At 73.2% G+C, this 40,788-nt stretch carries 40 protein-coding genes; 31 read left to right on the top strand and 9 right to left on the bottom strand.

The features are described 5' to 3' along the window. Positions 1–26: 26 nt before the first annotated feature. The 3 genes from ASG70_RS07480 to ASG70_RS07490 all read left to right on the top strand — a co-directional run bounded on the left by ASG70_RS07480 (position 27) and on the right by ASG70_RS07490 (position 4,119). Positions 27–443, top strand: a complete 417-nt coding sequence (locus ASG70_RS07480; RefSeq protein WP_255353837.1) for an ATP/GTP-binding protein — start codon at positions 27–29, stop codon at positions 441–443. A gap of 131 nt (positions 444–574) precedes the next feature. Next, positions 575–2,515: a prolyl oligopeptidase family serine peptidase gene (locus ASG70_RS07485; protein ID WP_056883176.1), complete on the top strand. Its 1,941-nt coding sequence runs from the start codon at positions 575–577 to the stop codon at positions 2,513–2,515. Further along, positions 2,512–4,119, top strand: a complete 1,608-nt coding sequence (locus ASG70_RS07490) for a glycoside hydrolase family 32 protein (protein ID WP_056883177.1) — start codon at positions 2,512–2,514, stop codon at positions 4,117–4,119. The genes ASG70_RS07485 and ASG70_RS07490 overlap by 4 nt, the downstream gene beginning before the upstream one ends. Here the strand turns inward: ASG70_RS07490 and ASG70_RS07495 are convergent. Beyond that, complete coding sequence (locus ASG70_RS07495; RefSeq protein WP_056883178.1) at positions 4,110–5,027, bottom strand: alpha/beta fold hydrolase; 918 nt, start codon at positions 5,025–5,027, stop codon at positions 4,110–4,112. The genes ASG70_RS07490 and ASG70_RS07495 overlap by 10 nt on opposite strands. Before the next feature lie 66 nt (positions 5,028–5,093). Here ASG70_RS07495 and ASG70_RS07500 point away from each other — a divergent pair, with 66 nt between their 5' ends. Next, positions 5,094–6,413: a nitrate/nitrite transporter gene (locus ASG70_RS07500; protein WP_082590274.1), complete on the top strand. Its 1,320-nt coding sequence runs from the start codon at positions 5,094–5,096 to the stop codon at positions 6,411–6,413. Between the two features lie 290 nt (positions 6,414–6,703). Next, the gene (locus ASG70_RS07505; RefSeq protein ID WP_056883180.1) at positions 6,704–8,083 is read left to right on the top strand and encodes a C40 family peptidase; all 1,380 of its coding nucleotides are present in this window, start codon (positions 6,704–6,706) and stop codon (positions 8,081–8,083) included. Between the two features lie 95 nt (positions 8,084–8,178). Here ASG70_RS07505 and ASG70_RS07510 read toward each other — a convergent pair whose 3' ends face one another. Beyond that, positions 8,179–8,736: an inorganic diphosphatase gene (locus ASG70_RS07510; RefSeq protein WP_056883181.1), complete on the bottom strand. Its 558-nt coding sequence runs from the start codon at positions 8,734–8,736 to the stop codon at positions 8,179–8,181. A gap of 92 nt (positions 8,737–8,828) precedes the next feature. On the opposite strand from ASG70_RS07510, the gene ASG70_RS07515 reads away from it, so the two are divergent. The 10 genes from ASG70_RS07515 (at position 8,829) to ASG70_RS07560 (ending at position 19,925) form a co-directional block, all read left to right on the top strand. Further along, positions 8,829–10,277, top strand: a complete 1,449-nt coding sequence (locus tag ASG70_RS07515) for a D-alanyl-D-alanine carboxypeptidase/D-alanyl-D-alanine-endopeptidase (protein ID WP_056883182.1) — start codon at positions 8,829–8,831, stop codon at positions 10,275–10,277. A 14-nt stretch (positions 10,278–10,291) separates the two neighbouring features. After that, positions 10,292–11,356: a zinc-dependent metalloprotease gene (locus ASG70_RS07520; protein ID WP_056883183.1), complete on the top strand. Its 1,065-nt coding sequence runs from the start codon at positions 10,292–10,294 to the stop codon at positions 11,354–11,356. Between the two features lies 1 nt (position 11,357). Further along, on the top strand, positions 11,358–12,350 hold the full coding sequence (tilS, locus tag ASG70_RS07525) for a tRNA lysidine(34) synthetase TilS (protein WP_056883184.1): 993 nt from the start codon (positions 11,358–11,360) through the stop codon (positions 12,348–12,350). A gap of 61 nt (positions 12,351–12,411) precedes the next feature. Further along, positions 12,412–12,963, top strand: coding sequence for a hypoxanthine phosphoribosyltransferase (gene hpt, locus ASG70_RS07530; RefSeq protein ID WP_056883185.1), 552 nt, complete (start codon positions 12,412–12,414; stop codon positions 12,961–12,963). Positions 12,964–13,175: 212 nt separating this feature from the next. Beyond that, positions 13,176–15,269, top strand: coding sequence for an ATP-dependent zinc metalloprotease FtsH (ftsH, locus tag ASG70_RS07535; RefSeq protein ID WP_056883186.1), 2,094 nt, complete (start codon positions 13,176–13,178; stop codon positions 15,267–15,269). Further along, on the top strand, positions 15,259–15,852 hold the full coding sequence (gene folE, locus ASG70_RS07540) for a GTP cyclohydrolase I FolE (protein WP_056883187.1): 594 nt from the start codon (positions 15,259–15,261) through the stop codon (positions 15,850–15,852). Before ftsH ends, folE begins: the two co-directional genes overlap by 11 nt. Then, on the top strand, positions 15,849–17,666 hold the full coding sequence (locus ASG70_RS07545) for a phosphatidylglycerol lysyltransferase domain-containing protein (protein ID WP_056883188.1): 1,818 nt from the start codon (positions 15,849–15,851) through the stop codon (positions 17,664–17,666). The genes folE and ASG70_RS07545 overlap by 4 nt, the downstream gene beginning before the upstream one ends. A gap of 47 nt (positions 17,667–17,713) precedes the next feature. After that, entirely contained in the window at positions 17,714–18,568 is an 855-nt protein-coding gene (gene folP / locus ASG70_RS07550; protein ID WP_056883280.1) for a dihydropteroate synthase, read from the top strand. Beyond that, the gene (gene folK, locus ASG70_RS07555) at positions 18,565–19,458 is read left to right on the top strand and encodes a 2-amino-4-hydroxy-6-hydroxymethyldihydropteridine diphosphokinase (RefSeq protein ID WP_369818883.1); all 894 of its coding nucleotides are present in this window, start codon (positions 18,565–18,567) and stop codon (positions 19,456–19,458) included. Before folP ends, folK begins: the two co-directional genes overlap by 4 nt. Further along, positions 19,455–19,925 carry a DUF3180 domain-containing protein gene (locus ASG70_RS07560; RefSeq protein WP_162253896.1) on the top strand — a complete coding sequence of 157 codons (471 nt, stop codon included), beginning with the start codon at positions 19,455–19,457 and terminating at the stop codon, positions 19,923–19,925. Before folK ends, ASG70_RS07560 begins: the two co-directional genes overlap by 4 nt. Positions 19,926–19,948: 23 nt before the next feature. Here the strand turns inward: ASG70_RS07560 and ASG70_RS07565 are convergent, their stop codons facing one another. Both ASG70_RS07565 and ASG70_RS20190 read right to left on the bottom strand, forming a co-directional pair. Further along, entirely contained in the window at positions 19,949–21,121 is a 1,173-nt protein-coding gene (locus ASG70_RS07565) for an NADH-quinone oxidoreductase subunit D (RefSeq protein WP_056883191.1), read from the bottom strand. A gap of 9 nt (positions 21,122–21,130) precedes the next feature. Beyond that, the gene (locus ASG70_RS20190; protein WP_056883192.1) at positions 21,131–21,733 is read right to left on the bottom strand and encodes a hypothetical protein; all 603 of its coding nucleotides are present in this window, start codon (positions 21,731–21,733) and stop codon (positions 21,131–21,133) included. Between the two features lie 96 nt (positions 21,734–21,829). Here ASG70_RS20190 and ASG70_RS07575 point away from each other — a divergent pair, with 96 nt between their 5' ends. Continuing rightward, a complete protein-coding gene (locus ASG70_RS07575; RefSeq protein ID WP_235531385.1) occupies positions 21,830–23,053 on the top strand; it encodes a cytochrome P450 in 1,224 nt (407 codons plus the stop codon). Here the strand turns inward: ASG70_RS07575 and ASG70_RS07580 are convergent. Further along, the gene (locus ASG70_RS07580) at positions 23,037–23,981 is read right to left on the bottom strand and encodes an SAM-dependent methyltransferase (protein WP_056883282.1); all 945 of its coding nucleotides are present in this window, start codon (positions 23,979–23,981) and stop codon (positions 23,037–23,039) included. The genes ASG70_RS07575 and ASG70_RS07580 overlap by 17 nt on opposite strands. A 42-nt stretch (positions 23,982–24,023) precedes the next feature. Between ASG70_RS07580 and ASG70_RS07585 the strand changes: the two genes are divergently transcribed. The 10 genes from ASG70_RS07585 (at position 24,024) to ASG70_RS07630 (ending at position 32,448) form a co-directional block, all read left to right on the top strand. Further along, positions 24,024–24,920 (top strand): Rossmann-like and DUF2520 domain-containing protein, encoded by an 897-nt coding sequence (locus tag ASG70_RS07585; RefSeq protein WP_056883193.1) that lies wholly within the window; start codon positions 24,024–24,026, stop codon positions 24,918–24,920. Beyond that, complete coding sequence (gene panC, locus ASG70_RS07590; RefSeq protein WP_056883194.1) at positions 24,921–25,871, top strand: pantoate--beta-alanine ligase; 951 nt, start codon at positions 24,921–24,923, stop codon at positions 25,869–25,871. Positions 25,872–25,894: 23 nt separating this feature from the next. After that, a complete protein-coding gene (panD, locus tag ASG70_RS07595; protein ID WP_056883195.1) occupies positions 25,895–26,323 on the top strand; it encodes an aspartate 1-decarboxylase in 429 nt (142 codons plus the stop codon). After that, positions 26,313–28,040 carry an L-aspartate oxidase gene (locus ASG70_RS07600; protein WP_056883196.1) on the top strand — a complete coding sequence of 576 codons (1,728 nt, stop codon included), beginning with the start codon at positions 26,313–26,315 and terminating at the stop codon, positions 28,038–28,040. Before panD ends, ASG70_RS07600 begins: the two co-directional genes overlap by 11 nt. Further along, positions 28,037–28,915, top strand: coding sequence for a carboxylating nicotinate-nucleotide diphosphorylase (gene nadC / locus ASG70_RS19250; RefSeq protein WP_056883197.1), 879 nt, complete (start codon positions 28,037–28,039; stop codon positions 28,913–28,915). Before ASG70_RS07600 ends, nadC begins: the two co-directional genes overlap by 4 nt. Before the next feature lie 134 nt (positions 28,916–29,049). Beyond that, on the top strand, positions 29,050–30,510 hold the full coding sequence (lysS, locus tag ASG70_RS07610; RefSeq protein ID WP_082590317.1) for a lysine--tRNA ligase: 1,461 nt from the start codon (positions 29,050–29,052) through the stop codon (positions 30,508–30,510). Beyond that, positions 30,507–30,710, top strand: coding sequence for a hypothetical protein (locus ASG70_RS07615; RefSeq protein WP_056883199.1), 204 nt, complete (start codon positions 30,507–30,509; stop codon positions 30,708–30,710). Before lysS ends, ASG70_RS07615 begins: the two co-directional genes overlap by 4 nt. A 74-nt stretch (positions 30,711–30,784) precedes the next feature. Beyond that, a complete protein-coding gene (locus ASG70_RS07620; protein ID WP_056883200.1) occupies positions 30,785–31,123 on the top strand; it encodes an Lsr2 family protein in 339 nt (112 codons plus the stop codon). Between the two features lie 197 nt (positions 31,124–31,320). Then, a complete protein-coding gene (locus tag ASG70_RS07625) occupies positions 31,321–31,842 on the top strand; it encodes a (2Fe-2S)-binding protein (RefSeq protein ID WP_156399876.1) in 522 nt (173 codons plus the stop codon). A gap of 111 nt (positions 31,843–31,953) precedes the next feature. Continuing rightward, positions 31,954–32,448 (top strand): GNAT family N-acetyltransferase, encoded by a 495-nt coding sequence (locus ASG70_RS07630; protein ID WP_056883202.1) that lies wholly within the window; start codon positions 31,954–31,956, stop codon positions 32,446–32,448. 30 nt (positions 32,449–32,478) lie between these two features. Here ASG70_RS07630 and ligD (ASG70_RS07635) read toward each other — a convergent pair whose 3' ends face one another. From ligD (ASG70_RS07635) to ASG70_RS07650, 4 genes are read right to left on the bottom strand one after another with little or no spacing between them, the layout of a single operon-like run. Beyond that, positions 32,479–33,345 (bottom strand): non-homologous end-joining DNA ligase, encoded by an 867-nt coding sequence (ligD, locus tag ASG70_RS07635; protein ID WP_056883203.1) that lies wholly within the window; start codon positions 33,343–33,345, stop codon positions 32,479–32,481. After that, positions 33,338–34,291, bottom strand: a complete 954-nt coding sequence (gene ligD / locus ASG70_RS07640) for a non-homologous end-joining DNA ligase (RefSeq protein ID WP_056883204.1) — start codon at positions 34,289–34,291, stop codon at positions 33,338–33,340. Before ligD (ASG70_RS07640) ends, ligD (ASG70_RS07635) begins: the two co-directional genes overlap by 8 nt. A 50-nt stretch (positions 34,292–34,341) precedes the next feature. After that, entirely contained in the window at positions 34,342–34,983 is a 642-nt protein-coding gene (locus tag ASG70_RS07645; RefSeq protein WP_056883205.1) for a response regulator transcription factor, read from the bottom strand. Further along, positions 34,980–36,137 (bottom strand): sensor histidine kinase, encoded by a 1,158-nt coding sequence (locus ASG70_RS07650; protein ID WP_162253897.1) that lies wholly within the window; start codon positions 36,135–36,137, stop codon positions 34,980–34,982. The genes ASG70_RS07645 and ASG70_RS07650 overlap by 4 nt, the downstream gene beginning before the upstream one ends. Positions 36,138–36,375: 238 nt before the next feature. Here ASG70_RS07650 and ASG70_RS07655 point away from each other — a divergent pair, with 238 nt between their 5' ends. From ASG70_RS07655 to ASG70_RS07675, 5 genes are all read left to right on the top strand, one after another. Continuing rightward, positions 36,376–37,170 (top strand): hypothetical protein, encoded by a 795-nt coding sequence (locus tag ASG70_RS07655; RefSeq protein ID WP_056883207.1) that lies wholly within the window; start codon positions 36,376–36,378, stop codon positions 37,168–37,170. A 136-nt stretch (positions 37,171–37,306) separates the two neighbouring features. Next, positions 37,307–38,188, top strand: coding sequence for a Ku protein (locus ASG70_RS07660; protein WP_056883208.1), 882 nt, complete (start codon positions 37,307–37,309; stop codon positions 38,186–38,188). Next, the gene (locus ASG70_RS07665; protein ID WP_200949215.1) at positions 38,189–38,629 is read left to right on the top strand and encodes a DUF4440 domain-containing protein; all 441 of its coding nucleotides are present in this window, start codon (positions 38,189–38,191) and stop codon (positions 38,627–38,629) included. Then, complete coding sequence (gene map / locus ASG70_RS07670; RefSeq protein WP_056883210.1) at positions 38,626–39,405, top strand: type I methionyl aminopeptidase; 780 nt, start codon at positions 38,626–38,628, stop codon at positions 39,403–39,405. Before ASG70_RS07665 ends, map begins: the two co-directional genes overlap by 4 nt. A gap of 279 nt (positions 39,406–39,684) precedes the next feature. Then, on the top strand, positions 39,685–40,680 hold the full coding sequence (locus ASG70_RS07675; RefSeq protein ID WP_056883211.1) for a hypothetical protein: 996 nt from the start codon (positions 39,685–39,687) through the stop codon (positions 40,678–40,680). Positions 40,681–40,788 lie beyond the last annotated feature (108 nt).

The following is a 40,788-nucleotide window of genomic DNA, read 5'->3' on the forward strand; positions in this document are numbered from 1 at the left end:
CCGCGGGCCAGGACGACATCTCCAAGGTGCAGCAGAAGCACACCACCACGGTGGCCATGGACTTCGGCCGCATCACGCTCGCAGAGAACCTCGTGCTCTACCTGTTCGGCACCCCCGGACAGCGCCGGTTCTGGTTCATGTGGGACGACCTGGTCAAGGGCGCCATCGGTGCCGTGGTCCTGGTCGACACCCGTCGTCTCGACGACAGCTTCGCGGCCGTCGACTACTTCGAGGCCAAGGGGCTGCCGTTCATCGTCGCGCTCAACCAGTTCGACGACGCCGGCCAGTTCGGTCCCGACGAGATCCGTGAGGCCCTCGCGATCTCTGCCCACATCCCCGTCATCACGGTGGACGCCCGCGACCGCGAGTCGGCCAAGCACGCCCTGGTGCGCATCACCGAGTTCGCGCTCACCCAGCTCACCCGGGTCCCCGCCACCACCTGAGGCGCCCCGCACCGAGCCCACCGAGCCCACCGAGCGCACCCCCGCGCACCCGAGACAGCCCGAGCCCGGCCACCCCGCAGGGGAGTGCCGGGCTCGGGTCTTTTCGCGGCACGGGCTGGCACACTGCGGAAATGAGCACTCCCACGCCACCTCGGTCCACCGCACCGTACGGCGCCTGGGCCTCGCCCGTGAGCGCCGCCGCCCTCGCCGGCGAACGGGTCGTCCTCGACCAGCCGAGGATCGACGACGGGCACGTCTACTGGCTCGAGGGTCGTGGCACCGAGGGTGGTCGGGTGGTCCTCGTCCGGGACGGGGTGGACCTGACGCCGGCCCCCTTCAACGTGCGCTCGCGGGTGCACGAGTACGGCGGCGGCGCCTACACCGTCGACCACGGCGTCGTGGCGTTCGTCGACTTCGCCGACCAACGGGTGCGGCTCCTCGAGGGTGGCGCGGACCCACGTGTCCTGACCCCCGAGGGCGACGGGTCGCTGCGCTACGCCGACCTGCGCCTCGACCTCGGAGGCCGCCGGCTCTACTGCGTCCGCGAGGACCACCGCGGCGAGGGCGAGGCACGGAACACGGTGGTGCGCCTCGACCTCGACGGCGACAACGCCGACGGCGGGACCGAGCTGGTCGCCGGACCCGACTTCGTCGCCGCGCCGAGGCTGAGCCCCGACGGGGCGCGCCTCGCCTGGCTGCAGTGGGACCACCCGAACATGCCGTGGGACTCCACGCAGCTGTGGGTGGCCGAGGTGACCGACGACGGTCTCTCGGACCCGAGGATGGTGGCCGGCGGCGAGGGGGTGGCCGTCACGGAGCCGCGGTGGTCCGCGGGCGGCGACCTCTACCACCTCACCGACCGCACGGGGTGGGCCGAGCTGGCGGTCGTCCACCCGGACGGCAGCACCGCTGTCCTGACCGACGCCGGGCGCGAGCTGGGCTGGCCGCAGTGGGTCTTCGACCGGCCCTCGTTCGGCTTCACCGGCGACGGCACGGTGGTCTGCACGTGGTTCGCCGACGGCCGGGGCCGGCTGGGCACGGTCGCCGACGGGAGCCTGTCGCCACTGGACGTGCCGGGGGTGGCGTTCGACCACGTCACGGTCGAGGGGCGCACGGTGGTCGCCCTGGTCGACCGGGTCGATCGGCCGCGATCCGTGGTGGCCATCGACCTCGGCACCGGCGCCGAGCGGGTGCTGCGGGCCGAGTCCGCGGTGGAGCCGGCCGCTGGGATGGTCACGACCCCGGAGGGCGTCTCGTGGACCAACTCGACGGGCGACACGGTGCACGGGGTCTTCCACGCACCGTCCAACCCGGCGTTCCGGGCCCCTGACGGCGAGCTGCCGCCGCTGGTGGTCAGGCTCCACGGTGGGCCCACCTCGATGACCGTCGGGGCGCTCAGCCTCGACACCGCCTACTGGACCAGCCGCGGCCTGGCGGTCCTCGACGTCAACTACGGCGGCAGCACCGGGCACGGACGGGCCTACCGGGAGCGGCTGCGCGGTCGGTGGGGTGTCGTCGACGTGGACGACTGCTCGACCGGGGCTCGCGCCATGGCCGAGCAGGGCCGGGTCGACGGCGCCCGGCTGGCCATCCGCGGCGGCAGGGCAGGCGGGTTCACCACGCTGGCCGCCCTGACCGGCACGGACGTCTTCGCCGTGGGCGCCAGCTACTTCGGCGTCGGCGACCTCGAGGCGCTGGCCCGCGACACGCACAAGTTCGAGTCCCGCTACCTCGACGGCCTGGTGGCTCCCTACCCCGAGGGTCGGGACGTCTACCGCGAGCGGTCACCCCTGCACCACCTCGACAGCCTCAGCGCGCCGATGATCCTGCTGCAGGGGCTGGACGACGAGGTCGTGCCGCCCGACCAGGCCACCCGGATGGCCGACGCCGTGCGGGCCAAGGGCCTGCCTGTCGCGCACCTGGAGTTCGAGGGGGAGGGGCACGGGTTCCGCCGCGCCGAGACGATCGTGCGGGCCCGGGAGGCCGAGGCGTACTTCTACGCGCGGGTCTTCGGCTACGACCTCGCCGACGACGTGGAGCCGGTCGACATCGACAACGACCCCGGGGCATGAGCCGCGAGGCGCCGAATTTGGTCGACCTGGCCGAGGCCGACCGGCACCGGCCGCGCTTCCACTTCGTGTCGCCGGCGGGCTGGCTCAACGACCCCAACGGGTTGACGCAGTGGCAGGGGACCTACCACCTCTTCTACCAGTACAACCCGGCCTCGGCGCTGCACCACCGGATCCACTGGGGCCACGCCACGAGCACCGACCTGGTCACCTGGACCGACCAGCCCGTCGCCCTCAGCCCGGGCGATGACGGGCCCGACCGGGACGGGTGCTGGTCGGGGGTGCTCGTGGACGACGACGGTATCCCGACCATCCTCTACTCGGGACGTGACGGCGACCGCGAGCTGCCCTGTCTCGCAACCGGTTCCGCCGACCTCACCACCTGGGTCAAGGACCCGGCCAACCCCGTCATCGACGGCTACCCCGAGGGGCTGGAGCTGACGGCGTACCGCGACCACTGCGTCTGGCGCGAGGACGGCCGCTGGCGCCAGCTGGTGGGTTCGGGCATCGCAGGGGTAGGCGGCACGGCGCTGCTCTACGAGTCCGCCGACCTGCGCAGCTGGCGGTTCGTGGGTCCGCTGCTCACCGGCGACGCCGCCGTAGGCACCGTCGAGGGTGGTGACTGGACCGGCACGATGTGGGAGTGCGTCGACCTGTTCCGGCCCCCGCTCACGGACGGTGTCGCCGCGGCGACCGGTGACGCCGGCGCGGACGGCGTGACGAGTCCTGTCGACGTGCTGGTGTTCTCGGCGTGGGACGCCGGGGTGACCCACCACCCGCTCTACTGGACCGGCCGCTACCGGGGTGACTCGTTCGAGCCGCGGGAGCTGCACCGGCTCGACTACGGAGGCCGCTACTTCTACGCCCCGCAGAGCTTCCGCGACGCCACCGGCCGGCGCATCGTCTTCGGCTGGATGCAGGAGGGTCGCACCGACGAGGCGATGGTCGCGGCCGGCTGGTCGGGGGTCATGTCGCTGCCGCGGGTGGTCGCGCTCGGCGCCGACGGGCGGCTCGCCCAGGCGCCGGCGCCCGAGGTGGCGAGCCTGCGCGGTGCGCAGCAGGAGTACGCCGCACAGTGCCTGACCGACGCGCCCCTCCCGCTGGGCGGCGGCGACCAGCGCGACCTCGAGGTCGCCCTGGTCCTCCCGCCCGGGGCCACCGTCGCCCTCGCCCTGGCTGCCTCACCGGACGGGGCGGAGGTGACCCTCCTCGAGCTGACGCGAGCGGGCGCGGTGGGGACGATCGACGGCCCGGCCGGCAACGGCACGACGGCGGGCAACGGCGTGACGGCCGACGACCGCCCCGAGGCGGGCACCGTGACCCTGGACCGTTCGCGCTCGAGCCTGGACCCCACCGTCGACGCCACCCCGCGCTCCGGTCCGTTCCCGGTCGGCGACGACGGGTCGGTGGAGCTGCGTGTCGTGGTCGACCACTCCGCGCTGGAGGTGTTCGTCAACGGCCGTGCCCTGACCGCCCGCATCTACCCGACGCGCGAGGACGCCCTGCGGATGTCGCTGCGTGCCGTGGCCGGTGACGCCGAGCTGCGCGGGGCGACCGCCTGGGCCGTGCGCGACAGCTGGTCCGGCCCGCGCCGGCTCTACCCCTGAGGGGTTGCGCGCACCCGGTCCAGGACGGCCGCGGCCACCTCGTCCGGGTGCGACTCCGGGAGCCAGTGGCCGGCGTCGAGCTCGACGAACCGGTAGTCGGGCCCCACGCAGCGTGCGGTCCGCTCCGCCGCGGCACGTCCGAGGGCAGGGTCGTGGCGGCCCCAGAGGTAGGTCGTCGGCACCCTGACCGGTGACGCGAAACCGTGGTCCGGCCCGTGTCCCTTCGCGCCGCCCGCGAGCCGGGCCCACAGGTGGGACGGGTGGAGGTCGGACGGCTGCAGGCGGGGGAGCCGGGGCCGCAGCGCGCGGTACCAGGCCAGTCCGCCGCTGGCGGCGCCCGGCTCACGGAAGCGCGCGACGTACCGCTGGACCTGCTCCGGTGGCAGGCCGGTCCCGCGCAGCACGGACGGCAGGCGGCGGCGCAGGAAGGCCTCCGGCAGGACGGGGACCTGGAAGGCGAGCATGTACCAGCTCTTGAGTGCCTGGTCGCCGTGCCGCAGCGCCCACGCCATCGCGTCGGGGTGGGGGGTGGAGGCGACGGTGAGGCTGTGCAGCCGGTCGGGGTGCCGCTCGGCGAACGCCCATGCGACGGCACCGCCCCAGTCGTGCCCGACGAGGTGGACCCGCGGCGCGCCGCTCGCGTCGACGAGGGCGAGCACGTCGGCGACCAGCTGCGACATCCGGTATGCCGCCGCGCCGCGGGGGCGGGCGCCGGGGGAGTAGCCGCGCTGGTCGGGGGCGAGGACGCGCACGCCCTGCGCGACCAGGCGGGACGTCACCGGCGCCCACGCGGAACGGTCCTGCGGCCATCCGTGCAGGAGCACCGCGACGGGCCGGTCCGCTGGTCCGCCCGACGGGCCCGCGTCGGTGACGTCGAAGGTGAGGCCGTCCCTGTTGAAGTGCTCCACGCCGTCGAACCTAGCCCCCGTGGACCGCTGCGCAGCAGGTCGCAGGCGTGGGGGACAATCGGACCCGTGAGCTCCCGCCCCGCGCCCGTGCAGCTCGGCGGCAGGAGGGCCTGGGTCGTCTACGGCGCGTCGGTCGCGATCTACGTGCTCGCCGTCTTCCACCGCAGCTCCCTCGGCGTCGCGGGGCTGATCGCCGCGGACCGCTTCCACATCGCCGCGACCCAGCTGTCCGTCTTCACGATGGTCCAGCTCCTCGTCTACGCCGCGATGCAGATCCCGGTGGGGGCGCTGCTCGACCGGTTCGGCTCCAAGCGGCTGCTCCTGGCCGGGGTGACCTTCCTGACCGTCGCCCAGCTCGGGTTCGCGTTCGCCACCTCGTTCCCGGCCGGCCTCGTCGCGCGGGTATTCGTCGGCATCGGCGACTCGATGATCTTCATCCCGCTGCTCCGGATCGTGGCCCTGTGGTTCCCGCCGCTGCGGATCCCGATGGTGACCCAGCTGACCGGCCTGCTCGGCCAGGTGGGGGCGCTGGTCGCGGCGACCCCGCTCGTCCACGCGCTGCACCAGTGGGGGTGGACGCCGACCTACGCCACCGCCGGACTGACGGGTGTCGTGCTGGGGCTGCTGGTCCTCGTCGTGGTCCGCGACTCCCCGTACCCCAACCACGAGCTCGACCAGATCAAGGTCCGCGCGCTGGCCCGGACGGTGCGCGCGGCCTGGCGCACACCGGGTACCCGGCTCGGGCTGTGGTCGCACTTCTCGGCGCAGTTCGGGGCGACCGTCTTCGCGCTGCTGTGGGGCTACCCGTTCCTCGTGGCGGGGCAGGAGCTCTCGCCCGAGACGGCCGGCACGCTGCTCATGCTGATGACGGTGACCACGGTGGTCACGAGCCCCCTCATCGGCGGCTTCGTCACCCGCTACCCGTTCTCGCGGTCGACGCTCATCCTCGGCATCGTCGCCGCGATCATGACCGTCTGGGCGGTCGTCCTGCTGTGGCCGGGGCGCGCCCCGCTGCCGCTGCTGGTGCTGCTCGTCGTCGTCACCGCGGTCGGTGGGCCCGGCTCGATGGTGGGCTTCGACCTCGCACGCACCTTCAACCCGCCGACCCGCCTCGGCAGCGCCACCGGCATCGTCAACGTCGGCGGCTTCCTCGCCTCGCTGTCGACCGTGACGCTCATCGGGGTCATCCTCGACCGCGTCGCCCCCGGGGGCCCGAGCACCTACGACGTCGACACCTTCCGTCTGGCGATGTCGGTGCAGTACCTCGTGTGGGGCCTCGGGGTGGTGCAGATCCTGCGCTACCGACGCCGGGCCCGGCGCGAGCTCGCGGCGACCGACCCGGACGCGTACGCCGCCCTGCGTGCGGGCCGCAGCGTCGCCCACTGAGGCCCGCGCCGACCGTTCGAGGACCTGTTGCCGACCTCCCACAGGTGCCCCGCAGGCCTCTCACCTGCGCAAACGCGGATTTCGTGACCGATTCGTGACCATTTCTGGACACCTGATCGAAGAAGCGCGGCCACCTGCTGAAAAACATCCGTGTAACTCCCCGAACCACACGAATGTCATTTCGAGGAGAGGGCTTCGAGGCGTGGGGTTGGTGTGACGAGAGGGTTTGGAGTGAAAACCCGGCCCTAGTCTGCTGCGGCTGCCAGTCCCCGTCGAAAGAGGCATCCCCCGTGCCAGGCTCACCGTCTGTCCACCGCGCGCTCCGCGCCGGCTCGGCCCTCTCCCTCGTCGGCCTGCTCACGCTCACCACGGCCCTGGCCGCCACCGCGGAGCCCGACCCCGTCTACCCGTCCAAGGCGCAGGTCGACCGCGCCAAGGCCGCCGTCACCGGCGCCGCCGGGCAGATCGCCGCCCTCGACGCGCAGTACGCCGCGGCCAGCGCCCAGCTCAGCCAGGTCCAGGACCGCGCGGCCGCTGCGGCCGAGGCCTACAACGGGGCCCGCCTCCAGCTCCAGCGCCGGGCGGACGAGACCGCAGCCGCCCAGAAGCGCGCCGCCGCCGCCGAGAAGGTCGCCGAGGCGGCCAGCCTCGAGGTGCGTCGGTACGCCGCAGGCGTCTACCAGCAGGGCGGCAGCCTCGGCGAGATCGAGGCCTACCTGTCCAGCGACGGCCCCCAGGACCTGATGGACCGCGCCACGGCCCTCGAGGCCGTCGCCGACGCCCGCGCCCGCTCCGTGCAGGAGGCGCAGGCCACCTCGATCGTCGCCTCGACCATGAAGCGCCAGGCCGCCCAGGCCCAGGCTGCCCAGGCCAAGGCCGCCACCTCGGCCCAGGACGCGCGTGACGCCGCGCAGGCCCAGGCCGACCAGGCGCAGGCGGCAGCTGTCTCCATCCAGAAGCAGCAGGCGTCCCTCGTCACCCGCATGGCGACGCTGCGCAGGACCTCCGTGGCCCTCGAGCGCCAGCGCCAGGACGGCCTCGCCGCCGCCGCGGCCGCACGCGCCGCAGCTGCGGAGGCCGCCCGACAGGCCAAGCTGGCGGAGGAGCGCGCCGCCGCGGCCCGCACCGCAGCCGCGAAGAAGGAGGCGCAGCGCGCCGCCGCCCGGGCCGCCGCCGAGGCCGCCCGCCAGCGCGCCGCCGCCGAGGCCGCCCAGAAGGCCGCTGCCCAGAACAAGCCGCAGCCGAGGCCCCAGCCCCGGCCGAAGCCGCGCCCGGCCGACCCGACGCCCACCCCGCCCCCGCCGTCCTCGAACGGTGGCGTGTCGGCCGTCCTCGCCTACGCCCGCGCCCAGGTCGGCAAGCCCTACCTGTGGGGCGCCGAGGGTCCGGACAGCTTCGACTGCTCCGGCCTGACGATGCGCGCGTGGCAGCAGGCCGGCGTCAACCTCTCGCACTACACCGGCGCCCAGTGGGGTGAGACGAGCCGTGTCGCCATCAGCGAGCTGCAGCCCGGTGACCTCGTCTTCTACGGCAGCTCGGGCGAGTCCAGCCACCACGTCGGCCTCTACGTCGGCGGTGACCAGATGATCGAGGCACCGCACGCCGGAGCCAACGTCCGGTACGCGTCCATCTACCGCTCCGACCTGCTGCCCTACGGCGGCCGCCCGTAGCCCCGAGGCCCGACAGCCCCCAACCAGAGAGCCCCCGGACGACCAGAGTCGTCCAGGGGCTCAACGGTGCACGGGGGCGGTGAGGCCCCGGTGGGTCACTCCGTCGGCGGCTGGGCCTCGGACATCGGCTCGGCCATGGTGTCCGGCATGCGCCAGCGCGCCGTGGTCATGCCAGCAGCCTTGGCGCGGTCGATGGCCTCGCGCACGACGCGCTCGGCCTCCTCGCGGCCCGCCCAGTGGGCGCCCTCGACGGACTTGCCGGGCTCGAGGTCCTTGTAGGTCTCGAAGAAGTGCTGGATCTCGAGGCGGTCGAAGCTGCTGACCTGCTCGAGGTCGGTGATGTGTGCCTGGCGGGGGTCGCCGGCCGGCACGCACAGGATCTTGTCGTCGCCGCCGGCCTCGTCGCGCATGTGGAACATGCCGATGGGACGGGCGCGCACCAGGCACCCGGGGAACGTCGGCTCCTCGAGCAGCACCAGGGCGTCGAGCGGGTCGCTGTCCTCGCCGAGGCTGTCCTCGACGTAGCCGTAGTCGGCGGGGTAGCGGGTGGAGGTGAACAGCAGCCGGTCGAGGCGGATGCGGCCCGTCTCGTGGTCGACCTCGTACTTGTTGCGATGTCCCTGCGGGATCTCGATGGTGACGTCGAACTCCACGACGCTGGTCCCTTCCGTTGGTGCGCGCGCCTATGACCTAGGCTCGCGCCCAAGTGTTCCGTATGACGCAAGTCCAGCGCCGAGGGGGTCGAGTGCGTCGCTTCCTCGCCGCGGCGGTCGCCGTGCTGGTGCTGGTGGTCGGCTACGGCGCGCTCGACGTCTACGACCTCGTGCCGGGGTTCCTGACACGCGCGCCCCGCAGCAACAGCGGCACCGCGCCCGCGGGCAGCTCTCCGACGCCCACGGCCACCGACCCCGCCGTCGTGGTCCCGACGATGGACTCGGGCGCCCAGCCGCTCGCACCGGCGTCGGCGGGCGCGCCCATCCCGTCGGCCAAGGGTGTGGCTGCCGCACTGGCGGCCGTCCTGCGCCAGCCGTCGCTCGGCCCGTCCCCGGGGGTCCTGGTGAGGGACGCGTTCACCGGGCAGGTCCTGCTGCAGCGGGGAGTGGACCGCGAGCACGTGCCGGCGTCCACCCTCAAGCTCCTGACGGCCCTCGCGGTGGACACCACCCTCGACCCGGCGGCGACGATGCCGACGACGGTGGTCCAGGGCGCCACGGCCGGCCAGATCGTGCTCGTCGCGGGCGGCGACACCATGCTGGCGCCCGGCAAGGGCCGGGCCGGTGCGGTCGAGGGGCGCGCCGGCCTCGCCGACCTGGCCGGGCAGGTCGCCTCGGCGCTGCAGGCCTCGGGCACGACCACCATCACCCTGCGCCTCGACCTGAGCCACGCCCGCGGACCCCGGTACGCCCCCACGTGGCTCCCGGCCGACGTCGCCGCCGGCTACACCGGGGGTGTCTCGATGCTGGGCCTGGCCGGTGAGCGGGCCGTTCCCGGCCACCCGGCCCCGCGCGACCCCGAGGCGTCCACCGCCGCGGCGTTCGTGGCGGCGCTGGCCAAGCAGGGCATCACGGCCAGGCTGACGCCGGAGCGGACCTGGAGCGCGCCGGTGGCTGCAGGGGCCCTCGAGCTCGGCAGGGTCGAGTCGGCGCCCATCGGCGACGTCCTCGCCCTGGCCCTCGACGAGAGCGACAACGCGCTCACCGAGGGCCTGGCGCGGCAGGCCGCCGTCAAGGCCGGGGGTGCCGCCACCTTCGCCTCGGCCGTCGCCCTCGTGGAGAAGGTCGCCGCCGCCCACGGCGTCGACCTCGCCGGGTCGACCATCAAGGACACCAGCGGGCTCTCCCCGGGCCAGCTGGTCTCGCCGCGTGTGCTGTCCGACGTCCTGCAGCTCGGCGCGGACGGGTCCGTCCCGGCGATGCAGGAGACGGTGGCCGGCCTGCCCGTCGCCGGTCTCACCGGCACGCTGCACGACCGGTTCACGACCACTCTGACGCGCCCCGCCGCCGGCATCGCCCGGGCCAAGACGGGCACCCTGACCGGTGCGAGCGCGATGGCCGGCACGGTCATCGACGCCGACGGTCGCGTGCTGTCCTACGTCGTCCAGGCCGACCGGATCCCGGCCGGGGTCGGAACGCTGGCGGCGAGGGCGACGTTGGACCGCTTCGTGGCTGCGCTCGCGACCTGCGGCTGCCGCTGACCTACCGTGAGGGGATGACCGTGCCTCGACAGTCGACCACCCGCTACGTCGACTGGGAGTTCGCGAAGGCGACCGGCTCCCGGCTCGTGCCCGCGGGGCCCAGCGTGACGGCGGCCGAGGCCGCCTCCGTGGTGGCCGAGGTGCGCGAGGCGGCCCGGCGGGCGCGCCAGCCCGTCGCCGACACCGCGCGGATGCACGCCCCCCGTGACGCTCCGGGCGCCCTGGTCGTCGACCGGCCGACCTGGATCGCCCTCAACGCCGACTCGATGTCGGCCCTCATGGACCCCGTCTTCGGCACCCTGATCGACAAGCAGAAGAAGGCCCCCGGCGACCTCGCCAAGGCCGTCGGTGGCCGGGTCACCGGCGCCGAGGCCGGCGCCATGCTCGCCTTCATGGCCGGCAAGGTGCTGGGCCAGTACGACCTGGCGCCCGACGGAACGCCCCAGCTGCTGCTCGTGGCGCCCAACCTCGTGCAGGTCGAGCGCGAGCTGGGCCTGGACCCCAGCGACTTCCGGCTGTGGGTCTGCATGCACGAGGAGACCCACCGGGTGCAGTTCACTGCGGTGCCGTGGCTGCGCAACCACATGGTCGAGCGGGTGCGCACCCTCGCCACCGACCTCGTGCCCGACCCGGAGACGATGCAGGAGACGCTCCAGCGGGTCGTCCACCAGCTCCCCGACGCGTTGCGCAGCGGAGGCGCGGGCATCACCGAGCTCATCGCGACACCCGAGCAGCGCGAGCGCCTGGCCGAGGTCACCGCCGTCATGTCCCTGCTCGAGGGCCACGCCGACGTCGTCATGGACGAGGTCGGTCCGCAGGTCATCCCGAGCGTGGCCCACATCCGCCAGCGCTTCAACGAGCGGCGCAAGGGCGTCGGTGCCTTCGACCGCGTGCTGCGTCGACTGCTCGGCCTCGAGGCCAAGATGCGCCAGTACCGCGACGGAGCGGTGTTCGTCCGTGAGGTCACCGCCGCCGTGGGCACCGACGGGTTCAACCGGGTCTGGGAGTCGCCCGAGACGCTGCCCAAGCCGGCCGAGATCGAGAAGCCGGCGGCGTGGGTCGCCCGGGTCCACGGCTGACGTGACCGGGCCGCACCCGGCCACCGCGGCGACGCGCCTGGCTGTCCGCCGCGCGCTGCAGGAGTGCGGTCCCGGCGACCTCGTGCTCGTCGCCGTGAGCGGGGGCGCCGACTCCCTGGCCCTGGCGGCTGCCACCGCCTTCGAGGTGCCCGCGCTGGCCCTGCGCTCCGGCGCGGTCGTGGTCGACCACGGCCTCCAGCCGGGCTCTGCCGCCGTGGCGCAGCGGGCGGCGCAGGCGTGCCGCGACCTCGGCCTCGACCCGGTCGAGGTCGCCACCGTGGAGGTGGGCCCGGCGGCCGGCGGTCCCGAAGCAGCGGCGAGGTCGGCTCGGTACGCCGCGCTCGACGAGGCCGCGGGCAGGCTCGGCGCCACGCGCGTCCTGCTGGGACACACCCTCGACGACCAGGCCGAGCAGGTGCTGCTCGGGCTGGTCCGCGGCGCCGGTGGCCGGTCCCTGGCCGGTATGCCGCGTGTCCGCGGCCACCACGTGCGGCCGCTGCTCGGGGTCACCCGGGAGCAGACCCGGGCGTCCTGTCGGGCGGAGGGCCTGCAGTGGTGGGAGGACCCGATGAACGAGGACCCCGCCTACACGCGCGTGCGCGCCCGCCGGGCCCTGCTCGACCTCGAGCGCGACCTCGGGCCGGGGGTCGCCGCAGCACTGGCCCGCACCGCAGACCACCTGCGCGAGGACACCGACCTGCTCGACGCGCTCGCGGACGAGGCGGCGGCGGCCCTCGGCGCCGGTCCCTGGGACGTCGCCGGGCTCCTCGCCACCCCGAGGCCGGTGCGCACGCGGGTGTGGCGGCGGCTCGCCGTCGTGGCCGGCGCCCCGGCCGGCCGGCTCAGCACCCGGCACACCGACGCCTGCGACGCCCTGCTCACCCGGTGGCACGGCCAGGGCCCGGTGAGCCTGCCCGGGGGCCTGCGCGCCACCCGCGTCGACGGCCGGGTGTCCATCCGGGTACCCATCGTCGCGCCCGCTCCGGTTGAATAGCCCCGCAGGCCCAACCGCACCCCGCTCACGCACCACCCGATTCGTCACCAGGAGAAGAGCCGTGGACGCTGCCCACATGGGAGCCGATCTGGAGAAGGTCCTCATCACCGAGGAGGAGATCCACGCCCGGCTCGAGGAGCTGGCGGCCGAGGTCTGGGCCGAGTACGAGGGCAAGGACCTGCTGCTCGTGGGCGTGCTCAAGGGTGCGGTGATGGTGATGGCCGACCTGTCGCGCGCGCTGCCGGGCACGGCTCCCGTCGACTGGATGGCCGTGTCCTCCTACGGCTCGGGCACCAAGTCCTCCGGCGTCGTGCGGATCCTCAAGGACCTCGACACCGACATCACCGGCAAGCACGTGCTCATCGTCGAGGACATCGTCGACTCGGGCCTGACCCTGTCGTGGATCAAGTCCAACCTGGAGTCGCGCTCGCCCGCCTCCGTGGAGATCTGCACCCTGCTGCGCAAGCCCGAGGCCGCCAAGGTCGAGATCGACGTCCGGTGGGTCGGGTTCGACATCGCCAACGAGTTCGTCGTCGGCTACGGCCTCGACTACGCCGAGCGCTACCGCAACCTGCGCGTCGTCGGCACCCTCGCCCCGCACGTCTACGCCTGACCCTCCACGGCGTACGCCGCCGCGCGCCGGCGCGTCCACCACGCGGAAGGGACGCGGGCGGGGCGGAACACGGGGCTCCTCCGCGTCGTTGTCCAGCACGAACCACGCCGGCACCTCCGTAGTACCGTCGTGGTGGGACCGCTCCCCGACCCGGGCCGCGGCACACAGCGTGATCGAGCAGGAGGCACGGGGCGGCCAGCCCCGCTACACACATGGATTTCAAGCGCATCCTTCGGGCCCCGTTGTTCTGGGTCGTCGCGGTCATCGCGATCACGCTGATGGTCTTCAGCCTCAGCGACGCCGGTGGCTACACCCGCATCGACACCTCTGCGGCCGAGCAGCTCATCACGCAGAAGAAGGTCGAGAAGGTCACGATCACCAACAACGAGGTCGTGGACATCGACCTCAAGAGTGGTCAGACCTACTCCGACGGCAAGAACATCAAGGGCGCGACCAAGGTCCGGACCGAGTACGTCGAGGCCGCCGGCCCCGGTTTCGTCAAGCTGGTCGCCGACAACCCGCCTCCCGGTGGATTCAACCAGGACAACAAGGGCACCAACCCCTTGGTCGCCCTGCTCGGGTCGCTGCTGCCGATCATCATCCTGCTGGGCCTGTTCTGGTTCCTCATGACCCAGATGCAGGGCGGCGGCTCGCGCGTCATGCAGTTCGGCAAGTCCAAGGCCAAGCTCGCCTCCAAGGACACCCCGAAGGTCACCTTCTCCGACGTCGCCGGGGTCGACGAGGCCGTCGAGGAGCTCCACGAGATCAAGGAGTTCCTCTCCGAGCCGTCGAAGTTCCTGGCCGTCGGCGCCAAGATCCCCAAGGGCGTCCTGCTCTACGGTCCTCCCGGCACCGGCAAGACCCTGCTGGCCCGCGCGGTCGCCGGTGAGGCCGGCGTGCCGTTCTACTCGATCTCCGGATCGGACTTCGTCGAGATGTTCGTCGGTGTCGGTGCCTCCCGCGTCCGCGACCTGTTCGAGCAGGCCAAGGCCAATGCCCCCGCGATCGTGTTCGTCGACGAGATCGACGCCGTCGGCCGCCACCGCGGCGCCGGCCTGGGCGGTGGCCACGACGAGCGCGAGCAGACCCTCAACCAGCTGCTCGTGGAGATGGACGGGTTCGACGTCAAGACCAACGTCATCCTCATCGCCGCCACCAACCGCCCCGACATCCTCGACCCGGCGCTGCTGCGCCCCGGCCGCTTCGACCGCCAGATCGCCGTCGAGGCACCCGACATGATCGGCCGCCACCGCATCCTCGAGGTCCACTCGCAGGGCAAGCCGATGGCTGCCGGCGTCGACCTGCTGGCCGTCGCCCGTCGCACCCCCGGGTTCACCGGTGCCGACCTCGCCAACGTCCTCAACGAGGCGGCGCTGCTCACCGCCCGCAGTGACGGCAAGCTCATCGACGACGCCGCGCTCGACGAGGCCATCGACCGCGTCATCGCAGGCCCGCAGAAGCGCACCCGGATCATGTCCGCCAAGGAGCGCAAGATCACGGCCTACCACGAGGCCGGCCACGCCCTGGTCGCCTCGGCGATGAACCACCTGGACCCCGTCACCAAGGTGACGATCCTGCCCCGCGGCCGCGCGCTCGGCTACACGATGGTCATGCCGACCGACGACAAGTACTCCACCACTCGCAACGAGATCCTCGACCAGCTCGCCTACGCCCTCGGCGGCCGCGTCGCCGAGGAGGTCGTCTTCCACGACCCGACCACCGGCGCCGCCAACGACATCGAGAAGGCCACCGCGATGGCCCGCAAGATGGTCACCGAGTACGGCATGAGCGAGCGCGTCGGCGCGATCAAGCTGGGCCAGAGCCAGGGCGAGGTCTTCCTCGGCCGCGACATGGGCCACCAGCGCGACTACAGCGAGGAGATCGCCAGCGTCGTCGACACCGAGGTGCGCTCCCTCATCGAGCACGCGCACGACGAGGCGTGGCACGTCATCAACGACAACCGCGACATCCTCGACCGGCTCGTCCTCGACCTGCTCGAGCACGAGACGCTCAACGCCAAGGAGCTGGCCGTGATCTTCGAGCCGGTGCGCAAGCGCCCGCTGCGGCCCACCTGGCTCTCGAGCGAGACCCGGTTCCTGTCCGACCAGCCGCCGGTGCTGACCCCCGCCGAGCGGGCGGCCCAGAACGGCTCCCACGGCCTGGAGTCCGCAGGCTCGGACCGCCAGACCGCCGAGGCGATCGACCGGGCGGCCGAGGCGGGCACGCCGAAGGCGGCCGAGGAGCACCCGCCCACGCAGGTCATCGAGGTCCCCGAAGGTGGCCAGGTCTCCCCGAATGAGCACTGACGGCCGGGCGCACGTGGTCGACCACGCCCGGGCCGAGGCCGCGGTGCGTGAGCTGCTGCTCGCCATAGGGGAGGACCCCGACCGCGACGGCCTCGTCGAGACCCCGGCCCGGGTCGCGCGGGCGTACGGCGAGTTCTTCGCCGGCCTGCGCATCGACGCGGCCGAGGTGCTGTCCAAGACCTTCGAGATCGCGCACGAGGAGATGATCCTCGTGCGCGACATCGAGGTCTACAGCATGTGCGAGCACCACCTCGTGCCGTTCCACGGCGTCGCCCACGTGGGGTACATCCCGGCCAAGGACGGGCGCGTCACCGGCCTGTCCAAGCTGGCCAGGCTGGTCGAGGTCTACGCCCGCCGCCCGCAGGTCCAGGAGCGGCTCACGACCCAGGTGGCCGACGCCCTCGTCGAGCACGTGGGAGCCCAGGGCGTCATCGTGGTCATCGAGTGCGAGCACCTGTGCATGTCCATGCGGGGCATCCGCAAGCCCGGCTCGAGGACCATCACCTCGGCCGTGCGCGGCCAGCTGCGCGACCCGGCGACCCGCGCCGAGGCCATGGCGCTGCTGCTCGGTGGCAAGCGGTGAGCGGACGCGGTTCCACGCGCCCCACCAGACCCGAGCAGAGCACCAGCTCCAAGACCCCTGTCGGCTCCAAGACCCCTGTCGGCTCCGAACCCGCTGCCGGCCACAGGCCGGTCGCCAGGCCCGCCGCCACCCTGCCGACGTTCCTCGCCGCGCCCGGCATCCCCCGGCTGCTCGGCACCCTGACCTACCTCGTCGGGGCGGTCGACCTGCTCACGGGGCTGCTGCACACCTGGCGACTGCGGCTGCACGGGGTCACCGAGATCCTCCCCGGCGCCCTCACCGACGCCGCTGCGGCGGCCACCGTGGTCTCCGGCGTGTTCCTCGTCCTGCTCGGGCACTCCCTCAAGCGTCGCAAGCGGCGTGCGTGGCGAGCCGCCGTGGCCCTGCTCGGCCTCTCGGTGGTGCTGCACGTCGTCAAGCCCGAGCCCGTCGCCGCCCTCGTCGCCGCTGCAGGCCTCGTGCTGCTGGTGCGGCACCGCGACGAGTTCCGGGCCCTCGGCGACCCCTCCACCCGCTGGCGCGCCGTGCGCCTGTTCTTCGCCCTGCTCGCCGTGTCGCTCGTCGCGGGCACCCTGGTCATCTGGCTCAACCGCCGCGACACCGTCGGCGGGTTCCCGGGTCTGGGCGACCTGGTCCGCGAGCTGGCCTACGGCATGGTCGGCGCCACCGGGCCGCTCGTGTTCACCCGCGACCGGTCCAACGACGTCGTGGGGTCGCTGCTGCTCGGCCTGGGACTGATGACGCTGCTGACCCCGGCCTACCTCGCCCTGCGCAGCCCCGAGCCGCTGCCGCAGGTGGGCGAGGACGAGGAGCAGCGCGTGCGCGAGCTGATGGCCCGGCACGCCGACTCCCTTGCCTACTTCAACACCCGCCGCGACAAGAGCCTCGTCTGGTCGGCCACCGGGAAGTCGGCGATCGCCTACCGCGTGGTCTCCGGGGTGATGCTCGCCAGTGGCGACCCCATCGGCGACCCCGAGGCGTGGCCGGGCGCGATCTCCGCGTTCCTCGACGAGGCGCAGGAGCACGCCTGGACCCCCGCGGTCCTCGGCTGCTCCGAGTACGCCGGCACGGTGTGGGTGCGCGAGACGGGCTTCTCGGCGCTCGAGCTCGGCGACGAGGCGGTCGTCGACACCACCGAGTTCACCCTCCAGGGCCGGCCGATGCGCAACGTTCGCCAGATGGTCGGCCGCATCGCCCGCGCCGGGTACACGGTCGACGTGGACCGGGTGCGCGACGTCGACGCCTCCGTGCGGGCGACCGCGCTCGCCGACGCGGCGGCCTGGCGGTCCTCGGCCACCGAGCGTGGGTTCTCCATGGCGCTCGGGCGACTGCTCGACGACTCCGACCCCGACTGCGTCTTCGTCGCGGCACGGCAGGATGGGGTGGTGCGCGCGTTCCTGCAGTTCGTCCCCTGGGGTGCCGACGGCATGTCCCTGGACGTCATGCGTCGCGACTCCACCGCCGAGGGTGGCGTCAACGAGCTGATGATCGTCGAGGCCCTGCAGGCGGCCAAGGGGCTCGGCGTGCGCCGGGTCTCCCTCAACTTCGCCGCCTTCCGCTCTGCCCTCGAGCGCGGGGAGAAGCTCGGCGCCGGCCCGGTCCTGCGGCTGTGGCGCCGCGTGCTCCTGTTCGCCTCGCGGTGGCTGCAGATCGAGAGCCTGTACCGGTTCAACGCCAAGTTCCAGCCGGCGTGGCAGCCGCGCTTCCTCGTGTACCCCGCCGCCGGCGACCTGCCGCGCGTCGGGTTCGCTGCCCTGGAGGCCGAGGCGTTCCTCACCTGGCCGAGGCTGCGCTGGTTCGGGGGCCACACGTGAGCCGGCCCGGCTGGCCGCTGCGCCGCGACGACGGACTGCCCGTGGTGATGGGCGTCGTCAACGTCACCCCCGACTCCTTCAGCGACGGCGGCGAGTGGTTCGAGCCGTCCGCTGCCATCGCGCACGGCCTCGAGCTCGTCGCCCAGGGCGCGGACCTCGTCGACGTGGGCGGCGAGTCCACCCGGCCGGGCGCCCAGCGGCCGAGTGTGGAGGAGGAGCTGCGCCGGGTGCTGCCCGTGGTCGAGGCGCTGTCACACCAGGGGGTGGCGGTCTCCGTCGACACCATGCGGGCGCAGGTCGCCGAGCAGGCCCTTCGGGCGGGCGCTGCCGTCGTCAACGACGTGTCCGGCGGCCTCGCCGATGACGCGATGGTGGGCGTCGTCGCCCGGACGGGTGCGCCCTACATCGCCATGCACTGGCGCGGGCACAGCACCGACATGCAGTCGCGGGCCGTCTACGAGGACGTGGTCGCGGAGGTCTGCGCCGAGCTCGCCGAGCGCGCCAGGGTGATCATGGACGCCGGCGTCGACGCCGACCGGCTGGTCCTCGACCCGGGGTTCGGGTTCGCCAAGCTCGCCCACCACAACTGGCTGCTGCTGCGCCACCTCGACCGGGTCCTCGACCTCGGGCACCCGGTGCTCGTCGGCACCTCGCGCAAGACGTTCCTCGGCAGGCTGGGGCTGGCCGACGGCGAGGCGTCGAGACCGCCCGCGGAGCGCGACGTCGCCACGGCGGCGACGTCGGTCCACGCCGCGCGCTTGGGCGCGTGGGGCGTACGGGTGCACCACGTGCCGTCCACCCTCGATGCGTTGCGGGCCACCGCCGCCATCGAGCACGCCACCGAAAGCACCACCGACCGCACCACTGACCGCACCACCGACCGCACCACCGACGGAGGATGACGGCTGTGTCCGACCAGATCGTGCTCAAGGGGATCTCGGCGGTGGGGCACCACGGGGTGCTCGACTTCGAGAAGCGGGACGGGCAGACGTTCGTCGTCGACGTGACCATGCAGGTCGACCTCGCCCCCGCGGGTGCCAGCGACGACCTCGCCGACACCGTCAACTACGCCGACGTCGCCGGCGACGTGGTCGCCCTCGTGCAGGGCGAGCCGCTCGACCTCATCGAGGCCCTCGCCGCCCGGATCGCAGACCGCGTGCTGGCCCGTCCGCTCGTCGAGGCGGTCGAGGTCGTGGTCCACAAGCCGCAGGCCCCGGTGGGGCACCCGTTCACCGACGTGCAGGTGCGCGTCGTGCGCGAGCGGCAGGCGCCGGTCGTGGTCGCGCTGGGCTCCAACCTCGGCGAGTCGGTCGAGACCCTCCACGACGCGACGGTCGCCCTCTTCGCCCTGCTCGACATCGTCGAGGTCTCTTCCCTGGTGGAGACCGACCCGGTCGGCGGACCGGACCAGCCGCCCTACCTCAACGCGGTCGTCACCGGCACGACCCACCTCGCCCCGTCCTCGCTGCTCGCCGGGCTGCACGACATCGAGCGCGCGCACGGCCGCACCCGCGAGGTGCGCTGGGGCCCACGGACGCTCGACCTCGACCTCGTGCAGTACGGCGACCCCGTGTTCGACACCGACGTGGTCATGGACTCCGCGACCCTGACGCTGCCGCACCCGCGGGCCCACGAGCGGGCCTTCGTCCTGGTGCCGTGGCTGCAGGCCGAGCCCGAGGCCGTGCTGCGCGTCGACGGGACGGTGCGCCGGGTGGCCGACCTCGTCTCCACGCTGGACACCTCGGGCGTGCGCCCCGGCCCCGACGTCGACCTGCTGGAGGGCCCGTGGTGAACGAGGGCCACGGCCTGCGCTGGTCGCAGCTGGCCGGCATCACCGTCGTGGTGGCTGCGCTGTCGTGGATCGGGTGGCGGATCTACCTCGCGGGCAGCGGCAACCTGCTCGGCCCCGCGTCCTGGGTCTCGTCGCTGCTCATCGTCATCATGGCGGTGCTCGTGGTGGCGGCGGGGCTGCCGGTGCGGCGGTTCCTGCGCGGTGAGTCGACCCGTCCGTTGAGCCCCATCCGCGCAGCCCGGACGCTCGTCCTCGCGCAGGCGGCGGCGCTCACCGGCGCCGGGGTTCTGGGTTGGTACCTCGCGCAGGTCGCCCACGCGCTCGCCGACCTCGACTTCGCCGGCTACCACGAGCTGCTGTGGCGCTTGCTGGCACTGTGCGCGTCCGCCGCACTGCTCACCGTCGCGGGCATGGTCACCCAGCGCATGTGCCGGGTCGAGCCGCCCGACCGCGGCGACGAGGACTGACCCCGTCCTGCGGGCGGCAGCGGCTACTTGTCGACGTCGCCGACGACGAAGAACATCGAGCCCAGGATCGCGACCATGTCGGCGATGAGGTTGCCTGGGAGCACCTCGGCCAGCACCGCGACGTTGTTGAACGACGCCGACCGCAGCTTCAGCCGCCACGGGGTCTTCTCGCCCCGGGAGACGAGGTAGTAGCCGTTGAACCCGAGCGGGTTCTCCGTGGCCGTGTAGAGGTCGCCCTCGGGCACCTTGAGCACCTTGGGCAGCTTGACGTTGACCGGGCCGCGGGGGAGCGTCCGCAACCGGTCGAGGCAGGCGTCGGCGAGGTCGAGGCTGACGTGCACCTGCTCGAGCAGCACCTCGAGACGCGACAGGCAGTCACCGGCCGAGCGCGTCACGACCCGGCCCGGGCCGCCCGGGGCGAACAGCTCGCCGTAGGCCAGGTAGGGCTCGTCCCGACGGAGGTCCAGGTCGACACCGGAGCCGCGCGCGATGGGGCCCGAGACCCCATACGCCGCAATGGTCTCGGGGGAGAGCACCCCGACGCCGCGGGTGCGGGCCTCGAGGATCTCGTTGCCGACGATGAGTGACTCGAGGTCGGGGAGGCGCCCCCGCACGGCGGCGAGCGCGTGCGCCACTCGGTCGAGCCAGCCCGCGGGCAGGTCCTCCTTGAGGCCGCCGACGCGGTTGAACATGTAGTGCATCCGGCCGCCCGAGGCCTCCTCCATGACGGCCTGGAGCTCCTCCCGCTCGCGGAACGCGTAGAAGATCGGCGTGATCGCGCCGAGCTCGAGGGGGTAGGAGCCGAGGAACATCAGGTGGTTGAGCACCCGGTTGAGCTCCGCCAGCAGGGTGCGGGCCCAGACCGCGCGCTCGGGCACCTCCATGCCGAGCATCTGCTCCACGCCGAGCACGACCCCGAGCTCGTTGGAGAACGCCGACAGCCAGTCGTGGCGGTTGGCGAGCACGACGATCTGCCGGTAGTCGCGCACCTCGAACAGCTTCTCGGCGCCGCGGTGCATGTAGCCGACGACCGGCTCGGCCGCCACGATGCGCTCCCCGTCGACGACGATGCGCAGCCGCAGGACGCCGTGCGTGGCGGGGTGCTGCGGGCCGATGTTGAGGACCATGTCGGCGGTGGCGAGGCCGCCGGCGCCGAGGCCGACGGTGAGCTCGCGCTGGTCGCCGGTGGTCGTCATGCCTGCAGGCTAGCCGGGGCAGCCCGGGATGTTGTCGGCAGCGACGAGCCGGCCCTGGTCGTCGAGCTTGACCAGGACGGTGCTCTCGCGAGCCGCCAGGCCCACGAGGCCGTTGGCGTCGGTCGACCGCGTCTGCAGCGGCTGGTCGGCTGCGACGCAGTGGTGGTAGAGGATCCGTGCACCGTCGGCGACCGGGATCGTGAAGGTGATCTTGGCGTTCTGGTTCTCGTAGGGGACCGCGCCCTTGAACGGTGTCAGCGGCACGCCCTGCTTCGCGAGCTTCGCGTCGTCGAGCTTCTTCCAGGTCCACCGGTCGAGCTCGATGACGCTCACGCCGGCCACCTCGCTGACCTTGGCCACGGTGCCGTAGTCGTAGCCGCGGCCCTTGTCGTCGCTGGTGGGGGCCTCGGGGGCGGCGGGCTTCGAGGAGCTGGAGGAGGCGCCGCCGGCAGTGACGGTCGGGGTCACGGTGACGGTCACCGGTACGCCGGAGGGGGAGCCGCCACCACAGCCCGCAGTCGCGAGGGTGGCCAGGGTCGCGGTGGCCGCGGCGAGGGTGGTCGTGAGGGAGGCGGCGCGGCGGTTGGTCGTCCGGGGGAGCTGGTGCTTCATGGGGACAGGAGGGTCCTTTCGAGGAGTCAGCAACCCCACAGTCTGCCCGCGCCGCCGTGACTGACAAAACCCGTGGCGCTGCGGCAGGCTTCCTCCGTGCCCCCGAAGAACCCGTCCGACCCCCCGGTCGATGCCGCCGACCTGCTCGACCTGGGCGACCCTGCGGTCGTCGCCGACCCGTACCCGCACCTCGCCGCCCTGAGGGCCGTGGCCCCGCTGGCCTGGCACAGCGGGATGGGCACCTGGCTCGCCACCGGGCACGCCGAGGCCGGGGCCGTCCTGCGCGACCGGCGCCTGGGCCGCCTGTTCTCGGCCCGCACACCGGCGGACGACTGGGACACCTTCAACTGGCTGCACGCCGACTCCATCCTCGACAGCGAGCCGCCCAAGCACACGAGGCTGCGGCGGCTCGTTGCCGGGGCGTTCGGGCGGGGCCACGTGCAGCGGCTCGCGCCCCGCATCGAGGAGCTCGCGGCCGGGTTGCTCGCCGACCTGCCTGACGGCGAGTTCGACGTGCTGGCCGGGTATGCCGAGCCGTTGCCGGTGCTCGTCATCGCCGAGCTGCTCGGGGTGCCCGAGGCCGACCGGCACCACCTGCGGCCGTGGAGCCAGGCGATCGTGAGGATGTACGAGGTCGACCGGACGCCGGAGGTGGAGGCGCAGGCGCGGCAGGCGGCCGCCGAGTTCGCCGCGTACGTCGAGCAGCTCGCTGCCGACCGGGCCGCCGCTCCCGGCGAGGACCTGCTGAGTGACCTCGTCCAGGCCCGCGACGGCAGCGACCGGCTGTCCTCCCACGAGCTGGTCGCCACTGCCGTCCTGCTGCTCAACGCCGGCCACGAGGCGAGCGTCAACGGGTTCGGCAACGGGCTGCACTCGTGGCTCACCGCGCCGGAACGCCCCGCCGTCGACGTGGCCGATCCTGCGGCGCGCGCCCGGCTGGTCGAGGAGCTCCTGCGCCACGACAGCCCGTTGCACCTCTTCGAGCGCACGGCCAAGGAACCCGCCACGGTGGCGGGTGTCGACCTGCAACCCGGCGACAAGGTCGCGGCGCTGCTCGGAGCCGCCAACCGCGACCCGGCCGTCTTCGCCGACCCCGACCGGTTCGACCCGACCCGCGACCCCAACCCGCACCTGGCCTTCGGTGCCGGCATCCACTTCTGCATCGGCGCCCCGCTGGCCCGGCTCGAGCTGGAGGTGTCGCTGCGGACCCTGATGGCTCGGTACCCGGCCCTGGAGGTCGTCGAGGCGCAGCGTCGTCCGACCTTCGTGCTGCGCGGGTTCGAACGGCTCGTGGTGGCGCCGGTCAGCCGACCCGCTTGACCGCCCAGAGGAAGTCGCCGAACCCGCCCGGCGCGGTCAGCAACGCCGCCGCCGACGACTGCTCCAGCGCGCGCAGGTAGGCGCCGGGGTCGCGCAGCGCGAGGTCGTGCGGCGGCGTCGCGCCGTCCACGCCGAGCCGCCGCAGGGCGGCCCGCTGGTCGAGCAGCTCGTCGTGGTCGAGGGTGTCCATCGCGACGTGGGCGGTGAGGTCGCACGTGCCGTCGGGCACCGGGGTGACGGTCCGTCCCTCCCGGTATGCCGCGAGCGTGCCGCCCGGGGGCCGCCCACCCGCCCGGTGCCCGTAGTCGACGGCCACCGCCACACCGCGGTGCAGCCGCCCCAGCAGGTCGGCCCAGGCGTCGTCGCGGCTCAGCCCCACCTCGACCCGGTCACCCGGGCTGGTGGCCGGCCAGTGCCGCCGCGCCCACTCGAGCTCCGCGCCGTCGACGGGGCGCCCCAGCTCCTCGACCCCCGCTGCCGGGTCCACCTCGAGGTGCCGCAGGACGCAGTCGTCGTCCACGGCGGCGACGGCGCACGGGACCACGTCGAGCCACTCGTGCGCGACGACCAGCGCGTCCTCGAGGTCGGTGAGGGAGCCGGGCAGCTCGGCGCCGCCGCCGGACCGGACCCAGTCGCAGGCCCCCGGCAGCCCGGCGGGACGGTCGACGACGTCGACGCCGGTGAGGCGCAGGTCCGGCGCCGCGGCACACAGGTGCGTGAGCAGCTCCCCACGTCCGGCGCCGACGTCGACGAACCGGGTCAGGCCGTTCTCCCGGGCGAGGGCGACCAGGGCGCCGGCGAGGACCGCGCCGGTGCGCCCGTGGGTCGCGGTCGTGAAGTGCCCGGCCGGGCCACGCTCCTCGCGGTAGAAGCCGTGCGGTCCGTAGAGCGCTGCCTGCCACGCCTGCTGCCACTCCACGCGCTCCATGGGCGCCACGGTAGCCACCGGCGCAGGGGGTAGCGTGCTCGCGTGACTTCGGCGGACGAGCGACCCGCGCGGCTGGACGTCGGCGTGGTCGGGAGCGGCCGCGTCGGCGCGGTGCTGGGCGCCGCCCTGCGGCGTGCGGGCCACAAGGTGGTCGCCGCCTCGGGCGTCAGCGACGCCTCCCGGGACCGGGCCGAGGCGCTGCTCCCCGGGGTGCCTCTCCTGCCCGTCGAGGACGTCGTACGGCGTGCCGAGCTCGTCCTCCTGGCCGTGCCGGACGACGCGCTGGCCGACCTCGTGGCCGGGCTCGCGAGCACCGGGGTCTGGCAGGCGGGTCAGCTCGTCGTGCACACCTCGGGCCGGCACGGGCTCGAGGTCTTCGACGCCGCCCGCGAGCAGCACGTGCTCGGGCTGGCTCTGCACCCGGCGATGACGTTCACCGGGACCGCGCTCGACCTCGACCGGCTGGCCGACTGCTGCTTCGGCGTGACCGCGCCCGAGCCGCTGCGCCCGGTGGCGGAGGCGCTCGTCCTCGAGATCGGCTCGGAGCCGGTCTGGGTGGAGCAGGAGATGCGCCCGCTCTACCACGCGGCCCTCGCCCACGGCGCGAACCACCTGGTGACCCTCGTCGCCCAGTCGCTCCAGGCCCTGGCCGCCGCCGGCGTGGAGCACCCGTCACGGGTCCTCGGGCCCCTCGTGGCCGCGGCGCTCGACAACGCCCTGCGTGCAGGTGACGCTGCCCTCACCGGCCCCGTGGCGCGGGGGGATGCCGGTACGGTGGCCGAGCACCTGCGACAACTGCAGAGCCTCACCCCCGACATCCGGCCGACCTACGTGGCGCTCGCGCGGGCGACGGCCGAGCGGGCCCTGGCCAGCGGACGCCTGCGCGCGCACGCCGCGGCGCCACTGCTGGACATCCTCGCGAGCGATCAGGAGCACTGAGTGAGCCACCCCCGCCCCGTCAGCGCCGACGGTGCCGACCCCGTCCCCGGGACCTCGGGCCCCGCGGTCGCGCGTACCCGCGACGAGCTGCGCACCGCGCGCGCCAGCCTCACCGGGGGTGACGTCGCGGTCGTCATGACCATGGGAGCCCTGCACGAGGGGCACGCGACCCTCATCGAGACCGCCCGGCGCAAGGCCGCCCACGTCGTGGTGACGATCTTCCTCAACCCGCTGCAGTTCGGCCCGCGCGAGGACCTGTCCCGCTACCCCCGGACCTTCGACTCCGACATGGAGATCTGCCGGGCCGCCGGCGTCGACCTCGTGTTCGCGCCCACCCCCGACGTGATCTACCAGGACGGCGACCCGGGCGTGCGGATCTCCGCGGGGCCGCTCGGCACCGTGCTCGAGGGGCAGGCGCGACCCGGCCACTTCGACGGCATGCTCACCGTCGTCGCCAAGCTGCTGCACCTGACCGGCGCCGACAGCGCCTACTTCGGCCAGAAGGACGCCCAGCAGCTGCTGCTCATCCGCCGTATGGTGCGCGACCTCGACTTCCCGGTCGACGTGGTCTCCGTGCCGACCGTCCGCGAGGCCGACGGCCTCGCGATGAGCAGCCGCAACACCTACCTCACCGAGTCCGACCGCGAGGTCGCCCTCTGCCTGAGCAAGGCCCTTCGCGCCGGCGCTGCTGCCGCCGCAGAGGGGCCCTCGGCCATCCGGCGCGCCGCCCGTGCCGTCCTCGTCCGCGAGCCGCTCGCGCTGGTGGACTACCTGGTCCTCGTGCACCCGTCGACCCTCGAGGACGTCCCCGAGTGGTACCGCGGAGAGGCCCTGCTCGCGGTCGCGGGCCGGGTCGGCACCACCCGGCTCATCGACAACCTGCCCCTGCTCGTCGGGCCCGGCGGCCGGGCGCTCGAGGTCTTCTCGGACGTCTACACCGCCACCGCCTGAGCCCACCCCGAGGGAACCCACCCATGCAGCGCTTCATGCTCCACGCCAAGATCCACCGCGCCACGGTGACGCAGGCCGACCTGCACTACGTCGGCTCCCTCACCCTGGACCGCGACCTCATGGACGCGGCAGGCCTGCTGCCGGGCGAGCAGGTGGACGTCGTCGACGTCGACAACGGCAACCGGCTCACGACCTACGCCATCGAGGGCGAGCGCGGTTCGGGCATCGTCTGCATCAACGGCGCGGCCGCCCGCCTCATCTCGCCCGGCGACCTCGTCATCGTCATCGCGTACGCCGCCATGGACGAGGAGGAGGCCCGCACCCGCGAGCCGCGGGTCGTCTTCGTGGACCGGGACAACCGGGTCGTCGAGGTCGGCGACGACCCGGGCGACGTGCCGGACGGGTTCGGGCTGCGCACCTCCGCCGTGACCAGACACGCCCATGTCGGCTGACCGCCCGGGGGCTGACCGCCCGTCGGGCGACCAGGCGCTCGGTCCGCCGCTGGCCGTCCCGCGCTGGCTGGTCTCCGGTGAACCGGGCTGGACCACGTCGGCCGACGTGGTGGTCGTGGGCTCGGGCATCGCCGGGCTCACCACCGCGCTGCGGCTGCGCCAGCGCGTCGACCGGGTGCTGCTGGTCACCAAGACGGTCCTCAGCGAGGGGTCGACCCAGTGGGCGCAGGGCGGGATCGCCGCGGCGCTCGACCCGGCCGACTCCCCGCAGGAGCACTTGCACGACACCCTCGTCGCAGGGTGCGGGATCTGCGACGTCCCCGCCGTCACCGCCCTCGTCCACGAGGGGCCCGAGCGGGTGCGCGAGCTCGTGGCGCTCGGCGCCGAGTTCGACCTCGACGAGGAGGGTGAGCTGAGGCTCACCCGCGAGGGCGGCCACCACCGTGACCGCATCGCCCACGCCGGCGGCGACGCGACGGGCAAGGAGATCTCCCGCGCCCTCATCGCCGCCCTGCACGCCGTGCAGGACGACCCCGGCATCGAGGTGATCGAGCACGCCCTCGTCGTCGACCTGCTCCAGGACGTCGACGAGCGGGTGTGCGGCGTGACCCTCCACGTCATCGGCGAGGGCCAGATCGACGGCGTCGGAGCGGCCCTGGCCCGCGCCGTCGTGCTCGCCACCGGCGGCCTGGGGCAGGTCTACTCCGCGACGACGAACCCCTCCGTGGCGACCGGGGACGGCCTCGCGGCAGCCCTGCGCGCAGGGGCGGTGCTCACCGACGTCGAGTTCGTCCAGTTCCACCCCACGGTGCTGTGGCTGGGCGAGGGGTCCAGTGGGCAGCAGCCGCTGATCTCCGAGGCGGTACGCGGCGAGGGTGCGTTCCTGGTCGACCGCGACGGGGTGCGGTTCATGCAGGGCCGGCACCCGCTGGCCGACCTCGCCCCCCGGGACGTGGTGTCCCGCGCCATCGTCGACCGGATGCACGAGACGGGGGAGCAGCACGTGTTCCTCGACGCCCGCCACCTCGGCCGCGAGTTCCTCGAGCAGCGGTTCCCCTCGATCGTGGCGCGGTGCCGCGAGCTGGGCTTCGACCCGGCGGTCGACCTGCTGCCCGTGGCCCCGGCCCAGCACTACGCGAGCGGGGGAGTGCGCACCGACCTCGAGGGCAGGTCCTCCCTCGACGGCCTCTACGCCTGTGGAGAGGTGTCCTGCACGGGGGTCCACGGCGCCAACCGGCTCGCGTCCAACTCCCTGCTCGAGGGCCTGGTCTTCGCCCACCGCATCGCCGATGACATCAGCGCGCGACTGGCCGCCGGCGAGCTCCCACCGGTCGAGCCGGCGCCCGCTCCGGCAGGCACTGCACTGCTGGACGGGTCGGCCCGGGTGCAGGTGCAGGCCGCCATGACGGCCGGCGCCGGGGCGGTGCGCTCCGCCGGGTCGCTGGCGCAGACCGCGGCAACCCTCGTGGAGCTGGCCGCTGCGGCGACGTCGGAGGAGCCCGGACCCGAGTCGTGGGAGACGACCAACCTCCTGCACGTCGGGCAGGTGCTCACCCTCGCCGCGACGCTGCGCGAGGAGACCCGTGGCGGGCACGTCCGCTCCGACCACCCCGAGCTCGTCGACCCGGACTGGCGCGGCCACACGCACCTCGTCCGTGGCGCGGACGGCACGGTCACCACCTCCTTCGAACCCGTCCCCGAACAGGACCTCGCATGACCGACCTGCACTTCCCCGAGGATGCCGCGCTCGCCGTCGTCCGCACCGCCCTCGACGAGGACCTCGGCGGCCCCGACGGGGTCGACGTCACCACCTCGGCCACCATTCCTCCCGAGCAGGTGAGCAGGGCACACGTCGTGGCGCGCGCCGACGGCGTGCTCGGCGGCATACCCGTCGTCCCGCTGGTCTTCGACGAGGTCGCCCGTCGGCTCGGCGTCGAGCCGGTCCGCGCCACGCTCGAGCGGGCCGACGGCGACGGGCTCGTCCGCGGCGACGTGGTCGCCACCCTGGAGGGGTCGACGCAGGTCGTGCTCGTCGGCGAGCGCACGATGCTCAACATCCTGTGCCGCCTGTCCGGCATCGCCACCCACACGCGGCAGTGGGCCGAGCGGCTCGAGGGCACCGGCGCCACCGTCCTCGACACCCGCAAGACCACGCCCGGCCTCCGCGCGCTGGAGAAGTACGCCGTCCGCGCCGGCGGGGGCACCAACAAGCGGATGGGCCTCCACGACGTGGCCATGATCAAGGACAACCACAAGCTCGCGGCCGGCTCGCTGGCGGCGGCGTACTCCGCGGTGCGGGCCAAGTACCCCGACGTGCCGGTGCAGGTGGAGGTCACCACCACCGAGGAGGCGCTGGAGTCGGTCGGCGTCGGCGCCCGGTTCCTGCTGTGCGACAACATGTCCGTGGAGCTGCTGCGCCAGACGGTCGAGGCGGTCCGCGCGACCGGCGAGGCCGTCGAGCTCGAGGCGACCGGCGGGCTGACGCTCGACGTGGCCCGCGACTACGCCCTCACCGGCGTCGACTACCTCAGCGTCGGCGGCCTCACCCACTCCTCGCCGATCCTCGACCTCGCCCTCGACCTCGTCGGCTGACCCGCCCGTTGCCGGGCAGGCGCGATGCGAGGGCGCGGTGTGCCGCTGGGTACCCTTTGCGGGTGAGTGAAACCCCCACCGTGACCACCGCGAACCCGACGGACGCCCTGCCCGAGGCCGACCTGCCCGAGCAGATGCAGGTCCGCCGGGACAAGCGCGACCGCCTGCTCGCCGAGGGCAAGCAGGCGTTCCCGGTCTCGGTGGCGCGCACCCACACCCTCGCCGCGGTCCGCGAGCAGTGGGGGAACCTGGAGACCGGCGAGGAGACCCAGGACGTCGTCGGGGTCGCCGGCCGCGTCATCTTCATCCGCAACACCGGCAAGCTCGCGTTCGCGACCCTCCAGGAGGGCATCGGCACCCGCCTGCAGGTCATGCTCAGCCTGGCCGAGGTCGGCGAGGAGGCGCTCGCCGAGTGGAAGAGCACCGTCGACCTCGGTGACCACGTCTTCGTCGAGGGCCGCGTCATCTCCTCCCGCCGCGGCGAGCTCTCGGTGATGGCGAGCCGGTGGGAGATGGCCTCCAAGGCGCTGCGCCCGATGCCGGTCATGCACAAGGACCTGTCCGAGGAGTCGCGGGTGCGCCAGCGCTACGCCGACCTCATCGTGCGGCAGGAGGCCCGCGACATGGTGCGCACCCGCGCCGCCATCGTCAAGGCGGTCCGGACGACGCTGGAGGAGAGCGGCTACCTCGAGATCGAGACCCCCGTCCTCCAGCTGATCCACGGCGGGGCCACGGCCCGGCCGTTCCACACCCACCTCAACGCCTTCGACCAGCCCATGACGCTGCGCATCGCGCTGGAGCTCAACCTCAAGAAGGCCGTCGTGGGTGGCGTGGACAAGGTCTTCGAGATCGGCCGCATCTTCCGCAACGAGGGCGTCGACTCCACCCACAGCCCCGAGTTCACGATGCTCGAGGCGTACGAGGCCTACGGCGACCAGCGCACGATGGCCGAGCTCATGCGCGCGATGTTCCTCGCCGCGGCCGACGCCGTCGGCAGCCGCCAGGTGGAGACCCCGAAGGGCGTCGTCGACCTCGACGGCGAGTGGCGCTGGCTGCCGGTCTACCAGGGCGTGAGCGAGGCGGTGGGCGAGACCATCACCCCCGACACCGATGCAGGCACCCTGCGGGCGATCGCGGCGCGCCACGACGTCGAGGTCGACCCGGCGTGGGAGGCCTCCAAGATCGTCACCGAGCTGCTCGGCGAGCTGGTCGAGCCCCACCTGCTCCAGCCGACGTTCCTGTGCGACTACCCGCCGCACGCCCAGCCGCTCGCCCGGCCGCACCGCGACGACCCCGAGCACCTCATCGAGGCCTGGGACCTCATCATCGCGGGCGTCGAGCGTGGCACCGCGTTCTCCGAGCTCGTCGACCCCGTCATCCAGCGCCGCGTCCTGGAGGAGCAGTCGCTCAAGGCGGCCGGTGGCGACCCCGAGGCGATGCAGCTCGACGAGGACTTCCTCCGGGCGCTGGAGTACGGCGCGCCGCCCATGGGCGGGCTCGGCCTCGGCATCGACCGCCTCGTCATGCTGTTCACCGGCGCCAACATCCGCGAGACGATCCTCTTCCCGCACCTGAAGCCGGAGGCCACCCGGTGAGCGGGATCTGGCCCTACGTCGCGGCGCTGATCCCGTCGGCAGGCGTCGGCGTGCTCTTCTGGGTCGTCATCAAGAACATGATGGAGGGCGACCGCAAAGAACGCCTCGCACATTCGCAATGGGATGCCGCCCACACCCAGCACGACGAAGAAAACAGCGACAATTCCACGAATTCTGAGGCCGACCACAAAAACGGCTGAACGGACCTCTTTGCGCGGGGGCGCCCGAACCAATACTTTGATGGCACCCCGCACATTGTCCGAAAGGAATTCCGATGGCCCAGCGCGTCAACATCGTCCTCGATGACGACCTCGACGGCGGACCCGCCGACGAGACCGTGACCTTCGCCCTCGACGGCGTCAGCTACGAGATCGACCTCAGCAGCGCCAACGCCGCTGCCCTGCGAGACGCCCTCGCGCCCTACGTCGGGCACGGCCGCCGCTCCGGTGGGCGTCGCGGCTCCACCTCACGTGGCGGCTCTTCCGCCCGCTCGTCCGCAGGAAAGCGCGACCTCGCGGACGTGCGCGAATGGGCTCGCCAGAATGGCCACAAGGTGAGTGAGCGCGGTCGTATTTCGGCCGAGATCCAGGCCGCCTACGACAAGGCGCACTGAACCATCTCCCTCCACGGTCCGGCGGGTGGCATTTCGGGTGCTTCCCGTGAATGTCACCGGCCGCGTCGTTGACCTGGGCGAACGTGATGGAGGATTCCCTCGGCGCCCTGGTGCGCGCCATTCGACCGCACCTTGTGTGGCGTCTCGGCGCCGCATCCGGAGAAGTCTCCGACCTCCCGATGGTGTGGACCTCGCTGATGGCACCGCTCGATGGCGACCCGACGGCCGAGTGGCGGGCGGCGTTCGCCCGCGCGACCGGTCGGTACTACGGCACACCTCCGCCGCCGGCGATGCCGGCGGCCTTCGTCCTGCAGTGGTGCCTCGAGCTGCCGGCCACCCTCGGCGCCGCGGCGGCGCTGTCCGGTCCGTGGGTGCTCGACCCGCGCACGGCCGGCCTGAGCTTCGCGGTGGAGCCCACCGCCGCCTACCCGACGACCTTGCAGCTGCGCTCGGCCGGCGAGGTCGTCGACGACCCGGGTCGCCGGCTGGCGGCGGCCAGGGACGCCTACCTCGACGCCGGACGGGAGCTCGCCGCGGGCTACCACCCCGGGGTCAAGATCGGCCGGCACCAGCGGCTGGCGATGGTCGACGACCTGTGGGCGATGGCGTTGGCCAGGCTGCGCGGGCGCGGACCGGTCGAGCGGGCCTCGTGCTGCTACCTGTACGCCGTGCCCGGCACCCACGAGTGCGCCGGCTGCCCACGCCTGCGCCGCCGCTGAGCGCAGGACACCGGCGCAGGTCCCACGGGCGGTTCCCTTCCGTGGTCGCGCGTGGGCGCCGTCCCGGCTATTTCGTTTGCGTGGGCGAGCCGGCGTCGCTTGGCTGGCCGCATGACCGATCTGTTCACGCCACGGCTGGTCCTCCACCCCGTCGACGTCGCGGAGGGCGAACGCATCATCTCGCGCAGTGCGGGCGACGACGACCTGTGGGCGGCGGACTTCCCGCAGGAAGGCGACGTCATCTCCGTCGCTGCCTACCTCCGCCGTACGGCGGATGGCGGTGAGCAGCGCCCATTTGGCTTCTACCGGATCACCCGGGCCTCGGACGGACGGGCCATCGGAGGAATCGGCTTCAAAGGAGGACCCGACGGTGGGAGCGTCGAGATCGGCTACGGCCTGACCCCCTCGGCGAGGGGCAACGGCTACGCCGCCGAGGCCGTGGCTGCCCTCCTCAGCGTGGCGACCGATCACAGTGTTGACCGCGTCGCGGCCGATACCGACCGGGCCAACATCGCCTCGCAGAGGACCCTCGAACGAGCGGGGTTCACGCGCCGAGGCAACGGGGCCGACCTGTACTCCTACGAAGCCGTCCTCGGCACCAGCTGAACGCGCAGCAGAGCGCTCCGCCGGCACCGGTCAGAGAAGGTCGGCGACCAGGTCGCCGTCGGCGTCGAGCCGGTCGAGCACGTCGTCGAACATCAGCTGCTCGAGCTTCCTGCCCTCGGCGCCGGCCTCGACCTCGTCCCAGGTGCGGGGCGCCGCGACCGTCGGGGTCTCCTTGCCGCGCAGCGAGTAGGGGCAGATCGTCGTCTTGGCCGCGACGTTCTGGCTCCAGTCGAGGAACACCTTGCCGGGGCGCAGCGACTTGGTCATCTTCCAGACCACGAGGTCGGGATGCTTCTTGGTCAGCTCCTGCGCCAGCTGCTGGGCGAGGTCGCGGGTCTGGTCCGACGTCAGGTCGCCCGGCAGGGCGGCGTACAGCTGCATGCCCTTGCTGCCGCTGGTGACGGGGAACAGGTCCAGACCCAGCTCGCCGAGGCGGTCGCGGACCATGACGGCGACCCGGGCGCACTCGTGCAGGCCGGCCCCGGTGCCGGGGTCGAGGTCGATGACGAGCCGGTCCGGGTGCAGGCGCGCGCCGTCCTCATCGACCTTCCACTGCGGCACGTGCAGCTCGATCGAGTTGAGGTTGACCAGGTAGGTCAGCTGGGCGAGGTCCTCCACGACGGGGTAGGTCACGTCGTCGACCTTGACCCGGGGCAGCCAGGACGGCGCCCCCGACGGCAGGTTCTTCTCGAAGAAGCTCTGGTCGCCGGTGCCATGGGGCCAGCGCACCCGGGTCAGTGGCCGGGAGGCGAGCTGGGGCAGCAGCACGTCGGCGACCTGCGCGTAGTAGTTGAGCACCTCGCCCTTGGTCGTCTCGGTCGAGGGGAAGAGCAGCTTGTCGAGGCTCGTCAGCTTCAGCTTGCGGCCTTCGACGACGACCGAGGTGCTCTCACTCACCGGAGACCTCCGCCCGGGCGTCGGCCAGCAGGTCCTCGGGGGTGAGGTCGGTGCGCACGCCGAGGTAGGCGGGCTGCCGCAGCCGCCCGTCGCGCGTCACCTCCAGGGTGCGGGCCTCGACGACCACGCGCGGCTCCACCCAGAAGGCGCGCTCGGCGTCGATGCGGGGGACTGGTGTGTCGAAGGGTGCGGTGTCGCGCGCCAGCGGCCGCAGCAGCTCGGCCAGCTCGCGCTGAGCCTTGCCCGCGATCCCCGAACCCATCCGCCCGGCATACCTCCAGCCCTGTGGCGTGGCGATGCCGAGCAGGACGGCGCCGAGGCGGTCGGTGGTCCCGGTCTCCGGCCGCCAGCCGCCGACGACGGCCGACACCGTGGTGCGGTGCGGTGACTTCAGCCAGTCGGTGGACCGCCGTCCGGGCAGGTACGGCGCGGAGAGCCGCTTGCTCACGACGCCCTCGAGCCCCTGCTCACGGGTCGCGGCAAACAGCTCCTCGCCGTCGTCGTAGACGGGCGGGACCTGCCAGTGGCGGCCGGTGAGGTCGAGCCGCTCGAGCAGCTCGCGTCGCGCCGACAGCGGCTGGGAGGTGAGTTCGGCGCCGTACAGCCGCAGCAGGTCGAACACCATCAGCGTGACCGGTCGCACGGCCGACAGGCGCTCCGCCTTGCGGCGGTCCTTCACGTGCATCCGGTCGGCGAGCGCCCCGAAGGAGGGGCGACCGCCGTCCAGGGCCACCACCTCACCGTCGAGCAGCATGTCGTCGTAGAGGTCGGCCAGGGGTGCCAGCTCGGGGTAGCTCGCCGTGACGTCGTTGCCGGCGCGGGAGGTCAGGGTGAGGTGCCCGTCGCGGATGTCGGCGAGCACCCGCATGCCGTCCCACTTCACCTCGTGCACCCAGTCCCCGCCGTGGGGGATGGCGGTGGCCGCAGTGGCCAGCATGGGGCGCATGCCCGCATTGTGTCAGCGTGGCGTGAGACCGGAAGGGGATCGGACGCACCTCACGGCACGAGTCCGGCCTCGTGGGCCAGGACGACGAGGGCGACCCGGTCCCGCGCGCCCCACTTGGCCAGCAGGCGGGCCACGTGCGTCTTCACGGTGGTCTCCGAGATGTGCAGCGCGGCGGCGATCTCCGCGTTGGTCTGCCCCTGCGCGACACAGCGCATCACCTCCGACTCCCGGCCCGTCAGCCGGGCCAGGGCCGCCGCGTGCGCGGGGCCGGGTGCGCGCAGGTGCCCTGACACCAACCTGCGCAGGACCGCGGCGTCGAGCATGGTCTCGCCCTCGGCGACCGCCCGCACCGACGCCACGAGGGCGGCCCGCGGGGTGTCCTTGAGGAGGAAGCCGCTGGCGCCGGCACGAAGGGCCCGGACGACGTTCTCGTCGTCGTCGAAGGTGGTCAGCACGAGGACCCGGACGCCCGGACACTGCACGACCACCCTGCGGGTCGCCTCGATCCCGTCGAGCACCGGCATCCTCAGGTCCATGAGCGCCACGTCGGGCTGCTCCGCGCGACAGAGGGCGACGGCACTGGCACCGTCGGCCGCCGTGCCCACCACTTCGATGTCGTCCTGGGCGTCGAGGATGAGCGCGAAACCATCGCGCACCAGCTCCTGGTCGTCGACGACGACGAGCCGGATCATCGCAGGAGCACCGAGCCGGGCAGCTCTGCGCGCACCCGGAAACCGCCGTCGGGCAGGGGTCCGGACTCCAGTCGCCCACCGCAGGCCTCGATGCGCTCGCGCATGCCTTCGAGGCCGTGCCCGGCCCCGCCGCCGCGCCCCCGAGGGCCGCCGTTGAGGGATGCGGCGACTGGGCCATGCGTATCCCGTGACGCTCGGGCCGCTGGTGCCTCGCGGTCCGTGGCCCCCGTCGTGCCCGCGTTGTCGACCTGGACGCTGACGCCGTCGGCGGCCAGGGCGAGGCGGACGGACGTGGCTTGGGCGCCGGAGTGGCGGAGCGAGTTCGTGAGGGCCTCCTGCACCATCCGGAAGACCCCCGCCTCGGCGTCGGTGGAGAGCCTCAGGCCGGGTTGGGTGTCGAGGGTGACCGGCAGGCCTGCGGACCGGAACACCTCCACGAGACCGGGGAGGTCTGCGAGCCCGGCGTGCGACACGACCTCGGGCCGCCGCAGCAGGCCCAGGACCCCGCGGGTCTCGTCCAGGGCGGACCGGCCGGTGCGCTGGATGTTGCCGATCGCCCGTTTGGCGGCCGTGGGGTCGCGGGTGAGGAGCTCGTCGGCGACCTCGGCCTGGACCACGATGATCGAGAGGCTGTGCGCGAGCACGTCGTGCAGGTCTCTGGCCACGCGGAGCCGTTCCTCGGCGGCGACGGCCCGGGCGTCCGCCCGCGACTGCCGCTGGGTGGCCTCGACCCTCCGGTCGGCTTCCCGCAGCCACCACCCGAGCCCCCAGATCCAGACCATGTTGAGGCTCCAGGGCCACGTCGACGCGAGGGTCTCGCGGGGGCTGGCGGCCCCGCCGAGGAGTGCGCAGCCCACCGCGAGCGGCAGGGCGACCAAGGACAGGCGCGCCGAGCCGTGGCGGCCGGCGGCGAAGACCGCGAGCACGAGCAGGAACACCGCGGGGGCCGAGGCGATCGTCGTCCCCAACGCCGCCGGCACGAGGATCGACCCACCGGTCACGCACAGCGCCGCGAAGGGGATCCGGCGGCGCGTGACGAGAGTCGTAGCGGTCACCACCAGCGCGGCGGCCATCACCTCGCGAGAACCGACCACGACGTCCGCGGTCCAGATGTCGACCTGGGCCCAGAGCAGGAGCGCCAAGGGAGGGGCCACGTCGAGGACCGTGAAGGGTCCACGACCCAGCTCCCGGAGACGCCCGGCCTCCCACCACATGCGTCCACGGTAGGCCCGTCCCGTCACCACCGCGTCGTCCTGCGGGACGAGTGCCGTCCTGCCCGAGGACGACCCCGCGTACCCGATGGAGACGCAGTTCGGCCGCGCCGGCGGACGACGCGGATCCCGTGGCCCGGCAGCCTCGAGAGGCAACACCGGCCAACCCAAGGAGGTCCTCATGTCCGCCCCTCTCGCAGTCCCGTCCGCAGCGACGACGGCGTCCACGTGGGGACGCGTCCGCGTCCTCGTGCTCTGCCTCCTCTACACACTGCTGTCCGCATGGGCTCTGGTCATGGCCTCGTTCGGCACCGCCATGGTCGTCCTCCACCGCCTTCCCGACCCCCATGCCCTGACGTTCGGCGCGCTGGGGGCCGCCGCGTTCAAGATGCTGACCCTGGGTCCGGCCCTGGTGGTGCTGGTGACCCGCGGGCGCAGCGTCCTCGCGGTCCGGGCCCTGGTGCTCGGACAGGTCGTCTGGTTCGTGGACGACCTGGTCGCGCCGCAGGACCACGCCTCCCTCCCCGAGCTCATGGCGCGGTACGCCGTGTCGCTGGTGCTCTGGGTCGGTCCGTGGCTGGCGCTGTCGCCGGACCGCGCGCGTCTGTGGCGCGACCCGTGGCCGGTCCGCCCTCTCGTGGCGGCGCTGGCCGTGCTGTCCGCGCTCGTCTGTGCGCCGTGGGTGGCGACGATCACTCGGCTCGACGCGTCGGCGATGACCTCGGTGGGCAGCATGGCGGAGCTGCGGTACGACGTGGCGGGTCTCGGGCTTGCCGCGGTCGCAGCCCTGGGCCTCGCGGCCGTGTCGCGCGCGGTGTGGTGGGACCGGCTCGTGGCGGCGGCCCTGGCCTGGGCTGCGTTCGCCTGTGTCGTGGCTCCCCACGGCTACGGCTCCCCGGGCTACGTCGGTGCGGTGGCTGTGCTGCCGGCGGCCGCGCTGCTGTGGCTGGCGCGGCCCGACGGTCAGCGTTCCTGAGCCCTGACCGGCAGTGTTCCTGAGTCCTGACCGGCAGCGTTCCTGAGTCCTGCGCGCAGTACTGGTGAGCGCCTCCTCGGCATTCGTGAGCCGTGCGCGTGGCGTCCACCCCGCGGTATGGGCCAAGATCGGTGGTATGCGAGCCATCTGGAAGGGAGCGGTGTCGTTCGGGCTGGTCAACGTACCGATCCGGCTGTACTCCGCCACCGAGAACCACGACGTCCAGTTCCGCCAGGTGCACCGTGAGGACGGCGGCCGCATCAAGTACCAGCGGATCTGCAGCATCGACGGTGAGGTCGTGTCCTACGACGACATCGCGAAGGGCTACGAGACCGAGGACGGCGACATGGTCGTCCTGACCGACGAGGACTTCAAGGACCTGCCGTCGCGCAGCTCCAAGGAGATCTCGGTCGAGAAGTTCGTTCCGGCCGACCAGATCGACCCGATGCTGCTCGACAAGTGCTACTACCTCGAGCCCGACAAGGCCTCCACCAAGCCCTACGTGCTGCTGCGTGACGCGCTCGAGAAGGAGAACCGCATGGCGGTGGTCTCCGTCTCGATCCGCACCCGCATGACGATGGCGGTGCTGCGGGTGAGGGAAGGCGTCATCGTCATGCAGACGATGCTGTGGCCCGACGAGATCCGCAAGCCCGACTTCGCCCACCTCGACGACGACGGCAAGGCCACCAAGCAGGAGCTCGCGATGGCCGACCTCCTCATCGAGCAGCTGGCCGGCGACTACGAGCCCGACGACTACGAGGACGACTACGCCCTCGCGCTGCAGTCCCTGGTCAAGGCGAAGGTCGAAGGCGGCGAGGTGCAGGTGGCCGAGGAGTCCAAGGACGAGTCCGGCGAGGTCGTCGACCTGCTCGCGGCGCTGAAGAAGTCCGTCGACAAGGCCAAGGCCGCCCGCGGCGAGTCGACCACGGAGGAGAAGCCGGCTGCCAAGAAGGCGACCGCCAAGACGACCACGGCGAAGAAGACCGCCGCCAAGAAGACCGCGAAGAAGGCCAGCTGAGTGCCCACCTCCACGACAGGTATGCCGACCGACGACGACCTGGCGATCGTCACCGACTGCGAGCGGGCCCTGCTGACGGGAGCCGTGCGCGGTGACCGCCTGAGCGCAGGCCTCCTGCTGCACGAGGACTTCCACGAGTTCGGTGCGTCGGGCGTCGTCTGGGACCGCGAGTCGATCCTGCAGATGATGGAGGACGAGGCGGCCTCCGGGCCGGTCGACATCCGTGCCGAGCAGCTCGTCGCCAGCGGCCTGGCACCCGGCGTCGTCCTGGTCACCTACGACTCCGTCACGCCCTCGCGCCGCGCGCACCGCAGCTCGGTGTGGGTGCGCAGCGGCGGTCGCTGGCAGGTGCGCCACCACCAGGGCACCGTCGTCGCCGACGAAGCCGTCGACGGCGGTCCGGGTGCGGGTGCCGGGACCGGGTCGGAGCGCACCGCGTGATCGAGATCCTCGACCCGACCGAGGTGGACCGGGCGCGGGCGACCGGTGCCCTGGTCGCCGACATCCTGGCGTCACTGCGGTCGCGCAGCGTCGCCGGCACCAACCTGCTCGACATCGACCGGTGGGCGCGGGACATGATGCTCGCCGCCGGGGCGGAGTCCTGCTACGTCGACTACGAGCCGTCGTTCGGGCGCGGGCCGTTCGGCCACTACATCTGCACGTCGCTCAACGACGCCGTCCTGCACGGGCTGCCCCACGACGAGGTGCTGGCCGACGGTGACCTGCTGTCCCTCGACCTCGCGGTGTCCCTGGACGGTGTCGTCGCCGACTCGGCGATCAGCTTCGTCGTGGGCGGCGCCGGGTCGGCGGAGGACGAGGCGCTCATCGCCGCCACCGAGCGTGCGCTGCAGGCCGGCATCGCCGCGGCCGGGCCGGGTGCCCGCCTCGGCGACGTCTCCCACGCCATCGGCTCCGTCCTCGGCTCGGCCGGGTACTCCGTGAACACCGAGTTCGGTGGCCACGGCGTCGGGTCGACGATGCACCAGGACCCGCACGTCCCCAACACCGGCCGGCCCGGCCGCGGCTATGTCCTGCGCCCCGGGCTGCTGCTGGCCCTTGAGCCGTGGGTGATGGCCGACACCGCGGCACTCACCACCGACGCCGACGGCTGGACCCTGCGCAGCGCCACCGGCTGCCGGACCGCCCACAGCGAGCACACCGTCGCCATCACCGAGGACGGCGTCGAGGTCCTCACCCTGCCGAGCGCCCGCGCCTGACAACCCGAGCCTGCGGACCACGCAAGGCCCGAGTCGGGGCGGCGAGGACGGACGGCAACGGGCATACAGGGCTTGCGCCGCGGGAGTACGGTGACGCCAGCGTCGCGCAGTGAAGGGCCGGCGCACGGCGGAGGGGTGTTCGCGATGGGGCGAGCAGTGCGGTTCCCAGGGGCAGCGACGATCGCGTGCGCCGTGCTGGTGCTGGGCCAGGGCTCGGCGTCCGCCGAGCCGTCGCCAGAGACCCGACCTTCGCCGGCGAGACCCGCCTCGGCGCGGCCGATGGCGGTGCAGGCGCCGGCGGCAGCCCAGGCGGCCGACTTCGACACCGGCCTGAGCTTCGACACCCCCGCGGCGCAGGTCCCGCCCGGCAGCTGGGTCCTGCTCACCCCCAGCTACGTCGTGACTGGCACCCCGCCTGCCGGGGCTGACCTCGGCTTCAGCGTCACCTACCCCCGAGGCCTGGCGGTCGAGGCATCGAACGGTCAGTGCACCGTCTCCGCCGCGACACGCACGGTGCACTGCACCAGCCCTGCCGAGGGCGCCAGGCCGCAGATGCGGGTGACGGTGGACCGGGCCATGACACCGGGCCAGGTCCTCGTCCTCACGGCCACGGTCGACCCGGTGCCGGGCGACTCCGACCCCGGTGACGACGTGGCCACGGCGACAGTGACCGTGGTGCCGCTCGAGGCGCACGTGGACGTGACGGCACCAGCCACGGCGCGGGAGGGCCAGGTGTTCACGGTCGTCGTGCGCCTGCGGAACGATGGTGACGTCCCGGTGGGCGACGACTTCCGGGGCTCGGTCACCATGAGCGACTCGGGACCGGGCGGTGGCGAGGAGCTGTTCCGCTGGGTCTCCCTGCCACCCACCTGCGGCACCGACCCTGCCTCCTACCAGTGCGGTGCGGGCGGGACCGTGCCTCCCGGAAGCAGCACGACGTACAGCTTCCGGCTCGAGGCGCTGCCCGGGGCTGCCGGGAAGTCGTTCACGATGTCGGCGAGGTGGAACCCGACGGCGACCACCCAGGTCGAGGACGCCGTGCGCGTCCGCATCCTCCCCGCGGTTGCGGTGGTGCGCCCTGGGCCCGGCACGAGGACCAGCCCCGTGAGGCCCGTCGCCCCAGCCACCGCAGCACCTGCAGCGCCAGAGCTCGCCGCCACCGGTGCGAACGACCTGCTCCTCGGCGTCTTCGGCCTCGGGCTGCTCGTCGTGGGTTGTCTTCTCCGGCGGTTCGGGCCGACCGGCCGGCGCGCCCCACACCCCTCCTCGTCGTGACGGCGAGCGGCGTGGACGGCCGGACGGGCCACCGGTCCGGCTAGGTGTACTGACCTGGCAGGTTGGTTGAGGGAGTGCGACTCCTCGATCTGAGGGGATGACGTGGGA

Source organism: Phycicoccus sp. Soil748, assembly GCF_001428025.1.
In the GTDB taxonomy this organism is placed as follows: Bacteria; Actinomycetota; Actinomycetes; order Actinomycetales; family Dermatophilaceae; genus Pedococcus.

Bases quoted from the DNA above. Each gene is read 5' to 3' on its own strand.
- ASG70_RS07485 (WP_056883176.1), top strand. From the start codon at position 575: ATGAGCACTCCCACGCCACCTCGGTCCACCGCACCGTACGGCGCCTGG.
- ASG70_RS07490 (WP_056883177.1), top strand. From the start codon at position 2,512: ATGAGCCGCGAGGCGCCGAATTTGGTCGACCTGGCCGAGGCCGACCGG.
- ASG70_RS07520 (WP_056883183.1), top strand. From the start codon at position 10,292: ATGACCGTGCCTCGACAGTCGACCACCCGCTACGTCGACTGGGAGTTC.
- ftsH (WP_056883186.1), top strand. From the start codon at position 13,176: ATGGATTTCAAGCGCATCCTTCGGGCCCCGTTGTTCTGGGTCGTCGCG.
- folE (WP_056883187.1), top strand. From the start codon at position 15,259: ATGAGCACTGACGGCCGGGCGCACGTGGTCGACCACGCCCGGGCCGAG.
- folP (WP_056883280.1), top strand. From the start codon at position 17,714: ATGGGCGTCGTCAACGTCACCCCCGACTCCTTCAGCGACGGCGGCGAG.
- folK (WP_369818883.1), top strand. From the start codon at position 18,565: ATGACGGCTGTGTCCGACCAGATCGTGCTCAAGGGGATCTCGGCGGTG.
- ASG70_RS07565 (WP_056883191.1), bottom strand. From the start codon at position 21,121: ATGACGACCACCGGCGACCAGCGCGAGCTCACCGTCGGCCTCGGCGCC.
- ASG70_RS20190 (WP_056883192.1), bottom strand. From the start codon at position 21,733: ATGAAGCACCAGCTCCCCCGGACGACCAACCGCCGCGCCGCCTCCCTC.
- ASG70_RS07580 (WP_056883282.1), bottom strand. From the start codon at position 23,981: ATGGAGCGCGTGGAGTGGCAGCAGGCGTGGCAGGCAGCGCTCTACGGA.
- panD (WP_056883195.1), top strand. From the start codon at position 25,895: ATGCAGCGCTTCATGCTCCACGCCAAGATCCACCGCGCCACGGTGACG.
- ASG70_RS07600 (WP_056883196.1), top strand. From the start codon at position 26,313: ATGTCGGCTGACCGCCCGGGGGCTGACCGCCCGTCGGGCGACCAGGCG.
- nadC (WP_056883197.1), top strand. From the start codon at position 28,037: ATGACCGACCTGCACTTCCCCGAGGATGCCGCGCTCGCCGTCGTCCGC.
- lysS (WP_082590317.1), top strand. From the start codon at position 29,050: ATGCAGGTCCGCCGGGACAAGCGCGACCGCCTGCTCGCCGAGGGCAAG.
- ASG70_RS07620 (WP_056883200.1), top strand. From the start codon at position 30,785: ATGGCCCAGCGCGTCAACATCGTCCTCGATGACGACCTCGACGGCGGA.
- ASG70_RS07625 (WP_156399876.1), top strand. From the start codon at position 31,321: ATGGCACCGCTCGATGGCGACCCGACGGCCGAGTGGCGGGCGGCGTTC.
- ASG70_RS07630 (WP_056883202.1), top strand. From the start codon at position 31,954: ATGACCGATCTGTTCACGCCACGGCTGGTCCTCCACCCCGTCGACGTC.
- ligD (WP_056883204.1), bottom strand. From the start codon at position 34,291: ATGCGCCCCATGCTGGCCACTGCGGCCACCGCCATCCCCCACGGCGGG.
- ASG70_RS07645 (WP_056883205.1), bottom strand. From the start codon at position 34,983: ATGATCCGGCTCGTCGTCGTCGACGACCAGGAGCTGGTGCGCGATGGT.
- ASG70_RS07655 (WP_056883207.1), top strand. From the start codon at position 36,376: ATGTCCGCCCCTCTCGCAGTCCCGTCCGCAGCGACGACGGCGTCCACG.
- ASG70_RS07660 (WP_056883208.1), top strand. From the start codon at position 37,307: ATGCGAGCCATCTGGAAGGGAGCGGTGTCGTTCGGGCTGGTCAACGTA.
- ASG70_RS07675 (WP_056883211.1), top strand. From the start codon at position 39,685: ATGGCGGTGCAGGCGCCGGCGGCAGCCCAGGCGGCCGACTTCGACACC.